This window comes from Streptomyces sp. NPDC089915, assembly GCF_040684675.1.
In the GTDB taxonomy this organism is placed as follows: domain Bacteria; phylum Actinomycetota; class Actinomycetes; order Streptomycetales; family Streptomycetaceae; genus Streptomyces.
On record NZ_JBFBGN010000057.1, the window covers coordinates 1 to 41,352 of the forward strand.

Below are 41,352 nucleotides of genomic sequence, written 5' to 3' on the forward strand. Positions count from 1 at the left end.
CTCCGGGCTGTGGGGCGCCTGGAACGTGCTGGCCAAGGGCACCCTCGGGGTGGCCGCCTCGGTGCTCCTGGCAGCCGGGCGCCGGCTCCGACCTGGCCTCGCTGGCGGCGGGGTCTCAGACGCCGATGGCGACGCTGGGCTCGCCGGAGGCGACGCCGTCCTTCTCCATCTGCTCGGCGATCTTCAGCGCCTCTTCGATGAGGGTCTCCACGATCTTGGACTCGGGGACGGTCTTGATGACCTCGCCCTTGACGAAGATCTGGCCCTTGCCGTTGCCGGAGGCGACGCCGAGGTCGGCCTCGCGGGCCTCGCCCGGGCCGTTGACGACGCAGCCCATGACGGCGACGCGCAGCGGCACGGTCATGCCGTCGAGGCCCGCGGTGACCTCTTCGGCCAGCTTGTAGACGTCGACCTGTGCGCGGCCGCAGGAGGGGCAGGAGACGATCTCCAGGCGGCGCGGCTTGAGGTTCAGCGACTCCAGGATCTGGTTGCCGACCTTGACCTCCTCGACCGGCGGCGCGGAGAGGGAGACGCGGATGGTGTCGCCGATGCCCTCGGAGAGCAGCGCGCCGAAGGCGACGGCGGACTTGATGGTGCCCTGGAAGGCGGGGCCCGCCTCGGTGACGCCGAGGTGCAGCGGGTAGTCGCACTGGGCGGCGAGCTGGCGGTAGGCGTTGACCATGACGACCGGGTCGTTGTGCTTGACCGAGATCTTGATGTCGCCGAAGCCGTGCTCCTCGAAGAGGGAGGCCTCCCACAGCGCGGACTCGACGAGCGCCTCGGGGGTGGCCTTGCCGTACTTCTTCAGCAGCCGGGCGTCGAGGGAGCCGGCGTTGACGCCGATGCGGATCGGCGTGCCCGCGGCCTTGGCGGCGTGCGCGATCTCCTTGACCTTGTCGTCGAACTGCTTGATGTTGCCCGGGTTCACGCGGACGGCGGCGCAGCCGGCGTCGATCGCGGCGAACACGTACTTGGGCTGGAAGTGGATGTCGGCGATGACCGGGATCTGCGACTTCCTGGCGATCACGGCGAGCGCGTCGGCGTCGTCCTGCGTGGGGCAGGCGACTCGGACGATCTGGCAGCCGGACGCGGTCAGCTCGGCGATCTGCTGGAGCGTGGCACCGATGTCGGAGGTCCGGGTGGTGGTCATCGACTGCACCGAGACGGGTGCGTCGCCTCCGACGGCCACGGAACCGACCTGGATCTTGCGGCTGACCCTGCGGTCGGCAAGCTTCGTCGGCACGGACGGCATTCCGAGAGAGATGGCAGTCATCTGCTGTGCAACCCCAAGGTGTGGATCGAGGTCCCGAGATCGGCGGGCTCCAGGCCTTTGAGGTTACGCCAAAGCGCGCGTGCCCCTCGCATCCGAGGGGTCGGCGCCACCCGAACGTAGGGAGCCGGGCACGGTGTGTGCCCGGCTCCGGTGTCCGAGGTGGTACGGCCCGTCGGGCCTCCGCGGCCGGCCCGACTAGTTGATCTTGATCGGGTTGACCACGTCGGCGACGAGGACCAGCAGGGTGAAGCAGACGAAGACGCCCGCGACCACGTACGCGGCGGGCATCAGCTTGGCCACGTCGAAGGGGCCGGGGTCGGCGCGCCGGAAGACCTTCGCCACGGTGCGGCGGACGGACTCCCACAGCGCGCCGGCGATGTGGCCGCCGTCGAGCGGGAGCAGCGGGAGCATGTTGAACAGGAACAGCGAGAGGTTGAACCCGGCCAGCAGGTTGAGGAAGAAGACCAGCTGGTACTGGGCGGGGATGTCCAGGTTGAAGATCTGGCTGCTCACGCGGGCCGCGCCGACGACGCCCATCGGGCTGTCCTGCTTGCGCTCGGCACCGTTGAAGGCGGCGTTCCACAGGTCCGGGACCTTGCCGGGGAGGTCGACGAGGGACTGGACGCCGGCCTCCATCATCTCGCCCATGCGGCTGACGGACTGGCCGAAGGTCTGCGGGACGTAGCCGACGGCGGGGGCGAAGCCGAGGAAGCCGGCGGTGACGTACTGGTCCTTGACGTAGCGGCCGTCGGCGTCGGTCTTGGCGACCTTGTTCTCGATCAGGTTGGCGTGCAGGTCGAGGCGCTGCCCGGCCCGCTCGACGGTGATGGTCGCGGGGCCGGTGGTGGCGCGGATGTCCTTCTGGAGGACGGACCAGTCGCTCACCGGGCGGCCGTTGAAGGCGACGATCTTGTCCTCGGCCCGCAGCCCGGCGGCCTTGGCCGGGGCGGCCGGGTCGCCGGGGGCGCACTTGTCGCGCTTCTCGGTCTGCTGGATGACGCAGTCGGAGACCGAGCTCACGACGGTGGTCTGGGTGTTGAGCCCGAAGGTCATCAGGGTGGTGAGGAAGATCGCCACGGCCAGGACCAGGTTCATGAACGGTCCGGCGAACATCACGATGACGCGCTTCCACGGCCTGCGCGTGTAGAAGAGCCGGCTCTCGTCCCCGGGCTGGAGCTCCTCGTACGCGGCCGAGCGGGCGTCCTCGATCATCGACCGGAACGGCGAGGTCGAGCGCGCGGTGACCCTGCCGTCGTCCCCGGGCGGGAACATCCCGATCATGCGGATGTAGCCGCCCATCGGGATGGCCTTGATGCCGTACTCGGTCTCGCCCTTCCGGCGCGACCAGATGGTCGGCCCGAAGCCGACCATGTACTGGGGCACCCGGATGCCGAAGAGCTTGGCCGTGGAGAGGTGGCCGAGCTCGTGCCACGCGATGGAGACCAGCAGGCCGAACGCGAAGAGCACGACCCCGAGCACCGTCATCAAAGCCGTCATGCGCTCTCCTCCACGGCGGCCCCTGCCGCCAGCTCCCGGGCCCGGGCCCTGGCCCAGGTCTCCGCTTCGAGGACGTCCTGGACGGTGAGGGAAGTTCCCGACCGCGGCGTCCCGTGCTCATCGACCACTGCGGAGACCGTATCCATGATTGCTGTGAACGGCAGCCTGCCGGCCAGGAAGGCCTCGACGCACTCCTCGTTCGCGGCGTTGAAGACCGCGGGGGCGGTCCCGCCCAGGGTGCCCACGTGCCGGGCGAGCCCGACGGAGGGGAAGGCCTCGGTGTCCAGCGGGAAGAACTCCCAGGTGGAGGCCTTGGTCCAGTCGAAGGCGGGGGCCGCGTCGGGGACCCGCTGGGGCCAGCCGAGGCCGATCGCGATGGGGCCGCGCATGTCCGGCGGGGTGGCCTGGGCGAGGGTGGAGCCGTCCGAGAACTCGACCATGGAGTGGACGTACGACTGGGGGTGGACGACGACCTCGATGCGCTCGAAGGGGATGTCGTAGAGCAGGTGCGCCTCGATGACCTCCAGCCCCTTGTTGACCAGGGTGGCGGAGTTGATCGTGATGACCGGGCCCATGGCCCAGGTGGGGTGCGCGAGGGCGTCCTGGACGGTGACCTGCGCCAGCTCCGCGCGGGTGCGGCCGCGGAAGGGGCCGCCGGAGGCGGTGACGACCAGCTTGCGGACGTCGGCGCGGGTGCCGGCGGCCAGCGCCTGGAAGAGGGCCGCGTGCTCGGAGTCCACGGGGATGATCTGGCCGGGTGCGGCGAGGGCCTTGACCAGGGGGCCGCCGACGATCAGCGACTCCTTGTTGGCCAGGGCGAGGGTCCGGCCGGCGCGCAGCGCGGCGAGGGTGGGCGCGAGGCCGATGGAGCCGGTGATGCCGTTGAGGACGGTGTGGCAGGGCGAGGCGGCGAGGTCGGTCGCGGCGTCGGGCCCGGCGAGGATCTCGGGCAGCGGCTCGGAGGGCCCGTACGCGCTGCTCAGCGCCTCCTTCAGGGCCGGGACGGCGTCCTCGCGGGCGACGGCCACGGTCCGCACCCGCAGCTTGCGGGCCTGCTCGGCCAGCAGGGCGGTGCGGCCGCCCGCGGCGGACAGGGCGGTGACCCGGAAGCGGTCCGGGTTGCGCAGGGCGAGGTCGATGGCCTGGGTGCCGATGGACCCGGTCGACCCGAGGATGACGATGTCCCGGCGGCCGGCCGCGGCGTCGAAGAGGAGGTGCGGGTCGGCGAGGGGGGCTGGACTGTCGCTCATGCCCCCCATTGTTGCCTCTCCTCAGGGCCGGTTGGACACGGAGTCCCCGTCCGTGACCCGGGCGAGGAGTTCGGGCAGGGTGCCGGCGAAGCCGGGCAGGGCGCGGGCCGCGCGCCACCAGGCCTCCGCGTCGTCCCCGAGGGCCGCGTCGAAGAGCCGGTCGGCCTCCGCGCGGGCGGCGAGGACGGCGGCCGGCCGGTCGTGGCGGTCGGGGTGGCCGATGTCGCCGAGCCACTGGTCCTCGTCGAGCGCCCAGCAGGCCGGGACCTTGTGCCGGACGACGTCGGCGCCGGTGAGCAGGGAGCGGTCGAGGCAGTCGCGGACCCAGCGGACGTCCTCGGCGGCGGTGTCCATCGGCACGGCGAGGCTGACGAGGGCCAGTTCGCGCTCCCAGGCCCCGGCGGGCTCCGGGGGTGCGGTCTCCGGCGCGAGGTGGCGGACGGCCCGGGCCAGCGCCGGGTCGTGCCGTACGGCGCCGGGCGCGGCCGGGGCGCCGGCGGCCAGCGCGGCCGCCAGCTCGGGCAGGGTGCCGGGGAAGCCGGCGGCACGGCGGGGCAGTTCGGCCCAGAGCCGGGGGTCCTCGCCGAGCGGGCGGCGCAGGGCGCGGTGCACGGCCGACTGCATCTCGGCCTGCTCGGGCAGGCTCCAGCGCAGGCCCCGGGTGACGGGCAGGTGGCCGAGGAGCAGGGTGCGGGCGGCGGGGGCCACGTGGACGACGAGCTCGTCGCAGGTCAGCAGGCCCATGCGGACGGCGCGGACGGCGGGCCGGTACCAGTGGCGCCCGTACGTCCCCCCGGCGCGGGCGTCGAGCAGGGCGAGGCACGCGGTGCGGGGCAGGCCGCCCGCCAGCAGCAGCGCCTCGACGGCGCCGGGCGGCAGCGGGGCGCGGGCGTGCTCGCGCAGCAGCTCCCCGGGGTCGAGCGCGTGCGGCATGCGCAGGAGGGTGAGCGGGATCCGGGGGCGGCGGCCGTGGCGGCGCAGCAGGGCGGTCAGCTCCGCGGTGGTGAAGGGCCCGGGGCCGACGTCGGCCAGCAGTTCCGGGGAGGGCCCGGGGCGGGCGGCGTACCGGGCGGCGGCGGGCAGGCCGGGCAGCGGGCGGCCCACCACGTGCGGGTTGCGGGCGATGTAGTGCCGGTCGGCGTCGGTGCCGTCGCGCAGCAGCAGGGTGACGGCCGCGGCGGGCAGCCACTGGTCGCGGCACAGGTACTTGCGGACGGGGTCGTCGAGCCGGTCGAGGAGGGCGGCGACGACGTGGTGCGGTGCGTGGCGCAGCAGGTGCGCCACGCACCGGGCCAGCTCCCGGCTGGCCCGGTCCTCCTCGGCCGTCGGCATCGTCCTCGTCCGCCTCGCGCTCGTGCCCGTGCTCGTACATCCGTCCGAACAATGCCGATGATGGCAGGTCAGCGCAGCGGACGGTGAACGTTTTTCCGCGTGGACGGTCCCGGTTCGGCGTCGGCGATCCAGGGTCCGTCGCCGGAGGGGTCGAGGACCCCCTCCTCCAGCCAGGTGTAGGTGCCGGAGAGGACGCCCTTGACGACCTTGTTGTCGACGTCGTCGGTGTTGGCCCACAGCCGGCCGAAGAGCTCCTCGACGCGCAGCCTGGACTGCCGGCAGAAGGCGTCGGCCAGCTGGTAGGCCTCGCGGCCGTGGTCGCCGGTGGCGCGCAGGTGCTCGGCGCGCACGCAGGCCGCGCTCATCGCGAAGAGTTCGGCGCCGATGTCGACGATCCGCCCGAGGAAGCCCTGTTTGGTCTCCATGCGGCCCTGCCAGCGGGCCATGGCCATGAACATCGCACGAGCGAGTTTGCGCGCGCCGCGCTCGACGTAGCGCAGGTGGGTGGCGAGGTCGGGGTGGCCGGCCGGGTGGAACTCGCGGTAGGTGCCGGGCACCTGGCCGGGGCCGGTGGCGAGCTTGGGCAGCCAGCGGGCGTAGAAGCCGGCGGCGCGGGCGCCCGCCTTGGCCTTGTCGCCGAGGGCCTTGTCGGGGTCGATGAGGTCGCCCGCGACGGAGAGGTGGGCGTCGACGGCCTCGCGGGCGATCAGCAGGTGCATGATCTCGGTGGAGCCCTCGAAGATCCGGTTGATGCGCAGGTCGCGCAGCAGCTGCTCGGCGGGGACGGCCCTCTCGCCGCGCGCGGCCAGGGACTCGGCGGTCTCGAAGCCGCGGCCGCCGCGGATCTGGACCAGCTCGTCGGCCATCAGGCAGGCCATCTCGGAGCCGTAGAGCTTGGCGAGGGCGGCCTCGATGCGGATGTCGTTGCGGTCCTCGTCGGCCATCTGCGAGGCCAGGTCCACCACGGCCTCCAGGGCGAAGGTGGTGGCCGCGATGAAGGAGATCTTGGCGCCGACGGCCTCGTGCCGGGCGACCGGGCGGCCCCACTGCTCGCGGACCCCGGACCACTCGCGGGCGATCTTCAGGCACCACTTGCCGGCGCCGACGCACATGGCGGGCAGCGAGAGCCGTCCGGTGTTGAGGGTGGTCAGCGCGATCTTGAGGCCGGCGCCCTCGGAGCCGATCCGCTGGGAGGCGGGAACGCGGACGCGGTGGAAGCGGGTGACGCCGTTCTCCAGGCCGCGCAGGCCCATGAAGGCGTTGCGGTGCTCGACGGTGATGCCGGGCGAGTCGGCCTCCACGACGAAGGCGGTGATCCCGCCCCGGTGGCCCTCGCTCTTCGGCACCCGGGCCATGACCACGAGCAGGTCGGCGACCACCCCGTTGGTGGTCCACAGCTTCACCCCGTCGAGGACGTAGGAGTCGGGGTCCTCGGGGTCCGGGACGGCGGTGGTGGCCAGGCGCGCCGGGTCGGAGCCCACGTCGGGCTCGGTGAGCAGGAAGGCGCTGATCGCGGTGGTGGCGCAGCGGGGCAGGTAGGCGTCCTTCTGCTCCTTGGTGCCGAACATCTTCAGCGGCTGGGGCACGCCGATGGACTGGTGGGCGGAGAGCAGGGCGCCGATGGCCGGGCTGACGGAGCCGACGAGGGCGAGCGCCTTGTTGTAGTACACCTGGGTGAGGCCCAGGCCCCCGTACTCGGGGCTGATCTTCATGCCGAGGGCGCCGAGCTCCTTGAGCCCGCGCACGGTCTCGTCGGGGATCCGCGCATCGCGCTCGATGCGCTGCCCGTCGATCTCGTTCTCGCAGAACTCCCGCAGCCGGGCGAGGAAGGCCTCGCCGCGCCGGACGTCCTCGTCGGCGGGGAGCGGGTGGGGGTGGATCAGGTCGAGCCGGAAGCGGCCGAGGAAGAGCTCCTTGGCGAAGCTGGGTTTGCGCCAGTCCTGCTCCCGGGCCGCTTCCGCGACCTGCCGGGCCTCGCGCTCGGTCACCTTGGGCTGTACGGGCTGTGTTGCCGACATCCGGGTCCTCACCTCGCCGCATCGGGGGCTGCCGATCGGTTGCGTGTGAGTCGTACCCGTTTCGGGCGCCGGGGATTCGGGGGGCGCGGCAAAAGGGGGACGGCCGGAGCCCCCGCACAGTAGGCTCCGGCCGTCGGTCCATGACCGTACGAGTCGGTCAGATGTCGAGGCCCGTGAGGACCAGGACGCGCTCGTACGTGTAGTCGTCCATCGCGTAGCGGACGCCCTCGCGGCCCACGCCGGACTGCTTGACGCCGCCGTACGGCATCTGGTCGGCCCGGTACGAGGGGGCGTCGCCGATGATCACGCCGCCGACCTCGAGCTCGCGGTGGGCGCGGAAGGCGACCTGGACGTCGCGGGTGAAGACGCCGGTCTGGAGACCGAACTTCGAGTCGTTGACGGCGGCGAACGCCTCGTCGGTGTTCTCGACCCGGGTGATGGTCAGGACCGGGCCGAAGACCTCCTCGGTGGCGAGCTTGACGCCGGCCGGGATCTCGGCCAGGACGGTCGGCTCGACCGTGGCGCCGTCGCGCTTGCCGCCGGTGAGCAGCTTGGCGCCGGCGGAGACGGCCTCGTCCACCCAGGACTCGACGCGCTTGGCGGCGTCCTCGGAGACCAGCGGGCCGACGTCGGTGGCGTCGTCGGCGGGGTCGCCGGTGACCTGGGCCTGGACCTTCGCGACGACCTTCTCGACGAGGCGGTCGTAGACGGAGGCGTCGGCGATCACGCGCTGCACGGAGATGCAGGACTGGCCGGCCTGGTAGTTCGAGAAGGTCGCGATACGGGTCGCGGCCCAGTCGAGGTCGGCCTCGGAGGACCAGTCGGCGAGGACCACGGCCGCGGCGTTGCCGCCGAGCTCCAGGGTGCAGTGCTTGTGGGGCACCGACTGCTGGATGGCGTAGCCGACGGTGTCGGAGCCGGTGAAGGAGATGACCGGGAGGCGGTCGTCCTTGACCAGGGCCGGCATCTTGTCGTTGGCGACCGGCAGGACCGACCAGGAGCCGGCCGGGAGGTCGGTCTCGGCGAGCAGCTCGCCCAGGATCAGACCGGAGAGCGGGGTGGCCGGGGCCGGCTTCAGGATGATCGGCGCGCCGACGGCGATGGCCGGGGCCACCTTGTGGGCGCACAGGTTCAGCGGGAAGTTGAACGGCGCGATGCCGAGGACCGGGCCCTTGACGAAGCGGCGGGTCAGGGCCAGGCGGCCGACGCCGCCGGCGTCGGTGTCCAGGCGCTGGGCCTCTCCGCCGTTGAAGCGGCGGGCCTCTTCGGCGGCGAAACGGAACACGGACACCGCACGGCCGACCTCACCGCGCGCCCACTTGATCGGCTTGCCGTTCTCGGCGGAGATCAGCTGCGCGATCTCCTCGGTGCGCTCGGTGAGCCGCTTGGACACGTGGTCCAGGGCGGCGGCACGTACGTGGGCGGGGGTCGCGGAGAACTCCGCCGTCACGGCGTACGCCGCGGCCACGGCCTCTTCCACCTGGGCGTCGGTGGGCACGCTGACGGTGCCGACGAGACGGCCGTCCCACGGGTTGTGGACGTCGAAGCTGTCCTCGCCGGTGGCCTGGCGGCCGGCGAGCCAGAAGGCGTGGGTGGAAGTCATGCGAATCCCGGCCCTTCGGTGTGTGCGGTGGTCCTTGTCTCCACCAAGGTAGGTCGCCGCCGCGCGTTCGTCGTTTAGCCGCGTTGGAGCGGCGCCCCCGCGGCCTGCGCCGCTTTGTCACTGTTGCCCGTACGAGCCGCCGCCCGGGCCGGGCCCCCGGGGTCAGCGCTGGACCGGGCTGGCCTTCAGGGCGAGCCACAGCTCCATGCGGACGTCCGGGTCGTCCAGGGAGCGGCCGAGGATCTCCTCGACCCGCTTCATCCGGTACCGCAGGGTGTGCCGGTGCACCCCCAGGTCGGCGGCGGCCGCGTCCCACTGCCCGTGCCGGGTCAGCCACGCCTGGAGGGAGGCGACCAGATCGCCGCGCCCGGTCGCATCGTGCTCCCGCAGGGCCCGCAGCGTGCCCTCGGCGAAGGCCCGCACGGCCTCGTCGGCCAGCAGCGGCAGCACCGACCCCGCCGCGAGGTCCTCGTGCTCGACCAGCGGGCGCCCCCGCCGCCGGGCCACGGCCAGCGCCTGGTCGGCCTGCTTGAAGGCGGCGGCCACGCCCTCCGGTCCGGCCGGGGCCGACAGGCCCACGACCAGCTCGTCCGCCTCCGGCCCGGCCGTCTCCCGCCCGCGCCGGGACTCCAGCGCCTCCGCGTGGTCCGCGCACGCCTGCACCGCCGCTCCCCCGTCGGCCGCCAGCACCACCAGCCGCCCGGGCTCCGGCACCACCAGCAGCGCCTCCCCGCTGCGCGACGCGGCCGACTCCACCGCGTCGGCCAGCAGCGCCAGCCCCTCCGGCTGGGCCGTCCCCGCCAGCGCCGGCTCGGCGACGACGATCCGGAACGGCGCCTCCAGCAGGACCCCGTACAGGTCCCCGGCGACCGCCCGGGCGTGCTCGGCCTCCCCGTCCAGCAGCATCCGCAGCACGGCCGCGCCCAGCCGGGACTCGGCGTCGTGCAGGGAGCGCGAGCGCTCGGTGGTCAGGGTCAGCAGGGCGACGGCGGAGTGCACCGCGTACCGCTCGGCGGTGCCCAGCGGGGCCGCCGTACCCACGGCGAGGGCGCCGCGCGCACGCCGTCCGGTGCCCAGCGACTGGAGCTCGACGCGGTCCTCGGCGCCGCCCACCACCGCGCTCGCGGGCGCCGGCCGCTCGCGCAGCCGCTCCACGTCGGGGGTGAGCCGGGCGGCGCGCCGCGCGGCCCAGTCGGGGGCGGCGGCGACGACCGCGCCGGAGGTGTCGTACAGCGCGGCCCAGCCGTGTACGTGGGCCGCCAGCTTCGCCAGCAGGTCGGCGGGGCCGTCGGCGGACAGCGCGGCCCGGGTCAGCTCCCGCTGCGCCTCGAAGCCCGCCGTCACGGCCCGGTACTGGTCGGCCGCGAGGGCCGCCGAGACGGCCTTGCTGATGGCGAGGAACGGGGTGCGCCGGGGCACCTCCAGCAGCGGCAGGTCCTCCTCCCGGGCGGCCTGGACCAGCGCGTCGGGGACCGCGTCGTAGTTGACCCCGACGGCGAAGCCGATGCCGACGACCCCGGCGGCCGCGAGGCGCCGTACGTAGCGGCGCATCTCCTCAGGGTCCTCGGCGTCCAGCTTCATGGCGGTGACGAGCAGCAGCTCGCCGCCCTCCATGTAGGGGACGGGGTCGGCGAGCTCGCTGACGTGGGCCCAGCGCACGGGGGTGTCGAGGCGGCTCTCCCCCGCCCGGACGCTGAGCTTGAGCGCCGAGTGCTGGACGAGCGAGGCGAGGGTGAGCGGCATGGGTACCAGGGGCCTTTGGAGCGAGAGTGAGCGGGACGGGTGGATCGTTCTCACTCCGGAGCTTCCCCGTCCATCCCTTCGGGGTTTGCTCCATGTCGTATGAACGACCCCTTTCGATTCTGCCACCCCGTACGGGTCCGCTCAGCCCGTTCCGGCCAGCCGGAGCAGCAGCGGGGCCGCGCGCTCCCCGCGGACGGAGGTCAGCGAGAGCACCGCGCACCCGGGCGGTACGACGTGCGCCAGGTCGGAGGCGGACCAGAGCTCGCGCTCCACCTGGCGCACGGTGATCGCGTCGGTGGTGACGTCCTTGCCGGTGAGCAGCCTGCGCAGGGCGTGAACGGCCCGGGTACGCGCCTTGTCGGCGAAGACGGTCTGGTGGGTAATGTCTCGGGTCTCCACCCACTCGGTGCCCCAGGCCTCGGCGAACCGCTGCCCGTCCCAGGTGGTCACGCCGGAGAAGGCCATCCGGCAGCCGACCGCCCCGAGCAGCGGCGTCCGCAGGGCCTCCAGTACGTCGTCCAGTGAGCGCAGCGCGAGCAGCACCCCGGCGTTCGCCGAGCGCAGCCGCTGGAGGCCGCGGACGGTTTCAGGGGTCAGGGTGTGCGAGGCGTCGTCGAGGGCGAGGAAGGCGAACAGCGAGCGGTCGGCGCGGGCGGCGGCGGAGGCGTTGAACTGGGCGAGCAGTAGCCGGGCCAGCATCCGGGAAGCGTCGGCGTGCCCGCGCTCGGGGAGGTCCACCCGGACCCGGACGGGGTGTTCGAGGGCGCGCATCGAGAAGGGCCGCCCGCGTCCGGTGGTGTCGAAGAAGCCGGCGAAGGCGGGCCGGTCGAGCAGGGCGATCCGGTCGGCGAGGGCCGGGCCGGGGTCGCCGTGGGCCCCGTACTGGCGCTCGCGCGCGTCGAGCTCGCGGAGCATGGCCTGCTGGCCGGCGCCCTCCAGGGCCTGGCGCAGGGAGGTGACGGCGGTGGGCACCCCGTCGAGCAGCTCGCGCAGCTCGGGCACGGCGGGGAAGCGGCCGTGCGCCGCGCGGAACGGGCCGAGCAGCTGGGCGAGGGCGGTGGCGGCGCGGCGCACGTCGGTGCCGGGGACGTCGGCGACGAGGGCCTCGGCGAGGAGGGCGGCGGCCTCGTCGCAGTCGCCGGTGCCGCCGTAGAGGTCGAGGTCGTGGACGGAGTCGGGGTCGCCGACGCGGACGACGATGTCGTAGGAGGCGTCGGGGCCGAGCCGGGATCCGGCGGCGCCGACGACGATGACGGCGGCCTGGCCGGACAGCGCCTGGAGCGCGAGGGACTCGACGACGGGCCGCACGAGGCGGGCGGTCTTGCCGCTGCCGGAGGGGCCGACGGCGAGCAGGGAGGTCCCGAGCACGTCGGGGCCGAGGGCGAGGCCGGTGCCGCGGCGGGCGTGGGGGTTGCGTTCGCCGTCGTCGACGGTGCCGAGGAGCACCTGGCGGGCGAGGAGGTCGTGCCGGGCGGCGCGGACCGGCAGGTCGCGGTCGCCGGAGGGGTGCACGCAGGCGGCGGCACCCTTGGCCCGCACGGCGTCGGCGAAGGCCGACAGCCGGGCGGGCTCGGCCCGCACGGACTCCCAGGCACGCCGGATCCGCGCGTAGTCCACGTCGTTCATCCGCCCACCTTGCACCTCCCCCCCGAGCCTCTCGGCCACGTCCCGCAGTCCGGCCTCGCGCAGCTCGGGCCACATGACGGGATCAGTCGGCGATCCGGGCTCGGCCGGTCGCGGCGCTTCGGGCCGGGCACCACGGGTGGCGTGCGCGGCTGGTGCGGATGGCCGGCGCAGCGCGAACCACAGAAACGTCAGAACGATCACGACGGTGATGACCGTATCCGCCTGGCGCATGATGGAGTCGTTGCCGTTGACGTCGCCGTCAACGAGCGGCAGATACGGATACACGACGAGCCGCAGCGGAAGCGCCAGCTCTGCCACCAGCCAGACCGCGACCAGGCCACCGGCCGCGATGGCGCCCGTCCGGACCAGCTGGCCCCGCGCTACGACCAGGCGGCGCCAGGCTGTAGGCCACGCCCCCAGGCGCCCGAAGCCATAGAGCAGCGCTGCGTCGAAGAGGAGCTCGTAGAGCGGCTGGGCCACCTCGCCACCTGTCCCCCTGACAGGCGCCCCGGTGGGGGTCCACCAATTCCACTTATCGGGGGTCAGTTTGAGCGGTGCGCTCCAGAACGGCATGTAGCCGTTGCGCATCAGCGACCAGACGAGGACGCAGACGAGCCCCCAGATAGCGGCCCTCTTGAGCAGGAGACGGTCGGAAACCGTCTCCTGTCCCTCCTCATCACGCGGCACTCGACCGAAGGCCCACATCCCCGGGGCACCTGCGGGGCGCGGGGTGCGCAGCCAGTCCGCGAAGCCCTCGCCCGCGCCGTACCCGGATCCGGGGGCTGCGGCCGGCGCGTGTCTCGGTTTCGGCGGGGCCGCGGCGGGTGCGGCCGGGCGGGGGACGTGCCCCGCACGGGTCGCCTGTCCGTCGTAGGTGCCCTCGCTGTCCATGAACCCCTGCCCCCTGCCGTTCCCTGTAACGCCGCGGCGCTCAATCTAGTGCCCGGCCCGCCACTTGACCCCGCACCCGGGCGCGATCCGCCGACGACGTGCCGCGTCCTTCCTATGGCCGCCGAGGACAAGGACACGCGGGCACCACTCCCTAACGGAGCATGCCTTACCCCCTCCCCCGGGCCTAGCCTGCGGACAAAGACACAAGTGCGTCCGAAAACACCCCCCAGGGAGCCCTCTATGACCGCTGTCCCGCAGGAGCGCCGCATCGTCACCGCGATCCCCGGCCCCAAGTCGCAGGAGCTTCAGGCCCGCCGCCTTTCGACGGTGGCCGGCGGCGTGGGCTCCGTGCTCCCCGTCTTCACGGCGCGCGCAGGCGGCGGCATCATCGAGGACGTCGACGGCAACCGCCTGATCGACTTCGGCTCCGGCATCGCCGTGACCTCCGTCGGCGCCTCCGCCGAGGCCGTCGTGCGCCGCGCCTCCGCGCAGCTCGCCGACTTCACCCACACCTGCTTCATGGTCACCCCCTACGAGGGCTACGTCGAGGTCTGCGAGGCCCTCGCCGAGCTGACCCCCGGCACCCACGCCAAGAAGTCGGCCCTGTTCAACTCCGGCGCCGAGGCCGTCGAGAACGCCGTCAAGATCGCCCGCGCGTACACCAAGCGCCAGGCCGTCGTCGTCTTCGACCACGGCTACCACGGCCGTACGAACCTCACGATGGCGCTGACGGCGAAGAACATGCCGTACAAGCACGGCTTCGGTCCGTTCGCCCCCGAGGTCTACCGCGTCCCGGTCGCCTACGGCTACCGCTGGCCGACCGGTGCCGAGAACTGCGGCCCCGAGGCCGCCGCCCAGGCGATCGACCAGATCACCAAGCAGATCGGCGCCGAGAACGTCGCCGCGATCATCATCGAGCCGGTCCTCGGCGAGGGCGGCTTCATCGAGCCGGCCAAGGGCTTCCTGCCCTCGATCGTGAAGTTCGCCAACGAGAACGGCATCGTCTTCGTCGCCGACGAGATCCAGTCCGGCTTCTGCCGCACCGGCCAGTGGTTCGCGTGTGAGGACGAGGGCATCGTCCCGGACCTGATCACCACGGCCAAGGGCATCGCGGGCGGTCTGCCGCTCGCCGCCGTGACGGGCCGCGCCGAGATCATGGACGCCGCGCACGCGGGCGGCCTGGGCGGCACCTACGGCGGCAACCCGGTGGCCTGCGCCGGCGCGCTCGGCTCCATCGAGACCATGAAGGAGCTCGACCTCAACGCCAAGGCGAAGAACATCGAGTCCCTCATGAAGTCCCGCCTCTCCGCGATGCAGGAGAAGTACGACATCATCGGCGACATCCGCGGCCGCGGCGCCATGATCGCGATCGAGCTCGTCAAGGACCCGGCGTCCAAGACCCCGTTCCCGGAGGCGGCCGGCGCGCTCGCCAAGGCCTGCCACGCCGAGGGCCTCCTCGTCCTCACCTGCGGCACCTACGGCAACGTGCTCCGCTTCCTGCCGCCGCTGGTCATCAGCGACGAGCTGCTGAACGAGGGCCTGGACCTCATCGAGGCCGCCTTCGCGGCCATCGGTACGGACGTCTGAGCGAACCGCCGAACACGGGAGCCCACCGGTACCGCCGGTAACGGTCGGGCTCTGTGAAGAAGCTGTGGGGGGCCGATGACAAGAGGCCGTTCCTGCTGTCGGTCCCCCCTCGGCTGCCGTACGGTTTCTGCAGATGAGTGAGACAGACCGCTCCCGGGTCACCGGGAGCGCCACCGGTACCGGGCTTCCCCAGCGCCGTACTGGGCATGCGTTCGCGCACACTCTTCTCCGATCGGACGGCCGTCCGCCCCAAACCCCCCGGGGCGTACGGCAACCCGGTCCGGCCGGCCGTCCCGGAACCATCCCCCCTGTTCCGGGACGGCCGGCCTCTTCCTTCCCTCTCCTCCCCCTCCTGCTGACGGCCCTGTGCGCCGTCCTCTTCTCGCTGATCACCTGGCAGGTCCTCGCCGGGGGCCCGCTGCTGGCCCCGGACCGGGCACTGAGCCGCGCGCTGGTGCGGACCGTCCCCGACTCCGTCACGGAGCGCCTCGCGGACCTCGGGAACGTCCAGGTCGCCGTCCCCGTCCTCGTCCTGGCCATGGCGTACGCCGTCCGGCGCGGCCATCGCCTCGCCGCCCTGGCGGCCGGTGCGGCGATGGCCCTGGTGCCGGCGCTGATCGTGCCGCTCAAGGAGTGGACCGCCCGCCCGGGCCCCCTGGAGCCCTGGGCCGCCGGCTACTTCCCCTCGGGCCACACGGCCACGGCGCTGACGGCCTACACGGCCGCCGCCCTGCTCGTCACCCCGCACACCCGCCGCCGCTGGCCCCTGCCCGCCGCGGCCGCCTTGACGGCCCTGACCGCGGCGGGGCTGGTCCTGCGCGGGTTCCACTGGCCCCTGGACGTCCTGGCCAGCCTGCTGCTGTGCACGCCCCTGCTGCTGGGCGTGCGGTGGGCGGTCAGCCGAAGTACGCGTCGAAGTTCCGGCTGAACTCCCAGCCGCCGAAGCGGTCCCAGTTCACCGACCAGGTCATCAGGCCGCGCAGGCCGGGCCAGGTTCCGTGGGGCTGGTAGGTCCCGCAGTTCACCCGCTTGGTGAGGCAGTCCAGCGCCTTGTCCACCTCGGCCGGCGGGGTGTGCCCGTTGCCGGCGTTCGGGGTGGCCGGGAGGCCGATGGCGACCTGGTCCGGGCGCAGGGGCGGGAACACGCGGGAGGTGTCGCCCGCGACGGGGAAGCCGGTGAGCAGCATGTCGGTCATCGCGGTGTGGAAGTCGGCGCCGCCCATGGAGTGGTACTGGCCGTCGAGGCCCGTGATCGGGCCGGAGTTGTAGTCCTGCACGTGGAGCAGGGTGAGGTCGTCGCGCAGGGCGTGGATGACGGGGAGGTAGGCGCCGGCGCGGGGGTCCTGGCCGCCCCAGGGGCCGGATCCGTAGTACTGGTAGCCCAGTTGGACGAAGAAGGTCTCGGGGGCCATCGTCAGGACGAAGCCGGGGCCGTAGCGGGCCTTGAGGGTCCTGAGCGCGGCGATCAGGTTGACGATGGCGGGGGTGGTGGGGTTGCGGAAGTCGGTGTCGCCGGTGGCGAGGGAGAGGGAGTGGCCCTCGAAGTCGATGTCGACGCCGTCGAGCCCGTACTCGTCGATGATCTTCGAGACGGAGGAGACGAAGGCGTCGCGGGCGGCCGTGGTGGTGAGCTGGACCTGGCCGTTCTGGCCGCCGATGGAGATGAGCACCTTCTTGCCCGCCGCCCGTTTGGCCTGCACGGCCGCCTTGAACTCGGCGGGGGTCTCCACTCCGGGGCATTCGGAGACCGGGCAGAGCTGGAAGCGGATGTCGCCGGAGGTGGCGGAGGTCGGTTCGCCGAAGGCCAGGTCGATGACGTCCCAGGAGGCGGGGACGTCGGCCATGCGCAGGTAGCCGGAGCCGTTGGCGAAGCTGGTGTGGAGGTAGCCGACGAGGGCGTGGGCGGGCAGTGCGGGGCCGCCCGGGTCTCCGCCGCCGGGCGGTGTGGTGACGGTGGCCGGGGCGCTGAGGGGGGATTCCCCGGCGGCGCTCACGGCGCTGACCCGGAAGGTGTACGGGGTGGCGGGGGCGAGCCCGGTGACCGTGGCCGAGGGGGTGGTGACGGTCAGGGGGGCGGCGCCGTCGCGGCGGACGGTGTAGGAGGCGGCGCCGGCGGACGCCGTCCAGGTGAGGGCGACGGCGGTGGGTGAGGTGGCCGTCGCGGTCAGGCCGGTGGGGGCGGCCGGGGGCTGCGGCTGTCCGGGGCCGCCGGGGTCGGGGCCGACGAGGGTGACGTCGTCGGTGAGGTGGGCGGGCTGCCCGTACCAGCCGTGGGTGTAGACGGTGACGGTGGTGGTGGCGGGGCCGGTGCGGAAGCCCGTGGTGAGCTGTTTCCAGGCGCCGGGGGTCTGGGTCCAGGTGGAGACGTCGGTGGTGCCGGTGCCGCTCGCGCCGAGGTAGGCGTACGCGCCCTGCACCCAGGCGGTGAGGGTGTACGCGGAGTCCGGCTTGACGGTGACGGTCTGGGAGCAGCGGGCGTTGTCCTGGCCGGCCGGGGTGGCGCGGAGGGCGGAACCCCCGCCGTGGACGGGGGCGCCGACGACGGCTCCGCTGCCGGCGGAGCAGCTCCAGCCGTCGAGGCCCGATTCGAAGCCGCCGTTGCGGACGAGGTCGGCGTCGGCGGCCGCGGCGGGCGGGCCCGAGGCGAGGAAGGCGGCCGCGGCGAGGGCCGCGGCGGACAGGAGGGACAGGGCTCTGCGCACGACTGCCTCCGGATCGTGGGGGGTTGGAGGATCCGGGCCAACATGGTCCAGACCAATCCCCTTGTCAAGGCTTCGCGCACGACCGCCTCAGCCCTCCCCCGCCAGGGCCCTGGCCGCGGCCTCGTGCAGCGCGAGCTCCAGCAGCACCGGGTCGGTGAGGGTGCCCCGGCCGTCGGGGAGTTCGAGCCAGCGCGGACCGCCCGCGGCCCGGCCGGGGTACGGGACCGCGATCCAGCTCCCGCGCCCCGCGCCCCGTACGCCGGTGCCGATCCAGTGGGAGGCGGTGCCCGCCGGGACGAAGAAGCCCAGGCGGGCCGTGCCGGCGGCGGCGAGCACCGGGCCGGGCGGGGCCGCCAGCCGGCGCAGCACGCCGAGGGCGGCCCCGCCCAGCTCCCCCGGGGTGATCAGCAGGTCCCAGTGCACGCCGGCCGGCAGGAGGGCGACCCCGAGGGGGCTGCGCTCCCATTCCCACCGGCAGGCGTCGGGGTCCGGCGCCGCCGCCGCCAGCCACTCCACTGCCGTCCTGGTCCCCGGGAACGCCATCGCCCGGCCTCCGTTCGTCTCGTGAGGTGAGGGTGTCTCACCGGGAGAGAGCGGGGCCGGGCGGTGCTATGACGCGGGTCGGGTTGCTCCATGGGGGTGAAGCGGGGCACGGCCCCGGCGCGGGAGTGCGCCGGGGTGCGCCCTTCGGCGGTCTCAGCTGTCGAAGCCGAGGCCGAGGCGGTCCAGCGTCTTCAGCCACAGGTTGCGGTGGCCGCCCCGGGCGTCGGCGCGGGCCAGCGACCACTTGGTGAGGGCGATCCCGGTCCAGGCCAGGGGCTCGGGCGGGAACGGCATCGGCTTGGACTTGACCATCTCCAGCCGGGTGCGCTCGGTGGAGAGCCCGTCCAGCAGGTCCAGCATCACGTCCGCGCCGAAGCGGGTGGCGCCCACCCCGAGCCCGGTGTAGCCGGCGGCGTAGGCGACCCGGCCGGAGTGCGCGGTGCCGAAGAACGCCGAGAAGCGGGAGCAGGTGTCGATGGCCCCGCCCCAGGCGTGGCTGAAGCGCAGCCCCTCCAGCTGCGGGAAGGCGGTGAAGAAGTGCTCGGCGAGCTTGAGGTAGGTCTCCGGGCGGTGGTCGTACTCCGAGTCGAGCTTGCCCCGGTAGGGGTAGATCGCGTCGTAGCCGCCCCACAGGATGCGGTTGTCCTTGGTGATGCGGAAGTAGTGGAACTGGTTGGCGCTGTCGCCGAGCCCGGGCCGGTTCTTCCAGCCGACGGAGGCCAGCTGCTCCTCCGTCAGCGGCTCGGTCATCAGCGCGTAGTCGTAGACCGGGACGGTGAACGGGCGGATGCGCTTGACCAGCGACGGGAAGATGTTGGTGCCCAGGGCGACCCGGCGGGCCAGGATCGTCCCGTACGGGGTCTCCACCGTCATCCCGGCGCCGGCCCGGGCCATCCTCAGGCCGCGGGTGTTCTCGTAGATCCGCACGCCCTGCTCCAGGCAGGCCCGCTTCAGGCCCCAGGCCAGCTTGGCGGGGTTGAGCATGGCGACGCCCTCGCGGTCCCACAGGCCCGCGAGGAAGGTCGGGGAGTCGACCTCCGCGCGCAGGGCCTCGCCCTCCAGCCATTCGGAGCCGTCCGCGAGGCCCAGCTTGCGGGCCTCCTCGTACAGTTCGCGCAGCTCCTCGACCTGGTGCGGCTCGGTGGCCACGTCGATCTCGCCGGTGCGCTCGAAGTCGCAGTCGATCCCGTAGCGGGCGACCGCCTCCTCGATGGCGTCGAGGTTGCGGGCGCCGAGCTCCTCCAGCTTGGCGAGCTCACCGGGCCAGCGGGCCAGGCCGTTGGCGAAGCCGTGGGTGAGGGAGGCCGCGCAGAAACCGCCGTTGCGGCCGGAGGCGGCCCAGCCCGCCTCCTTGCTCTCGATCAGGACGACGTCGCGGCCGGGGTCGCGCTCCTTGGCGAGCAGCGCGGTCCACAGCCCGCTGTAGCCGGCACCGATGACGAGCAGGTCGCACTTCTCGTCGGAGGTGAGGGCCGGCTGCGGGTCGGGGCGGCCGGGGTCGTCCAGCCAGTACGAGACCGGCTTCGCTTCGGAAAGGGATTTCGCAACACTACGCATGGCGACTGGGGCCATGGCTTCCAACTCCCTACAGGGGTCTACTTCGGTTGTGCCTTCTTGCGGCGGTTGCCGACCCACTGGCCGGCGAGGACCACCAGCACCGCGATGACGAACATCGCCGTGCCGATGACGTTGATCTGGACGGGCGTACCGCGCTGGGCCGATCCCCACACGAACATGGGGAAGGTGACGGTGTTGCCCGAGTTGAAGTTGGTGATGATGAAGTCGTCGAACGAGAGCGCGAAGGAGAGCAGCGCGCCCGCCGCGATTCCGGGGGCCGCGATCGGCAGGGTGACGCGCAGGAAGGTCTGCACGGGCCCCGCGTAGAGGTCGCGCGCGGCCTCCTCCAGCCTCGGGTCCATCGACAGGACGCGCGCCTTGACGGCGGCGACCACGAAGCTGAGGCAGAACATCACGTGGGCGATCAGGATCGTCCAGAAGCCCAGCTGGATGCCCATGTTGAGGAAGAGGGCGAGCAGCGAGGCGGCCATCACGATCTCGGGCATGGCCATGGGCAGGAAGATCAGCGAGTTGACCGCCCCCCGCGCGCGGAACCGGTAGCGCACCAGCGCGAAGGCTATGGCGGTGCCGAGGACCGTGGCGCCGATGGTGGCCCACAGGGCGATCTGGAGGGAGAGCGCGAGGGAGCCGCACATGTCGGCGACCCCGCAGGGGTCCTTCCAGGCGTCGAGGGAGAACTCCTGCCAGGCGTAGTTGAAGCGCCCGGTGGGGTTGTTGAAGGAGAACACCGTCACGACGACGTTCGGCAGGATCAGGTACGCGAGCGTGCCGAGGCCCGCGATGACGACGAGATTGCGGCGGAGCCAACGCATCAGACCAGGTCCTCCGTTCCCGCTCGGCGGATGTAGACGGTGACCATGATCAGCACGATGGCCATGAGGATGAACGACAGCGCGGCCGCCGTCGGGTAATCGAGGATCCGCAGGTACTGCGACTGGATGACGTTGCCGATCATCCGGGTGTCCGTGGAGCCGAGCAGCTCCGCGTTGACGTAGTCGCCGCTGGCGGGGATGAAGGTCAGCAGGGTCCCGGAGACCACGCCCGGCATCGAGAGCGGGAAGGTCACCTTGCGGAACACCGTGGCGGGAGTGGCGTACAGGTCGCCGGCGGCCTCGTGGAGGCGGGTGTCGATGCGCTCCAGCGAGGTGTAGAGCGGCAGGATCATGAAGGGCAGGAAGTTGTACGTCAGACCGCAGACGACCGCGAGCGGCGTGGCCAGCACGCGGCTGCCCTCGGTCATGCCGAGCCAGCTGGTGACGTCCAGGAACCCGATCTTGTCGAGGACTCCGACGACGGGGCCCCCGTCGGCCAGGATCGTCTTCCAGGCCAGGGTGCGGATCAGGAAGCTGGTGAAGAACGGGGCGATGACGAGGACCAGCAGGAGGTTGCGCCAGCGGCCCGCCTTGAAGGCGATCAGGTAGGCCAGCGGGTAGCCCAGCAGCAGGCACAGGACGGTGGCGGTGCCGGCGTAGAGGAGCGAGCGCAGGAACTGCGGGAGGTACTCGGAGAAGGCGTCCCAGTAGGTCTGGAAGTGCCAGGTGACCTTGAAGCCCTCTTCGAGGGAGCCGGTCTGCACCGAGGTGGAGGCCTGGTAGATCATCGGCAGCACGAAGAAGACGAGCAGCCAGACGATGCCGGGGAGCAGCAGCCAGTACGGGATCAGGCGCTTCTTCAGCGAGGCCCGGTGGACCGGGGGCTCGGCCGGGGTCTCGGCCCGCGGGGGCGCGGCGGTGGCGGTCACGCGCTCTCCTCGACGGTCTCGATGCCCGCCTCTATGTCCTGGGCGGCGTCCAGGCCGAAGGTGTGCTCGGGGTTCCAGTGCAGGACGACCTCGGCGCCGGGGACCAGGCGGGCGTCGCGCTCGATGTTCTGGACGTAGACCTCCAGCTCGGGGCAGACCGGGCTGTCGATCACGTACTGGGTGGAGACTCCGATGAAGGAGGAGTCGGCGATCCGGCCCGTGATCCTGTTGCGGCCTGCCGCGATCGTGTGCTCCTCCTCGGCCGCGACCAGGGAGATCTTCTCGGGACGCACGCCGACCAGCAGCTTTCCGCCGGTGCGGGGCGTGGTCGAACATCGGGCGGCGGGCAGCCGGAGTACGGCGCCGGAGGCGGCCACGGTGACGTCCTCGCCGGCGGACTCCACGGAGGCCTCGATCAGGTTGGAGGTGCCGAGGAAGTTCGCGACGAAGGTGGTGCGCGGGTTCTCGTAGAGCTCGGCGGGGGCGCCCAGCTGCTCGACGCGGCCGCCGTTCATCACCGCGACGGTGTCGGCCATCGTCATGGCCTCCTCCTGGTCGTGGGTGACGTGCACGAAGGTGATGCCGACCTCGGTCTGGATCCGCTTGAGCTCCAGCTGCATCTGGCGGCGCAGCTTGAGGTCGAGGGCGCCGAGGGGTTCGTCGAGCAGGAGGACCTGGGGGTGGTTGATGAGGGCGCGGGCGACGGCCACGCGCTGCTGCTGTCCGCCGGAGAGCTGGTGGGGCTTCTTGCGGGCGTGCTCGCCGAGCTGGACCAGGTCGATCATGTCGTCGACCTGCTTCTTGACCGACTTGATGCCGCGCCGGCGCAGGCCGAAGGCGATGTTCTCGAAGATGTCCATGTGCGGGAACAGCGCGTAGCTCTGGAAGACGGTGTTCACCGGGCGCTTGTAGGGCGGCAGGTGGGTGACCTCGCGCTCGCCCAGGCTGATGGTGCCGGTGGAGGGCTCCTCCAGGCCGGCGATCATGCGCAGGGTGGTGGTCTTCCCGCAGCCCGAGGCGCCGAGCAGGGCGAAGAAGGAGCCCTGGGGGATGGTGAGGTCCAGCGGGTGCACGGCGGTGAAGGAGCCGTAGTGCTTGCTGATCCCGGCGAGGCGGACGTCGCCGCTCGCGGTGGTGTCGGTCATGGGCCTGGGCCTTCGGTGGTGTGTCGTGGGAGGGGGGCGGGGCGCGGTGGAGGGCCGGCGGGGGGGCCGGTCAGGCGCCGATGAGCTTCGCGAACTTCTCCTCGAACGCCGTCTCTTCCTCGCTGCTGAGGGAGCGGAAGGCGCGGGCCTTGGCGGCCATCTCCTTGTCCGGGACGATCAGCGGGTTGTCCGCGAGTTCCGGCTTGATCTTCGCCAGCTCGTCCTTCACCCCGTCGACCGGGCAGACGTAGCTGATGAACGCCGCCAGCCGTGCGGCCACGGCGGGCTCGTAGTAGTAGTCGATGAGCTTCTCGGCGTTGGCCTTGTGCCGGGCCTGGGCGGGGACCAGCAGGTTGTCGCTGGAGGTGATGTATCCGGCGGCCGGGATCGCGTACTTGATGTCGGGGTTCCCGGCCTGGAGCTGGATGACGTCGCCGGCCCAGGCGAGGCAGGCCGCGATGTCGCCCTTGTCGAGGTCGGCGGTGTAGTCGTTGCCGGTGAAGCGGCGGATCTGCTGGGAGTCGACGCCCTTCTGGAGGCGGCCGATGGCGGCGTCGTAGTCCGCGGCGGTGAACTTCGCCGGGTCCTTGCCCTGGTCGAGGAGGGTCATGCCGACGGTGTCGCGCATCTCGGTGAGGAAGCCGACGCGGCCCTTGAGGGTGGGGTCGTCGAGCAGCTGGGTGACGGAGTCGACCTTCCTGCCGCCGGTGGCCTTGGCGTTGTAGGCGATGACGGTGTCGATGCCGGTCCAGGGGTAGCTGTGGGAGCGGCCCGGGTCCCAGTCGGGGTTGCGGAACTGGGGGATCAGGTTGGCGTAGGCGTTGGGCAGGTGGGCGGGGTCCAGCTTCTGCGCCCAGCCGAGGCGGATGATGCGGGCGGCGAGCCAGTCCGTGACGACGATCAGGTCGCGGCCGGTGTCCTGGCCGGCCGCGAGCTGGGGGCGGATCTTGCCGAAGAACTCGACGTTGTCGTTGATGTCCTCGGTGTACTTGACCTCGATGCCGGTGCGCTTGGTGAACGCCTCCAGCGTCGGACGGGACTTCTCGTCGTCGCTCGTGTCCATGTACTCGGTCCAGTTGGAGAAGTTGATCTCCTTCTCCCGGTCCGAGTGGTCGTCCGAGGCCGCCGCCTGGCCGCCCTCGCGCTTGGCGGGCGGGATTCCGCAGGCGGTGAGGGCGGCGAGGCCGCCCAGGGTGAGCGCCCCGGCTCCGGAGGCGCGCAGCAGCGAGCGGCGGGTGAGGGCGCCGCGGCCACTGGTGAGGCTGCGCCGCATCGCGGCGAGTTGCGCCGCCGACAGGCGGTCGGGCTCGAACTGCTCCATGCGCGTTGCCCTTTCGGGAGGGAGGGCCGCTGGTCAGGCGGCGCTTTGACTATCGGTCCCCGAAGATCGTGCGGTGCCAGTCCTTGGCGGCCACCGCGGTGTTGTCGTACATCACGTGCTTGACCTGCGTGTATTCCTCGAAAGAGTAAGAGCTCATGTCCTTTCCGAAGCCACTGGCCTTGTAGCCCCCGTGCGGCATCTCGCTGATGATCGGGATGTGGTCGTTGACCCAGACGCAGCCGGCCTTGAGCTCCCGGGTGGCCCGGCCGGCCCGGTAGAGGTCCCGGGTCCAGGCGGAGGCGGCGAGGCCGTACGGGGTGTCGTTGGCCAGGGCCAGGCCCTCGTCGTCGGTGTCGAAGGGCAGGGCGACGAGGACCGGGCCGAAGATCTCGGACTGGACGACCTCGCTGTCCTGGGCGGCGCCGGTGATCAGGGTGGGCCGGTAGTAGGCGCCCTCGGCGAGACCGCGTTCTTCTTCCCTGGCGCCGGGGATCTCGCCACCGGAGACGACGGTGGCGTAGCCGCGGGCGCGCTCGACGAAGGCGGCGACGCGGTCGCGCTGGGCGTGCGAGACCAGGGGGCCGAGGTCGGTGGTGGGGGCGAAGGGGTCGCCGAGGCGGACGGTCTCCATCAGCTCGGCGACGCGGGCGGTGAAGGCCTCGAACAGGGGGCGCTGGACGTAGGCGCGGGTGGCGGCGGTGCAGTCCTGGCCGGTGTTGATGAGGGAGGCGGCCACGGCGCCGTGGGCGGCGGCCTCCACGTCGGCGTCGTCGAAGACCACGAAGGGGGCCTTGCCGCCGAGCTCCAGGTGGAGCCGCTTGACGGTGGCGGTGGCGATCTCGGCGACCCGCTTGCCGACGGCGGTGGAGCCGGTGAAGGAGGTCATGACCACGTCGGGGTGGCCGACCAGGTGCTCGCCCGCGTCGCGGCCGGCACCGGTGACGATGTTGATCACCCCGTCGGGGATCCCCGCCTCCTTGGCCGCCTGGGCGAACATCAGGGAGGTCAGCGGGGTCAGCTCGGCCGGCTTGAGGACGATGGTGTTGCCCGCCGCGACGGCCGGGAGGATCTTCCAGGCGGCCATCTGGAGGGGGTAGTTCCAGGGGGCGATGGAGCCGACGACCCCGATGGCCTCGCGGCGTACGTAGGAGGTGTGGTCGCCGGAGTACTCGCCGGCCGCCTGGCCCTGGAGGTGGCGGGCGGCGCCCGCGAAGAAGGCCGTGTTGTCGATGGTCCCGGGGACGTCGAACCCGGTGGTCAGCTTGAGCGGCTTGCCGCACTGGAGGGACTCCGCGTACGCGAAGTCCTCCGCCTGCTCGGCCAGGACGGCGGCCAGCCGGTGCAGGGCGTCCGACCGCTCGCCCGGGGTGGCGGCCGACCAGGCCGGGAAGGCCCGCTTGGCGGCGGCGACGGCCGCGTCCACGTCGGCCGGGCCGGCCAGCTCGTAGGTGAGGACCTCCTGGCCGGTGGCGGGGTCGACGACGGTGTGCGACCGTCCCGAGGTACCGGCCAGGAGCCGGCCGTCGATGTACTGCGCGCCGTCTGCGAAGCGGTCCTTGACCTGGAAGCGGTTACCCATCACGCTCTCACGCTCTCCGTAGCTACAGCTCGAATTGAGTGCCGATCCTGACAGAGGGCTCTTCCCCCGCCAAGTGATTCCGTTGTTGCCTTTTGATTACGCGACGGAATCGGTCGACCATGTGTCGAGGCGCGCCGCAAATCCCGTACGAAGTGTCAGTGGTGGCTGGCAGACTCGCGTGCATGGAGAAGATCGAGGCCCTGATCGGGCAGGTCAGCCGTGGTGAGCGGGTGAAGTTCCTGCCCTTCTGGGGGCACCGGCCCAGACCGGACGGCAGCCTGGGCCCGAGCTGCCTGAGCCAGTGGTGGCCGTCTCCCTTCACTGTGGGTGACGTCCGGTACGCGACGGCCGAGCACTGGATGATGGCCGGGAAGGCCCGCCTGTTCGGGGATGCGGAGGCCGGGCGGGCCGCGCTGGAGGCGCGGACTCCGGCCGAGGCGAAGAAGGCCGGGCGACTGGTGCGCGGGTTCGATGACGCGGTGTGGGAGCGGGAGCGGTTCGCGCTGGTCGTCGAGGGCAGCGTGCACAAGTTCGGCTCCGACCCGGCGCTGCGCTCCTACCTGCTGGGTACGGGGGCGCGGGTGCTGGTGGAGGCGAGCCCGGTGGACCGGATCTGGGGCGTCGGGCTGCCCCCCGACGACGACCGCGTCCTGGACCCGGCGCGCTGGCGCGGGCTGAACCTGCTGGGCTTCGCCCTGATGGAGGCCCGTGCCCGGCTGCGCGAGGAGGCGGCCTGAGCCCCCGTTAAATACGTGGCGGGCCCCGCGGGCGGGCCCTAACGTCATGGGTGTCCAGGTGCGAAGGCGAGACCTACTGCGACTACTAATCGGGCGGTCGCGGGTTCGAGTCCCGCCACCGGCACTCATGCCGGTGTAGCTCAGTTGGCAGAGCACCATGTGGTTTCGCCGGCCTCGATCTCTGGACACCTACTTCGTCACGCACCTCCCGGTGCGCCCGGCGACGGCTACTTCTCGCAGAAACCACGCCGCCGCCCCATCTGATCTCGGGAGGCCCGCGTGGGGGATGCCCGGTGCGCAGGCGGCGGTTACTTCCGGGACCCGGAGGTCGTGGGTTCGAATCCCACCCGGCCCGACACCCGCGAGGGCGACGGCCGGTGGAGCAGCTTGGTGGCTCGCCGGGCAAAAGCACCGTCTCCGACTCCGATCTCGGGCATCCCCCACCCGGCACACCTCCCCCGCTCTTCGTCCTGGATTCGGGGGGATTCACATGGCCCGCTTCAACCTGCGCGCGTCCAAAACCGCGACCGCGCCCGCCTCGCCCGTGCGCTCCACGGGCCGCCGCGCCGCCAACCACCAGGGCGGCCCCGGCTTCGTCCGCGACGCCCGCTCCGAGCTGTTCCTGCTGGCCGTGGCCAACTTCGTCACGCAGGACACCGCCTACGAGTCCGGCGGGGACCGCGACGACCGCTTCAGCGCGCTGGTGCGCCGGCTCGCCGTCGAGGACCCCGAGTGGACCGCCGGCCTGCTGCGCTGGCTGCGCCGCGACGGCGGTATGCGGACGGCCTCCCTCGTCGGCGCCGCCGAGTACGTCAGGGCGCGCCTCGAAGCCGGCTCCGCCGACGGGCCCTCCAACCGGCAGGTCGTGGACTCCGTGCTGCTGCGCGCCGACGAGCCCGGCGAACTCCTGGCCTACTGGACGGCGGCCTACGGGCGGAACGTGCCCAAGCCCGTGAAGCGCGGCATCGCCGACGCCGTGCGCCGGCTCTACTCCGGTACCTCGCTGCTGAAGTACGACACCGCGTCCAAGGGCTACCGCTTCGGCGACGTCCTGAACCTGGTGCACGCCTCGCCCGACCCGGCCAAGCCCTGGCAGGGCGAGCTGTTCCGGTACGCCCTCGACCGGCGCCACCACCCGGAGACCGCCGAGGTCCCCGCCGGCAACCGCACCCTGACCGCCCACCGGGAGCTGATGGAGCTCCCGGTCGAGCGGCGCCGGGCCGTGGTGACCGCGAAGGACGGGGCCGAGCGGCTCGCGGAGGCGGGAATGACGTGGGAGGCGCTGGCCGGCTGGCTCCAGGGGCCGATGGACGCGGCGGCCTGGGAGGCGGTCATCCCGTCCATGGGGGCGATGGCCCTGCTGCGGAACCTGCGCAACTTCGACCAGGCCGGGGTGTCGGACGCGGTCGCGGAGCAGGTCGCGGCGAAGGTGTCGGATCCCGAGTCGGTCGCCCGGTCGCGGCAGTTCCCGTTCCGCTACCTGGCCGCGTACCAGCACGCGCCCTCGCTGCGCTGGTCGTACCCGCTGGAGAAGGCGCTGGGGCACTCGCTGGCCAACGTCCCGCAGCTGTCCGGGCGGACGCTGGTCCTGGTCGACCGCTCCGGGTCGATGTGGTGTCCGCTGTCGGCCCGGTCGCAGCTCAACCGGGCCGACGCGGCGGCCGTCTTCGGCGCGGCGCTCGCGCTGAGGGCCGAGCGGGCGGACCTCGTGCAGTTCGGGACCGACAGCAAGGAGGTCGCGTACCGGCGGGGCGAGTCGGTGCTCAAGGTGCTGGAGCGGTTCGAGAGCCTCGGCGGGACGAACACCACGGAGGCCGTGCGCCGACACTACCGGGGCCACGACCGGGTCCTGATCGTCACGGACGAGCAGGCCGCCTACCACTACGGCGGCGACCCGACGGCCCTGGTGCCGGCGTCGGTCCCCGTCTACACCTGGAACCTCGCCGGGTACCGGGTGGGCCACGCGCCGTCCGGCGCGGCGAACCGGCACACCTTCGGCGGGCTCACGGACGCGGCGTTCCGGATGGTCTCCCTGATCGAGGGCGGGCTGGACGCCGACTGGCCCTGGGCCCGGTAGGGCGGCGGACGGCGGAGGGCCGGCCGCGGTCGTCCTCCGCCCGCGGCCGGCCCTCCGCCGTGTCCGTGCCCGCGGGGTCAGACCCGCTCGCGGACCTGCGTGTTCGAGTGGGAGTCGCCGCCCGGGGTCTCGTTCAGGGTGTCCGCCATGAACCCGGCGAAGATGACCGCCACCATCAGGGCGCCGAGCACGATGCCGATCCCGCCCAGGATGATGCCGGCCAGGGCCATGCCTCCGTTGGTGGCCTCGCCCCGGCCGGCCTTGCCGCGGCCGAGCACGCCGAAGACCACCGCGGCTATGCCCAGCGCGATCGCGAAGAAGCTCGCGAGGCAGCCGACGACCGCGAGGATGCCGAGGACCAGGGCGGTGACGCCGAAGCCGTTGCTGGGGCCGGGTCCGTACGCCTGGTACCCGGTGTAGCCCGGGTAGCCGGGGTAGCCGGGCGCGGGCGGGTAGCCGGGCGTGCCCGGGTAGCCCGGGGTCTGGTAGCCCGCGGGGGCCTGGTGGCCGGGAGGGGCCTGGTAGCCGGGGTAGCCGTATCCGGGCTGGCCGGGCGGCTGGGCGGGGGCCGGGCCGGGCTGCCCGTACCCGCCCTGGGCGGGGTATCCGTAAGCGGGGCCGGGTATCGGCGGCGCGGGCGCGGGGCCCGGACCGGGCGCGGTCACCGGCGGCGTGCCGTCGGGCCCCGGCATGCCCACGACGGTCTGCTGGTCGTGCACGGACGGTCCGCCCGGGGTCGCGGGTGCCTGGTGCGGGGCGCCGCCCGGCGCGGCCTGCCCCTCGGGCGGCGCCCACGGGTCCTTCGGCTCAGGGCTCTGGTCGGTCATACGGCGCCCCCCTCTCGTACAGCCATGCTAAGCGCTGCCACCGACAGGGCCGGGCCTGCCTACGATGAAGCACACCTGCCCGCACCAGCGTCCCACCGGAGGCACCATGTCCGACCTGCACCCCTTCATCGCGGGGCTGCCCAAGGCCGAACTCCACGTCCACCACGTCGGCTCGGCGTCCCCGCGCATCGTCGCCGAACTCGCCTCCCGCCACCCCGACTCGAAGGTCCCCACCGACCCCGAGGCGTTGGCCGACTACTTCACCTTCACGGACTTCGCCCACTTCATCGAGGTCTACCTGTCGGTCGTCGACCTGGTCCGCACCCCCGACGACGTCCGGACGCTGACCTTCGAGGTCGCCCGTGACATGGCCCGGCAGAACATCCGCTACGCCGAACTGACCATCACCCCCTACTCCTCCACCCGTCGCGGCATCGACGAGCACGCCTTCATGGAGGCCATCGAGGAGGCCCGCAAGGCCGCCGAGTCCGAGCTCGGCGTCATCCTGCGCTGGTGCTTCGACATCCCCGGCGAGGCCGGCCTGGAGGCCGCCGCCGAGACCGCCCGCCTCGCCGTGGACCTGCGCCCCGAGGGCCTGGTCTCGTTCGGCCTGGGCGGCCCCGAGATCGGCGTGCCGCGCCCGCAGTTCAAGCCGTACTTCGACCGGGCCCGGGCGGCCGGCCTGCACAGCGTGCCGCACGCCGGCGAGACCACGGGCCCGGAGACCGTGTGGGACGCCATCCGCGAGCTGGGCGCCGAGCGCATCGGCCACGGCACCAGCTCCACCCGGGACCCGGAGCTGCTGGCCTACCTGGCCGAGCACCGCATCGCCCTGGAGGTCTGCCCGACCTCCAACATCGCCACCCGCGCCGTGGCCGACCTCGACGAGCACCCGGTCAAGGAGATGGTGGCGGCGGGCGTGCTCGTCACCGTCAACAGCGACGACCCGCCGATGTTCGGCACCGACCTCAACAACGAGTACGCGGTCGCCGCCCGCCTCCTCGGCCTCGACGAGCGCGGGCTCGCGCAGCTCGCGAAGAACGCCGTCGAGGCCTCCTTCCTGGACCCGGCGGGCAAGGCCCGGCTGACCGAGGAGATCGACGCCTACACCACCGAATGGCTCGCCCGCTGACTCCCCTTGATCGCTCCGGCCCCCGAGAATGGGGGCATGAGCACCCTGACTGCCGTCGGCCACCGCGGCGATCCCTACCGAGTCCGTGAGAACACCCTCCCCTCGATCGGCTCCGCGTTCGCGCGCGGGGCCGACGCGGTGGAGGTCGACGTGCGGCTGACCCGCGACGGAGTGCCGGTCCTGCTGCACGACGAGACGCTCCTGCGGCTGTGGGGGCACGACGTACGGCTCGACGCCGTCACCTCCCCGCAGCTGAAGGAGCTGACCGGCGGCGGGGTCCCCACCCTGCGCCAGGCGCTGATGGAGGCCGGGGCCGGCCGGCTGATGATCGACCTGCCGGGGGCGACGTCCGAGGCCGTGCGGACGGTCGTCGACCTGGTGCGCGAGTGCGGGGCCCGCGACCGCACGTACTACTGCGCCGGCCCGAACACCATGCTGGCGGTGCGGGCCGCCGACCCGGACGCGGAGATCGCGCTGACCTGGACCACCCTGTCGCCACCGCGCCGGGTGCTGATCGACGCGGTGTCCCCGCGCTGGCTCAACTACCGCTTCGGGCTGGTCAGCCGGGAGCTGACGGACGCGCTGCACCGGGACGGGCTGCTGGTGTCGGCGTGGACGGCGGACACCAGGCGGTCGATGCGGGCCCTGGTCCGCGCCGGGGTGGACTCCGTCACCACGAACAGGCTGGACGCGCTGGCCGCCGTCCGGGCCGAGCTCGGCCGGTGACGCACGGGCTCGGAGAGCGGCTGCGCGAGCGCGTCCTGCGGGCGGACCCGCGCTGGCGGGACGTGGGGCTGACGCTGCTGGTGCAGGTGGCGACGACCATCCCCTTCGTGGTGCCCCGCGACCCGGCGGACTCGCCGGCCACCTGGTCCGCGTACCTGCTGACGACACTGGGCAACCTGCCGCTGGTGTGGCGGCGGCGGGCGCCGGCGGCGGCGCTCGTCGGGGTGATCGTGGCCGGCTCGGTCTACCGGCTCGCGCTGGACGGCCCCGGGCAGCCGCTGCCGTACGCGGGCCTGGTCTGCGTGTACTCGATCGCGCTGCTGCGGCCGGCGCGGGAGCGGCTGGTGGCCGGGGCGGTCCTGGCCGTGGTGATCGCCGTGTCGGTCGGGCTCAACACCGGTACGGCCAGGGAGCTGCTGTTCGCGCTGTTCGTGTTCGCGGCGGCGTTCGCGCTCGGCCGGCTCCAGGCCACGCGGCTGGCGTACACGGAGGCGGCCCTGGACCGGGCGGCGCAGCTGGAGCGGGCGAACCGGATCGAGGCGGAGCAGGCCGCGGCGCGCGAACGGGCGCGCATCGCGCGGGAGATGCACGACATCCTGTCGCATGCCGTCAGCATCATGATCGTGCAGGCGGAGGCCGGGCCGGTGGCGGTGCGCCGGGCCCCGGAGCGGGCGGAGGCGGCCTTCGAGGCCATCGCCGAGACGGGCCGGGACGCGATGGCGCAGCTGCGGACGATCCTGGGGGTGCTGCGGGCGGAGGAGGCGGCTCCGCGCGCTCCGCAGCCGGGGATCGGGGCGCTCACGGCTCTGGTGGACCGGGTGCGGGCGAGCGGGCTGGCGGTGTCGTACGAGCGGACGGGCGAGGTGCGGGAGCTTCCGGCCGCGCTGGAGGCGACGGTGCACCGGGTGGTGCAGGAGGCGCTGACCAACGTGGTGAAGCACGCGGGGGCCAGGTCGGTGGTCGTACGTCTGGAGTACGGGGTGCGGGAGCTCGCGGTACGGGTCACCGACGACGGCCGGGGGCCGTCGGGCGGCGGCCCGGGCGGGCACGGGCTGATCGGGATCCGCGAGCGGGCGGCGGCGCACGGCGGGACGGCGTGGACCGGACCGGGGGCGGACGGGCGCGGGTTCACCGTGCTTGTAACCTCGCCGCTGGAGGTGGGGAGATGACGATCCGTGTGGTGGTCGCCGACGACCAGGAGCTGGTGCGCAGCGGGTTCGCGATGATCCTGGACGTCCAGGAGGACATCGAGGTCGTGGCGGAGGTCGGGGACGGGGCGGCGGCGGTGTCGGCGGTGGAGCGGCTCTCCCCCGACGTGGCGCTGCTGGACGTCAGGATGCCGGTGCTGGACGGGATCGAGGCCTGCCGGGCGATCTCGGCGGGCAGCGCGTGCCGGACGGTGATGCTGACGACCTTCGACTCGGACGAGTACGTGTACGAGGCGCTGCACGCGGGGGCGAGCGGGTTCCTGCTGAAGGACGTGCGGCGGGACGATCTGGTGCACGCGGTACGGGTGGTGGCGGCGGGCGAGTCGCTGCTGGCGCCCTCGGTGGCGCGGCGGCTGATCGAGGAGTACACGGCGGCGACGGCCCGTCCGGCGGTGCTCCCGCAGGCGGCGGAGCGGCTGGAGGTGCTGACGGCCCGGGAGCGGGAGACGCTGGTGCACCTGGGGCGGGGGCTGTCGAACGCGGAGATCGCGGTGGCGCTGGTGGTGAGCGAGCACACGGTGAAGTCGCACGTGGGGAACGTGCTGGCGAAGCTGGGCCTGCGGGACCGGATCCAGGCGGTGATCTGCGCGTACGAGACGGGGCTGATCGCGGCGGGCTCGGCGGGTCCCGCTGCGGTATCTCCCTCTGGAGGGTGAGGGGCGGCGGGCCGCCTCCCCCGCGCCGGTGAGTTGTCGTACCGCTGAAGACCACTCTTGGTGGTGATCCGCGAGGACCCCTGTGACCTGCAGCATTGAGGTCATCGGGGGGCAGCGGGCCCCGCGGTCCGCACACAGGGGGAATGTCATGAAGGCACGTACGCGCACGCTGGTCGCCGCGGCTCTGGTCCTGGGCGTCGTCGCCGGCCCGGCGGCGGCCGCCCAGGCCGCTCCGGCTCCGGCCGCGGCGTCGGCCCGGGTGTCGGCGGGGGTCACGTCCCCGGTCTTCACCGCTCCGCCGGACGCGGCCGCGCTGCGCAAGGCGATCGCCGGGCTCGGGGCGCAGAACAAGGACGCCACGGCCGCGCTGGTCCGGGTGGGCGGGACGAGCGGGAGCTGGCGGGGGGCCTCGGGCGTCGCGGACGTCCGCAGCGGGCGAGCGGCGGTGGAGGACGCCCGCTTCCGCGCCGGGTCGGTGACCAAGACCTTCACGGCGGCGGTGGTGCTCCAGCTGGCCGCCGAGGGGAAGGTGGACCTGGACCGGCCGGTGCAGGACTACCTCCCGGGGCTGCTGCCCGGGTTCGAGCCGGTGAAGGTGCGCCAGCTGCTGAACTACACGAGCGGCCTGCAGTCGGCCGACGGTCCGGGGGACACCTTCGAGGACGAGTACGCCCACCGCTTCGACCTGGTCGACCCGCACGCGCTGATCGCCGACGCGGTGGCGAAGGGGCCGGAGTTCAGGCCCGGGGAGAAGCAGCGGTACAGCAACATCCACTACACGGTGCTGGGCGTGCTGATCGAGAAGCTGACGGGGACGGCGTACGAGAAGGCCGTCGAGGACCGGATCCTCAAGCCGCTGGGCCTGCGCCACACCTCGTTCCCGGCCCGTACCCAGAACCGCATACCGGGGCCGTACAACCACGGCTACCAGGTGGTGACGGGGGCCGACGGCGGCCGCACGCTGGTCGACGTGTCGGACTGGAACTCCTCGTCCAACTGGGCCGCAGGGGACCTGATCTCGACGACGGCGGACCTGGAGCGGTTCACGGTGGCCCTGTTCGCCGGCCGGGTGGTGCCGAAGCCGCCGCTGGAGGAGATGTTCACCGTCCCGGACGTGCCGGACGCCGAGAGCGCGAAGGGCGAGCACGCCGTGCAGACGGCCGGCATGAAGGAGTTCGTCCTCCCCGACGGCACGAAGCTCTACGGCAAGACGGGTTCCCGCTACGGCTACAGCACGGTCATCGGCGGCACCCGCGACCTGTCGCGCACGCTGGTGTACTCGGTGAACGCCACCGACGCCAAGGGCCGGGACATGAACGCGGTGGCCTACGGGATCATCGGGGCGGCCTTCGCCAAGTAGCGGGCGTCCCCGCCCTCCCGGAGGGCCTGCGCGGTCTCCGCGGCCTCCAGGGCCTCCAGCCGCTTGATCAGGCGGCGCAGGACCAGCAGGGGGAGGATCCCGAAGACGCCGAACGACATGTCGATCAGCGACCAGCCGAAGGGCAGGCCCCGGATCGGCCCGCAGATCAGGGCGAGCGGGATGACGCCGACGCAGGCGACCATCCCGGCCTCGACGATCCAGACGTTGCGCACGGGGTCGCGGTGGACCCCGTAGAAGAACACCGCGATCACCAGGTGGGCGAAGGCGAGCCAGTCGGTGCCGTAGAGGAGGAAGGGGTATTCGGCGTCGGCCCGGTCCAGGCCGGCCCCCACCCGGCGCAGCCAGTCGTGGGACACCAGCCCGTTGAGCCAGTGGAGTTCGGTGACCAGGGGGAAGGCGGTGAGTCCGCTGAGGACCAGGCAGACCAGGAACAGCGCGAGCCAGGTACGGATCCGCCGCCGGAGGGCGTTTCTCTCACTCATGGAAGGCAGCCTACCGACAGAACTGAACACGTTCAGCCAGAATCCTGAACATGTTCAATCCTGCGGCGAGATGGTGATCACAGTCCGACGATGGCGTTCCAGCGCGGGGCGAAGGTGCGGCGTTCGGCCGAGGAGATGTCGCGGGCCACGACCAGGCGCTTGCGCATGTCGTCGTCCGGGAAGATCAGCGGGTTCTGGGCCAGTTCGGCGGTCTTCTTCTCCGATGAGGCGGCCAGGACCTCGCGGGCCGCGGGCACGGGGCAGACGTAGTTGACCGCGGCGGCCAGCTCCGCCGCCACCGCCGGGTCGTAGTAGTAGTCGACCAGCGCCTCCGCGTTGGCCTTGTGGCGGGCGAGGTTGGGGATGAGCAGGCTCTCCGCCCACAGCTCGGCCCCCTCCTCGGGGACGACGAACTCGATGTCGGGGTTGTCGGCCTTCAGCTGGATGGCGTCGCCGGAGTAGGCCTGGCAGGCGAGGACGTCGCCCTTGCCGAGGTCGGAGGTGTAGTCGTTGCCGGTGAAGCGGCGGATGTGCTTCTTCTTCACCATGCTCTCGACCTGGTCGCACATCCGGTGGAAGTCGGATTCGGTCCAGCGGGTGGTGTCGGTGCCGTTGCCCTGCATCAGCAGCGCGAAGGACTCGTCGAGACCGGAGAAGAGGGTCACCTTGCCCGCGAGGTCCGGGTGCCACAGGTCCTGGACGGACTTGATCTCCCGGCCCAGCGCCTTGCGGTTGTAGGCGATGCCGGTGATGCCGGACTGCCAGGGGACGGTGTGCAGCCGGCCCGGGTCGAAGGCGGGGGAGCGCAGCTGCGGGTCGAGGTGGGCGGCCACGTTGGCCTGCGCCGGGCGGTCCATCTTCTGGGCCCAGCCCAGGTGGACGAAGCGGGCGGCCATCCAGTCGCTGACCACCACCAGGTCGTGGCCGGTCGCCTGGTGGTTCATCAGGGACGGGCTGACCTTGCCGAAGAACTCGTCGTTGTCGTTGATGTCCTCGGTGTAGCGGACCTCGATGCCGGTCTTCTCGGTGAAGGCGTCCAGGGTCGGGCGCTTCTCCTCGTCCTCCTCGTCGGTGTCTATGTACATCGGCCAGTTGGAGAAGGCGAGCTTGCGCTCCCGTTCCGAGAGGTCCTGGCCCTCCCTGCGGTCCTCCGGGACGTAGGCGGCGGGGACACCACAGCCGGCGAGGGCGGTCAGCAGGCCCGCGGCGCCGAGGCCGCGCAGCGCCGCGCGGCGGGAGAAGGGGAGTTCAGGCATGGGCTCAGCCTCCGGCAACGCCGAAGGGGCGGGCAATAGACAACTTGTCTACCACCCGCCCCCTCAGTGGCCTGCGGTGATCAGTGCGCGGGAAGCCCCCGCGCGCCGCTCACGGCCGCCGGGCCGGTTCAGCCGTCGAGCGAGGTCATCACGTGCTTGATCCGGGTGTAGTCCTCGAAGCCGTAGGCGGAGAGGTCCTTGCCGTAGCCGGACTTCTTGAAGCCGCCGTGGGGCATCTCGGCGACGAGCGGGATGTGGGTGTTGATCCACACGCAGCCGAAGTCGAGGTTCTTGGACATGCGCATCGCACGGCCGTGGTCCTTGGTCCACACGGAGGAGGCGAGGGCGAACTCGACGCCGTTCGCGTACTCCAGGGCCTGGGACTCGTCCGAGAAGGACTGGACGGTGATGACGGGGCCGAAGACCTCGTTCTGGATGATCTCGTCGTCCTGCTTCAGGCCCGAGACCACGGTCGGGGCGTAGAAGAAGCCCTTGTCGCCGACCCGGTGGCCGCCCGCCTCGACCTTGGCGTGGGCGGGGAGGCGCTCGATGAAGCCCGCGACCTGCTTGAGCTGGTTCGGGTTGTTCAGCGGGCCGTACAGCACGTCCTCGTCGTCCGGCTGACCCGTCTTGGTCTCCGCGGCGGCCTTGGCGAGCGCGGCCACGAACTCGTCGTGGATCGACTCGTGCACGAGCACGCGGGTGGCGGCGGTGCAGTCCTGGCCGGCGTTGAAGTAACCGGCGACGGCGATGTCCTCGACGGCCTTGGCCAGGTCGGCGTCCTCGAAGACCACGACCGGGGCCTTGCCGCCGAGCTCCAGGTGGACGCGCTTGACGTCCTTGGAGGCGCTCTCGGCGACCTGCATGCCCGCGCGCACCGAACCGGTGATGGAGGCCATCGCCGGGGTGGAGTGCTCGACCATGGCCTTGCCGGTCTCGCGGTCGCCGCAGACGACGTTGAAGACGCCCTTGGGCAGGATCGAGTCGATGATCTCCGCCATCAGGACCGTCGAGGCCGGGGTGGTGTCGGAGGGCTTGAGGACGACGGTGTTGCCCGCGGCGATCGCCGGGGCGAACTTCCACACGGCCATCATCATCGGGTAGTTCCACGGCGCGACCTGCGCGCAGACGCCGACCGGCTCACGGCGGATGATCGAGGTCATCCCGTCCATGTACTCGCCGGCCGAGCGGCCCTCCAGCAGACGCGCGGCGCCCGCGAAGAAGCGGATCTGGTCCACCATCGGGGGCAGCTCCTCGCTGGCCGTGAGGGCCAGCGGCTTGCCGGTGTTCTCCGACTCGGCGGCGACCAGCTCCTCCGCGCGCGCCTCGAAGGCGTCCGCGATCTTGAGGAGGGCCTTCTGCCGCTCGGAGGGGGTGGTGTCGCGCCAGCCCGGGAAGGCGGCGGCAGCGGCGGCCATGGCGGCGTCGACATCGGCCTGGCCGGACAGCGGGGCGGTCGCGTACACCTCGCCGGTGGCCGGGTTGACCACCTCGGTGGTCCGCCCGTCGGCGGCGTCCTTGAACTCCCCGCCGATGTAGTTGCGCAGACGACGCAGTTCGGTGGTCACTACAGCCACTCTCCTGATCACATGTCCAACGATTGAGACAGGTCCCAAGCCTAGCCCCTCAGGCAACGCTTTCGACAGAGCCAGACCCGGCCAACTACGAAATCCGTGCAATCGGAGACCGATCACAACGGATTTCATCGATTACGGGTTGCGGAACGGACGACTCCTCGTGCACAGTGACTTCGTGGTCAGTCGAAGCGCAGATTCCAGGAACAGACAACCGTCCCCTTCGGTCGATGCTGTGTCCCTGGCGATCATCGAGCAACTGCAGGAGGACGGCCGGCGCCCGTACGCGTCGATCGGCAAGGCCGTGGGCCTCTCCGAGGCGGCCGTGCGCCAGCGTGTGCAGAAGCTGCTCGACCAGGGCGTCATGCAGATCGTCGCCGTCACGGACCCGCTCACCGTGGGCCTGCGGCGCCAGGCCATGGTCGGCATCAACGTCGAGGGCGACCTCGACCCGGTGGCCGACGCCCTGACCGCCATGGCGGAGTGCGAATACGTCGTGATGACCGCCGGGTCGTTCGACCTGATGGTGGAGATCGTCTGCGAGGACGACGACCACCTGCTCGAAACGATCAACAAGAAGATCCGCACGCTCCCCGGCGTGCGATCAACCGAGAGCTTCGTTTACCTGAAGCTCAAGAAGCAGACCTACATGTGGGGAACTCGATAGCCCGTGAGCCAGGACCTCTCCAAAACCGCGTACGACCACCTGTGGATGCACTTCACCCGCATGTCGTCGTATGAGAACGCGCCCGTCCCCACCATCGTGCGGGGTGAGGGCACCTACATCTTCGACGACAAGGGCAAGCGCTACCTGGACGGTCTCGCCGGACTGTTCGTGGTCAACGCCGGTCACGGCCGCAAGGAACTGGCCGAGGTCGCCTACAAGCAGGCCCAGGAGCTCGCGTTCTTCCCCGTGTGGTCGTACGCGCACCCCAAGGCCGTCGAGCTCGCCGAGCGCCTCGCCGGCTACGCCCCCGGCGACCTGAACAAGGTCTTCTTCACCACCGGTGGCGGCGAGGCCGTCGAGACCGCCTGGAAGCTGGCCAAGCAGTACTTCAAGCTCCAGGGCAAGCACACCAAGTACAAGGTCATCTCGCGTGCGGTCGCCTACCACGGCACCCCGCAGGGCGCCCTGTCCATCACCGGCCTGCCGGCCCTGAAGGCCCCCTTCGAGCCGCTGGTCCCCGGCGCGCACAAGGTGCCGAACACCAACATCTACCGCGCCCCGATCCACGGCGACGACCCCGAGGCCTTCGGCCGCTGGTGCGCCGACCAGATCGAGCAGCAGATCCTCTTCGAGGGCCCCGACACCGTCGCGGCCGTCTTCCTGGAGCCCGTGCAGAACGCCGGCGGCTGCTTCCCGCCGCCGCCCGGGTACTTCCAGCGGGTCCGCGAGATCTGCGACACCTACGACGTGCTGCTCGTCTCCGACGAGACGATCTGCGCCTTCGGCCGCCTGGGCACGATGTTCGCCTGTGACAAGTTCGGCTACGTGCCGGACATGATCACCTGCGCCAAGGGCATGACCTCGGGCTACTCCCCGATCGGCGCCTGCATCGTCTCGGACCGCATCGCGGAGCCGTTCTACAAGGGCGACAACACCTTCCTGCACGGCTACACCTTCGGCGGACACCCCGTGTCCTCCGCGGTGGCGCTCGCCAACCTCGACATCTTCGACAAGGAAGGCCTGAACCAGCACGTGCTGGACCAGGAGGGCAACTTCTTCAGCACCCTGCAGAAGCTGCACGACCTCCCGATCGTCGGCGACGTGCGCGGCAACGGCTTCTTCTACGGCATCGAGCTCGTCAAGGACAAGGTCACCAAGGAGTCCTTCACGGACGAGGAGACCGAGCGCGTGCTCTACGGCTTCCTCTCCAAGGCGCTCTTCGACAACGGCCTGTACTGCCGGGCCGACGACCGGGGCGACCCGGTCATCCAGCTGGCCCCGCCGCTGATCGCGGACCAGGGCACCTTCGACGAGATCGAGGGCATCCTGCGCAACGTGCTCACCGAGGCCTGGACCAAGCTGTAAATAGGCCGAGGCTTCCATAGGCCGAACACACGGCCCGGATCCCCTGTTCGAGTGAGAACGGGGTGGTCCGGGCCGTGTGCTGTCACCATCCAAGCGGTTCATCTCTTTACATCTCTGTGCGGGCCAGTGACCGAAAGCGGCTCCGCTTCGTTCCCCCGGACGGAGGTGTACGCCATGGTGGCTCCACCCGACAGCGCCCCGCCAGACGACGACGTCCTCTGGGCGCGGTCCCTTCACTACTCCCACAGCGGTTCGCCCGGCCTCATCGGGGTCTGCGCCGGAGTCCGGCGGGGCGAGATCCTCGCCGTGACCGGCCCCCGCGGCAGCGGCAAGACCACCCTGCTGCGCTGCCTGTCCGGACGGCTGGTGCCCGACCAGGGCGAGGTCGGGTTCGACGGCATCCCCGTCCACTCCCTCGGCGCGTCGGCCCGCGAGCGGCTCTTCCGCGCCCGGTTCGCCTGGATCGGGCCCGAACCGCAGCTGCTGCCCGAGCTCAAGGTCTGGGAGAACGCCGCCCTGCCCCTGCTCATCACCGGCGCCCCGCACCGCGCCGCCCGGGCCGCCGCCCACGAATGGCTGGACCGCCTCGACATCGGCGGCTTCGCCGGCAAGCGCCCCGGCGCCCTGAACCGCGCCGAGTCCCAGCGGGTCGCCCTCGCCCGCGCCCTGGTCGGGGAGCCCGCCGTGCTCTTCGCCGACGAGCCGACGGCCCCGCTGCACCGCGCCGAACGCGCGCTGCTGCTCCGTACGCTCACCACGGCCGCCCGGTCGCACGGGATCACGGTGGTGCTCGCCACCCACGACGAGGAGGGCGCGGCCGCCGCCGACCGGGGCCTGGCCCTCGTCGACGGGCGCCCGGCCACGGCCGCCGCCTCCCCCGGAACCACGGAGGAACAGGCCGCGTGCTCCCTCTCCGCCTAGCCCGCGGCTCCCGCCCCCTGGTCCAGCTGCGCAGACTGCTGGTCGCCGCCGCCTGCGCGGGCAGCGGTTTCCTCCTGCTGTACGTCCTCGCGGACGCGGGGGCGCGGTCCGCCGGATCGTTCCCGCGGCTGCTGTGGGCGCTGCTGCCGCTGGCCGCCACCGTCCAGTTCGCCGTCGCCGTGGCCCGTACCGACCCGGCGACCCGGCCCCGCGAGGGGCTCGACGCCGTCGGGCTGGGACCCGTACGCCTGGCCCTGGCCGCTGCGGTCTCCACCGCCGTCGCCTGCGCCCTCGGCGCCGCCGTCGCCCTGGCCGCGTTCCTGCACCTGCGGGGCGACCTGTCCGGGCTGCCGTTCGACGGGGCCGGCGCCGCCCTGTTGCACGCCGGCCGGCCCCTGCCGCTCGCCGCCGCCCTCACCCTGCTGGCCCTGCTCCCCCTGACGGCCTCCCTCGCCACCGCCCTCGCCCTGCGCCCCCGGCCCCCGCACGCGGGGCTGGCACCGCAGACGGGCGTGCCGTGGGGGGTGGCGCTCGGCGCCTGCGGGCTCGCCCTGCTCGCGTACGCCCGCCCCGGGGGACCGGCCGTCCCGGCGGCCGGCGTGCTGATCACGGTCGGCCTCGCCCTCGCCGGACCCGGCCTGGCCTACGCCTGCGGAACCCTGGTCCAGGCCGTCCGCCCGGGCGTGCTGCGGCTGCTGGCCGGGCGGACCCTGCAGGAGGAGGCCTCCCGGCTGGGCCGGCCCCTCGGAGTGCTCTGCGCCGTCGGCGCGGCCGCCCTCACCGCCCTGGCCCCGCGCGGGCCCGGCGGCGGGGCCCCGGCCCCGCTGGGGCTCCTGGCCCGGCGCCACCCGGCGCTGGAGCCGATGGTCCACGAGACCGACCCGGCGGCCGTCGCGCACGCGCTGCGGGCCGGA

General features: G+C 72.4%; 33 protein-coding genes. 13 read left to right on the top strand and 20 right to left on the bottom strand.

The window, feature by feature from the left end; genetic code table 11:
- Positions 1 to 115: 115 nt before the first annotated feature.
- The 8 genes from ispG to AB0O29_RS18705 all read right to left on the bottom strand — a co-directional run bounded on the left by ispG (position 116) and on the right by AB0O29_RS18705 (position 13,233).
- Positions 116 to 1,273, bottom strand: coding sequence for a flavodoxin-dependent (E)-4-hydroxy-3-methylbut-2-enyl-diphosphate synthase (gene ispG / locus AB0O29_RS18670; RefSeq protein ID WP_365152956.1), 1,158 nt, complete (start codon positions 1,271 to 1,273; stop codon positions 116 to 118).
- A gap of 195 nt (positions 1,274 to 1,468) precedes the next feature.
- Positions 1,469 to 2,770, bottom strand: a complete 1,302-nt coding sequence (locus tag AB0O29_RS18675; RefSeq protein WP_365152958.1) for a site-2 protease family protein — start codon at positions 2,768 to 2,770, stop codon at positions 1,469 to 1,471.
- Positions 2,767 to 4,029 (bottom strand): 1-deoxy-D-xylulose-5-phosphate reductoisomerase, encoded by a 1,263-nt coding sequence (gene dxr / locus AB0O29_RS18680; RefSeq protein ID WP_365152960.1) that lies wholly within the window; start codon positions 4,027 to 4,029, stop codon positions 2,767 to 2,769. Before dxr ends, AB0O29_RS18675 begins: the two co-directional genes overlap by 4 nt.
- Positions 4,030 to 4,041: 12 nt before the next feature.
- Positions 4,042 to 5,352: a hypothetical protein gene (locus AB0O29_RS18685; protein ID WP_365152962.1), complete on the bottom strand. Its 1,311-nt coding sequence runs from the start codon at positions 5,350 to 5,352 to the stop codon at positions 4,042 to 4,044.
- Positions 5,353 to 5,420: 68 nt separating this feature from the next.
- Positions 5,421 to 7,370, bottom strand: coding sequence for an acyl-CoA dehydrogenase family protein (locus AB0O29_RS18690; protein WP_365152964.1), 1,950 nt, complete (start codon positions 7,368 to 7,370; stop codon positions 5,421 to 5,423).
- Between the two features lie 157 nt (positions 7,371 to 7,527).
- The gene (locus AB0O29_RS18695) at positions 7,528 to 8,973 is read right to left on the bottom strand and encodes an aldehyde dehydrogenase family protein (protein WP_365152966.1); all 1,446 of its coding nucleotides are present in this window, start codon (positions 8,971 to 8,973) and stop codon (positions 7,528 to 7,530) included.
- 162 nt (positions 8,974 to 9,135) lie between these two features.
- Positions 9,136 to 10,716: a PucR family transcriptional regulator ligand-binding domain-containing protein gene (locus tag AB0O29_RS18700; protein WP_365152968.1), complete on the bottom strand. Its 1,581-nt coding sequence runs from the start codon at positions 10,714 to 10,716 to the stop codon at positions 9,136 to 9,138.
- A gap of 141 nt (positions 10,717 to 10,857) precedes the next feature.
- A complete protein-coding gene (locus AB0O29_RS18705) occupies positions 10,858 to 13,233 on the bottom strand; it encodes an ATP/GTP-binding protein (protein WP_365152970.1) in 2,376 nt (791 codons plus the stop codon).
- Positions 13,234 to 13,473: 240 nt separating this feature from the next.
- Between AB0O29_RS18705 and gabT the strand changes: the two genes are divergently transcribed.
- Complete coding sequence (gene gabT / locus AB0O29_RS18710) at positions 13,474 to 14,820, top strand: 4-aminobutyrate--2-oxoglutarate transaminase (protein WP_365152972.1); 1,347 nt, start codon at positions 13,474 to 13,476, stop codon at positions 14,818 to 14,820.
- Between the two features lie 133 nt (positions 14,821 to 14,953).
- On the top strand, positions 14,954 to 15,748 hold the full coding sequence (locus tag AB0O29_RS18715; RefSeq protein WP_365152974.1) for a phosphatase PAP2 family protein: 795 nt from the start codon (positions 14,954 to 14,956) through the stop codon (positions 15,746 to 15,748).
- Here AB0O29_RS18715 and AB0O29_RS18720 read toward each other — a convergent pair.
- The 8 genes from AB0O29_RS18720 to AB0O29_RS18755 all read right to left on the bottom strand — a co-directional run bounded on the left by AB0O29_RS18720 (position 15,717) and on the right by AB0O29_RS18755 (position 25,429).
- Entirely contained in the window at positions 15,717 to 17,522 is a 1,806-nt protein-coding gene (locus AB0O29_RS18720; protein WP_365152976.1) for a glycoside hydrolase family 18 protein, read from the bottom strand. The two genes, AB0O29_RS18715 and AB0O29_RS18720, sit on opposite strands and share 32 nt — an antisense overlap.
- Before the next feature lie 87 nt (positions 17,523 to 17,609).
- Complete coding sequence (locus tag AB0O29_RS18725) at positions 17,610 to 18,065, bottom strand: hypothetical protein (RefSeq protein ID WP_365152978.1); 456 nt, start codon at positions 18,063 to 18,065, stop codon at positions 17,610 to 17,612.
- Positions 18,066 to 18,218: 153 nt separating this feature from the next.
- Positions 18,219 to 19,637 (bottom strand): FAD-dependent oxidoreductase, encoded by a 1,419-nt coding sequence (locus AB0O29_RS18730; protein ID WP_365152980.1) that lies wholly within the window; start codon positions 19,635 to 19,637, stop codon positions 18,219 to 18,221.
- Positions 19,638 to 19,660: 23 nt separating this feature from the next.
- On the bottom strand, positions 19,661 to 20,455 hold the full coding sequence (locus AB0O29_RS18735) for an ABC transporter permease (protein WP_365152982.1): 795 nt from the start codon (positions 20,453 to 20,455) through the stop codon (positions 19,661 to 19,663).
- Entirely contained in the window at positions 20,455 to 21,384 is a 930-nt protein-coding gene (locus AB0O29_RS18740) for an ABC transporter permease (RefSeq protein ID WP_365152984.1), read from the bottom strand. Before AB0O29_RS18740 ends, AB0O29_RS18735 begins: the two co-directional genes overlap by 1 nt.
- On the bottom strand, positions 21,381 to 22,529 hold the full coding sequence (locus AB0O29_RS18745; protein ID WP_365152986.1) for an ABC transporter ATP-binding protein: 1,149 nt from the start codon (positions 22,527 to 22,529) through the stop codon (positions 21,381 to 21,383). Before AB0O29_RS18745 ends, AB0O29_RS18740 begins: the two co-directional genes overlap by 4 nt.
- A 70-nt stretch (positions 22,530 to 22,599) precedes the next feature.
- Positions 22,600 to 23,850, bottom strand: coding sequence for a spermidine/putrescine ABC transporter substrate-binding protein (locus AB0O29_RS18750; RefSeq protein ID WP_365152988.1), 1,251 nt, complete (start codon positions 23,848 to 23,850; stop codon positions 22,600 to 22,602).
- 49 nt (positions 23,851 to 23,899) lie between these two features.
- Positions 23,900 to 25,429 (bottom strand): gamma-aminobutyraldehyde dehydrogenase, encoded by a 1,530-nt coding sequence (locus tag AB0O29_RS18755; RefSeq protein ID WP_365153018.1) that lies wholly within the window; start codon positions 25,427 to 25,429, stop codon positions 23,900 to 23,902.
- A gap of 182 nt (positions 25,430 to 25,611) precedes the next feature.
- Here AB0O29_RS18755 and AB0O29_RS18760 point away from each other — a divergent pair, with 182 nt between their 5' ends.
- Positions 25,612 to 26,166 (top strand): NADAR family protein, encoded by a 555-nt coding sequence (locus AB0O29_RS18760; RefSeq protein WP_365152990.1) that lies wholly within the window; start codon positions 25,612 to 25,614, stop codon positions 26,164 to 26,166.
- Positions 26,167 to 26,656: 490 nt separating this feature from the next.
- Positions 26,657 to 28,243, top strand: coding sequence for a TROVE domain-containing protein (locus tag AB0O29_RS18765; RefSeq protein WP_365152992.1), 1,587 nt, complete (start codon positions 26,657 to 26,659; stop codon positions 28,241 to 28,243).
- A gap of 77 nt (positions 28,244 to 28,320) precedes the next feature.
- Here AB0O29_RS18765 and AB0O29_RS18770 read toward each other — a convergent pair whose 3' ends face one another.
- Positions 28,321 to 29,070, bottom strand: coding sequence for a DUF4190 domain-containing protein (locus tag AB0O29_RS18770; RefSeq protein WP_365152994.1), 750 nt, complete (start codon positions 29,068 to 29,070; stop codon positions 28,321 to 28,323).
- Positions 29,071 to 29,176: 106 nt separating this feature from the next.
- Here AB0O29_RS18770 and AB0O29_RS18775 point away from each other — a divergent pair, with 106 nt between their 5' ends.
- From AB0O29_RS18775 to AB0O29_RS18795, 5 genes are all read left to right on the top strand, one after another.
- Entirely contained in the window at positions 29,177 to 30,202 is a 1,026-nt protein-coding gene (locus tag AB0O29_RS18775) for an adenosine deaminase (protein ID WP_365152996.1), read from the top strand.
- A gap of 36 nt (positions 30,203 to 30,238) precedes the next feature.
- Positions 30,239 to 30,928, top strand: a complete 690-nt coding sequence (locus tag AB0O29_RS18780; RefSeq protein ID WP_365152998.1) for a glycerophosphodiester phosphodiesterase — start codon at positions 30,239 to 30,241, stop codon at positions 30,926 to 30,928.
- Entirely contained in the window at positions 30,925 to 32,097 is a 1,173-nt protein-coding gene (locus tag AB0O29_RS18785) for a histidine kinase (protein ID WP_365153000.1), read from the top strand. The genes AB0O29_RS18780 and AB0O29_RS18785 overlap by 4 nt, the downstream gene beginning before the upstream one ends.
- Complete coding sequence (locus tag AB0O29_RS18790; protein WP_365153002.1) at positions 32,094 to 32,792, top strand: response regulator transcription factor; 699 nt, start codon at positions 32,094 to 32,096, stop codon at positions 32,790 to 32,792. Before AB0O29_RS18785 ends, AB0O29_RS18790 begins: the two co-directional genes overlap by 4 nt.
- Before the next feature lie 148 nt (positions 32,793 to 32,940).
- Positions 32,941 to 34,152 (top strand): serine hydrolase domain-containing protein, encoded by a 1,212-nt coding sequence (locus tag AB0O29_RS18795; RefSeq protein ID WP_365153004.1) that lies wholly within the window; start codon positions 32,941 to 32,943, stop codon positions 34,150 to 34,152.
- Here AB0O29_RS18795 and AB0O29_RS18800 read toward each other — a convergent pair.
- The 3 genes from AB0O29_RS18800 to AB0O29_RS18810 all read right to left on the bottom strand — a co-directional run bounded on the left by AB0O29_RS18800 (position 34,119) and on the right by AB0O29_RS18810 (position 37,479).
- Positions 34,119 to 34,655, bottom strand: a complete 537-nt coding sequence (locus tag AB0O29_RS18800; protein WP_365153006.1) for a hypothetical protein — start codon at positions 34,653 to 34,655, stop codon at positions 34,119 to 34,121. The genes AB0O29_RS18795 and AB0O29_RS18800 overlap by 34 nt on opposite strands.
- Before the next feature lie 77 nt (positions 34,656 to 34,732).
- The gene (locus tag AB0O29_RS18805; RefSeq protein ID WP_365153008.1) at positions 34,733 to 35,911 is read right to left on the bottom strand and encodes a spermidine/putrescine ABC transporter substrate-binding protein; all 1,179 of its coding nucleotides are present in this window, start codon (positions 35,909 to 35,911) and stop codon (positions 34,733 to 34,735) included.
- A gap of 128 nt (positions 35,912 to 36,039) precedes the next feature.
- The gene (locus AB0O29_RS18810; RefSeq protein WP_365153010.1) at positions 36,040 to 37,479 is read right to left on the bottom strand and encodes a gamma-aminobutyraldehyde dehydrogenase; all 1,440 of its coding nucleotides are present in this window, start codon (positions 37,477 to 37,479) and stop codon (positions 36,040 to 36,042) included.
- Between the two features lie 169 nt (positions 37,480 to 37,648).
- On the opposite strand from AB0O29_RS18810, the gene AB0O29_RS18815 reads away from it, so the two are divergent.
- The 4 genes from AB0O29_RS18815 to AB0O29_RS18830 form a co-directional block, all read left to right on the top strand.
- Positions 37,649 to 38,152 carry an Lrp/AsnC family transcriptional regulator gene (locus AB0O29_RS18815; protein WP_365153012.1) on the top strand — a complete coding sequence of 168 codons (504 nt, stop codon included), beginning with the start codon at positions 37,649 to 37,651 and terminating at the stop codon, positions 38,150 to 38,152.
- A 3-nt stretch (positions 38,153 to 38,155) separates the two neighbouring features.
- The gene (locus AB0O29_RS18820; RefSeq protein ID WP_042814157.1) at positions 38,156 to 39,517 is read left to right on the top strand and encodes an aspartate aminotransferase family protein; all 1,362 of its coding nucleotides are present in this window, start codon (positions 38,156 to 38,158) and stop codon (positions 39,515 to 39,517) included.
- Between the two features lie 174 nt (positions 39,518 to 39,691).
- Positions 39,692 to 40,438 carry an ATP-binding cassette domain-containing protein gene (locus AB0O29_RS18825; protein WP_365153014.1) on the top strand — a complete coding sequence of 249 codons (747 nt, stop codon included), beginning with the start codon at positions 39,692 to 39,694 and terminating at the stop codon, positions 40,436 to 40,438.
- On the top strand, positions 40,420 to 41,352 hold a 933-nt coding region (locus tag AB0O29_RS18830), incomplete at its 3' end, for a hypothetical protein (protein ID WP_365153016.1). The genes AB0O29_RS18825 and AB0O29_RS18830, both read left to right, overlap by 19 nt.

Coding starts and splice junctions, on each gene's coding strand:
- AB0O29_RS18705 (WP_365152970.1), bottom strand. CDS start 13,233: ATGGACAGCGAGGGCACCTACGACGGACAGGCGACCCGTGCGGGGCAC.
- AB0O29_RS18760 (WP_365152990.1), top strand. CDS start 25,612: ATGGAGAAGATCGAGGCCCTGATCGGGCAGGTCAGCCGTGGTGAGCGG.
- dxr (WP_365152960.1), bottom strand. CDS start 4,029: ATGGGGGGCATGAGCGACAGTCCAGCCCCCCTCGCCGACCCGCACCTC.
- AB0O29_RS18730 (WP_365152980.1), bottom strand. CDS start 19,637: ATGGCCCCAGTCGCCATGCGTAGTGTTGCGAAATCCCTTTCCGAAGCG.
- gabT (WP_365152972.1), top strand. CDS start 13,474: ATGACCGCTGTCCCGCAGGAGCGCCGCATCGTCACCGCGATCCCCGGC.
- AB0O29_RS18775 (WP_365152996.1), top strand. CDS start 29,177: ATGTCCGACCTGCACCCCTTCATCGCGGGGCTGCCCAAGGCCGAACTC.
- AB0O29_RS18695 (WP_365152966.1), bottom strand. CDS start 8,973: ATGACTTCCACCCACGCCTTCTGGCTCGCCGGCCGCCAGGCCACCGGC.
- AB0O29_RS18735 (WP_365152982.1), bottom strand. CDS start 20,455: ATGCGTTGGCTCCGCCGCAATCTCGTCGTCATCGCGGGCCTCGGCACG.
- ispG (WP_365152956.1), bottom strand. CDS start 1,273: ATGACTGCCATCTCTCTCGGAATGCCGTCCGTGCCGACGAAGCTTGCC.
- AB0O29_RS18780 (WP_365152998.1), top strand. CDS start 30,239: ATGAGCACCCTGACTGCCGTCGGCCACCGCGGCGATCCCTACCGAGTC.
- AB0O29_RS18800 (WP_365153006.1), bottom strand. CDS start 34,655: ATGAGTGAGAGAAACGCCCTCCGGCGGCGGATCCGTACCTGGCTCGCG.
- AB0O29_RS18805 (WP_365153008.1), bottom strand. CDS start 35,911: ATGCCTGAACTCCCCTTCTCCCGCCGCGCGGCGCTGCGCGGCCTCGGC.
- AB0O29_RS18700 (WP_365152968.1), bottom strand. CDS start 10,716: ATGCCGCTCACCCTCGCCTCGCTCGTCCAGCACTCGGCGCTCAAGCTC.
- AB0O29_RS18765 (WP_365152992.1), top strand. CDS start 26,657: ATGGCCCGCTTCAACCTGCGCGCGTCCAAAACCGCGACCGCGCCCGCC.
- AB0O29_RS18750 (WP_365152988.1), bottom strand. CDS start 23,850: ATGGAGCAGTTCGAGCCCGACCGCCTGTCGGCGGCGCAACTCGCCGCG.
- AB0O29_RS18675 (WP_365152958.1), bottom strand. CDS start 2,770: ATGACGGCTTTGATGACGGTGCTCGGGGTCGTGCTCTTCGCGTTCGGC.
- AB0O29_RS18685 (WP_365152962.1), bottom strand. CDS start 5,352: ATGCCGACGGCCGAGGAGGACCGGGCCAGCCGGGAGCTGGCCCGGTGC.
- AB0O29_RS18790 (WP_365153002.1), top strand. CDS start 32,094: ATGACGATCCGTGTGGTGGTCGCCGACGACCAGGAGCTGGTGCGCAGC.
- AB0O29_RS18745 (WP_365152986.1), bottom strand. CDS start 22,529: ATGACCGACACCACCGCGAGCGGCGACGTCCGCCTCGCCGGGATCAGC.
- AB0O29_RS18755 (WP_365153018.1), bottom strand. CDS start 25,429: ATGGGTAACCGCTTCCAGGTCAAGGACCGCTTCGCAGACGGCGCGCAG.
- AB0O29_RS18825 (WP_365153014.1), top strand. CDS start 39,692: ATGGTGGCTCCACCCGACAGCGCCCCGCCAGACGACGACGTCCTCTGG.
- AB0O29_RS18770 (WP_365152994.1), bottom strand. CDS start 29,070: ATGACCGACCAGAGCCCTGAGCCGAAGGACCCGTGGGCGCCGCCCGAG.
- AB0O29_RS18725 (WP_365152978.1), bottom strand. CDS start 18,065: ATGGCGTTCCCGGGGACCAGGACGGCAGTGGAGTGGCTGGCGGCGGCG.
- AB0O29_RS18690 (WP_365152964.1), bottom strand. CDS start 7,370: ATGTCGGCAACACAGCCCGTACAGCCCAAGGTGACCGAGCGCGAGGCC.
- AB0O29_RS18795 (WP_365153004.1), top strand. CDS start 32,941: ATGAAGGCACGTACGCGCACGCTGGTCGCCGCGGCTCTGGTCCTGGGC.
- AB0O29_RS18715 (WP_365152974.1), top strand. CDS start 14,954: ATGAGTGAGACAGACCGCTCCCGGGTCACCGGGAGCGCCACCGGTACC.